Annotated in this window: 55 protein-coding genes (1 of these 55 running past the window's edge); 46 read left to right on the plus strand and 9 right to left on the minus strand. The window is 73.2% G+C overall.

Translation table 11 applies throughout. From position 1 onward, the window contains the following. Window positions 1-1445: 1445 nt before the first annotated feature. The 7 genes from D0D28_RS12950 to D0D28_RS12985 all read left to right on the plus strand — a co-directional run bounded on the left by D0D28_RS12950 (window position 1446) and on the right by D0D28_RS12985 (window position 8253). Entirely contained in the window at window positions 1446-1916 is a 471-nt protein-coding gene (locus tag D0D28_RS12950) for a prepilin peptidase (protein ID WP_116110747.1), read from the plus strand. 350 nt (window positions 1917-2266) lie between these two features. Continuing rightward, on the plus strand, window positions 2267-3478 hold the full coding sequence (aroC, locus tag D0D28_RS12955; RefSeq protein WP_198958354.1) for a chorismate synthase: 1212 nt from the start codon (window positions 2267-2269) through the stop codon (window positions 3476-3478). Further along, complete coding sequence (locus D0D28_RS12960) at window positions 3475-3978, plus strand: shikimate kinase (RefSeq protein ID WP_094008127.1); 504 nt, start codon at window positions 3475-3477, stop codon at window positions 3976-3978. Before aroC ends, D0D28_RS12960 begins: the two co-directional genes overlap by 4 nt. Beyond that, complete coding sequence (gene aroB / locus D0D28_RS12965) at window positions 3975-5084, plus strand: 3-dehydroquinate synthase (RefSeq protein WP_116110748.1); 1110 nt, start codon at window positions 3975-3977, stop codon at window positions 5082-5084. The genes D0D28_RS12960 and aroB overlap by 4 nt, the downstream gene beginning before the upstream one ends. A gap of 270 nt (window positions 5085-5354) precedes the next feature. Then, window positions 5355-5786, plus strand: coding sequence for a type II 3-dehydroquinate dehydratase (gene aroQ, locus D0D28_RS12975; protein ID WP_116110749.1), 432 nt, complete (start codon window positions 5355-5357; stop codon window positions 5784-5786). Next, window positions 5783-6700, plus strand: coding sequence for a GNAT family N-acetyltransferase (locus D0D28_RS12980; RefSeq protein ID WP_116110750.1), 918 nt, complete (start codon window positions 5783-5785; stop codon window positions 6698-6700). Before aroQ ends, D0D28_RS12980 begins: the two co-directional genes overlap by 4 nt. A gap of 71 nt (window positions 6701-6771) precedes the next feature. Further along, window positions 6772-8253, plus strand: a complete 1482-nt coding sequence (locus D0D28_RS12985; RefSeq protein WP_233157472.1) for a beta-xylosidase — start codon at window positions 6772-6774, stop codon at window positions 8251-8253. 10 nt (window positions 8254-8263) lie between these two features. Here the strand turns inward: D0D28_RS12985 and D0D28_RS12990 are convergent, their stop codons facing one another. Further along, on the minus strand, window positions 8264-8683 hold the full coding sequence (locus D0D28_RS12990) for a hypothetical protein (RefSeq protein WP_116110751.1): 420 nt from the start codon (window positions 8681-8683) through the stop codon (window positions 8264-8266). Between the two features lie 69 nt (window positions 8684-8752). Between D0D28_RS12990 and D0D28_RS12995 the strand changes: the two genes are divergently transcribed. Genes D0D28_RS12995 through nusB form a run of 3 tightly spaced genes read left to right on the plus strand, consistent with a single transcriptional unit; the run spans window position 8753 to window position 10901 of the window. Continuing rightward, window positions 8753-9850, plus strand: a complete 1098-nt coding sequence (locus D0D28_RS12995; RefSeq protein WP_116110752.1) for a M24 family metallopeptidase — start codon at window positions 8753-8755, stop codon at window positions 9848-9850. Window positions 9851-9886: 36 nt separating this feature from the next. After that, entirely contained in the window at window positions 9887-10444 is a 558-nt protein-coding gene (efp, locus tag D0D28_RS13000) for an elongation factor P (RefSeq protein ID WP_094008121.1), read from the plus strand. 1 nt (window position 10445) lies between these two features. Continuing rightward, a complete protein-coding gene (nusB, locus tag D0D28_RS13005) occupies window positions 10446-10901 on the plus strand; it encodes a transcription antitermination factor NusB (protein WP_116110753.1) in 456 nt (151 codons plus the stop codon). A gap of 170 nt (window positions 10902-11071) precedes the next feature. Here nusB and D0D28_RS13010 read toward each other — a convergent pair whose 3' ends face one another. Beyond that, entirely contained in the window at window positions 11072-11560 is a 489-nt protein-coding gene (locus tag D0D28_RS13010) for a transcriptional regulator BldD (RefSeq protein ID WP_020422358.1), read from the minus strand. A gap of 235 nt (window positions 11561-11795) precedes the next feature. Between D0D28_RS13010 and pyrR the strand changes: the two genes are divergently transcribed. The 22 genes from pyrR to D0D28_RS13120 all read left to right on the plus strand — a co-directional run bounded on the left by pyrR (window position 11796) and on the right by D0D28_RS13120 (window position 34965). Further along, a complete protein-coding gene (gene pyrR, locus D0D28_RS13015; protein ID WP_094008119.1) occupies window positions 11796-12386 on the plus strand; it encodes a bifunctional pyr operon transcriptional regulator/uracil phosphoribosyltransferase PyrR in 591 nt (196 codons plus the stop codon). Next, entirely contained in the window at window positions 12383-13342 is a 960-nt protein-coding gene (locus tag D0D28_RS13020; protein WP_116110754.1) for an aspartate carbamoyltransferase catalytic subunit, read from the plus strand. The genes pyrR and D0D28_RS13020 overlap by 4 nt, the downstream gene beginning before the upstream one ends. Then, on the plus strand, window positions 13339-14634 hold the full coding sequence (locus D0D28_RS13025; RefSeq protein ID WP_116110755.1) for a dihydroorotase: 1296 nt from the start codon (window positions 13339-13341) through the stop codon (window positions 14632-14634). The genes D0D28_RS13020 and D0D28_RS13025 overlap by 4 nt, the downstream gene beginning before the upstream one ends. After that, window positions 14634-15140, plus strand: coding sequence for a transporter (locus D0D28_RS13030; RefSeq protein WP_094008116.1), 507 nt, complete (start codon window positions 14634-14636; stop codon window positions 15138-15140). Before D0D28_RS13025 ends, D0D28_RS13030 begins: the two co-directional genes overlap by 1 nt. After that, entirely contained in the window at window positions 15137-16267 is a 1131-nt protein-coding gene (carA, locus tag D0D28_RS13035) for a glutamine-hydrolyzing carbamoyl-phosphate synthase small subunit (protein ID WP_094008115.1), read from the plus strand. The genes D0D28_RS13030 and carA overlap by 4 nt, the downstream gene beginning before the upstream one ends. Further along, complete coding sequence (gene carB, locus D0D28_RS13040) at window positions 16267-19581, plus strand: carbamoyl-phosphate synthase large subunit (RefSeq protein ID WP_116110756.1); 3315 nt, start codon at window positions 16267-16269, stop codon at window positions 19579-19581. Before carA ends, carB begins: the two co-directional genes overlap by 1 nt. Window positions 19582-19600: 19 nt before the next feature. Then, a complete protein-coding gene (pyrF, locus tag D0D28_RS13045; RefSeq protein ID WP_116110797.1) occupies window positions 19601-20410 on the plus strand; it encodes an orotidine-5'-phosphate decarboxylase in 810 nt (269 codons plus the stop codon). A 118-nt stretch (window positions 20411-20528) separates the two neighbouring features. Then, window positions 20529-20846 (plus strand): integration host factor, actinobacterial type, encoded by a 318-nt coding sequence (mihF, locus tag D0D28_RS13050; protein WP_017983071.1) that lies wholly within the window; start codon window positions 20529-20531, stop codon window positions 20844-20846. Continuing rightward, window positions 20843-21520 (plus strand): guanylate kinase, encoded by a 678-nt coding sequence (gene gmk / locus D0D28_RS13055; RefSeq protein ID WP_116110757.1) that lies wholly within the window; start codon window positions 20843-20845, stop codon window positions 21518-21520. The genes mihF and gmk overlap by 4 nt, the downstream gene beginning before the upstream one ends. Window positions 21521-21524: 4 nt before the next feature. Then, the gene (gene rpoZ, locus D0D28_RS13060) at window positions 21525-21797 is read left to right on the plus strand and encodes a DNA-directed RNA polymerase subunit omega (protein WP_017983069.1); all 273 of its coding nucleotides are present in this window, start codon (window positions 21525-21527) and stop codon (window positions 21795-21797) included. Next, window positions 21790-23010 carry a bifunctional phosphopantothenoylcysteine decarboxylase/phosphopantothenate--cysteine ligase CoaBC gene (coaBC, locus tag D0D28_RS13065; protein ID WP_233157469.1) on the plus strand — a complete coding sequence of 407 codons (1221 nt, stop codon included), beginning with the start codon at window positions 21790-21792 and terminating at the stop codon, window positions 23008-23010. The genes rpoZ and coaBC overlap by 8 nt, the downstream gene beginning before the upstream one ends. A gap of 57 nt (window positions 23011-23067) precedes the next feature. Beyond that, the gene (gene metK, locus D0D28_RS13070) at window positions 23068-24270 is read left to right on the plus strand and encodes a methionine adenosyltransferase (RefSeq protein WP_094008134.1); all 1203 of its coding nucleotides are present in this window, start codon (window positions 23068-23070) and stop codon (window positions 24268-24270) included. A gap of 30 nt (window positions 24271-24300) precedes the next feature. Then, on the plus strand, window positions 24301-26364 hold the full coding sequence (locus D0D28_RS13075) for a primosomal protein N' (protein ID WP_116110758.1): 2064 nt from the start codon (window positions 24301-24303) through the stop codon (window positions 26362-26364). A 63-nt stretch (window positions 26365-26427) separates the two neighbouring features. Then, window positions 26428-28203 carry a gamma-glutamyltransferase gene (gene ggt, locus D0D28_RS13080; RefSeq protein ID WP_116110759.1) on the plus strand — a complete coding sequence of 592 codons (1776 nt, stop codon included), beginning with the start codon at window positions 26428-26430 and terminating at the stop codon, window positions 28201-28203. A 253-nt stretch (window positions 28204-28456) separates the two neighbouring features. Continuing rightward, window positions 28457-29383, plus strand: a complete 927-nt coding sequence (fmt, locus tag D0D28_RS13085; protein WP_094008108.1) for a methionyl-tRNA formyltransferase — start codon at window positions 28457-28459, stop codon at window positions 29381-29383. Next, window positions 29380-30795 carry an RsmB/NOP family class I SAM-dependent RNA methyltransferase gene (locus D0D28_RS13090; RefSeq protein WP_116110760.1) on the plus strand — a complete coding sequence of 472 codons (1416 nt, stop codon included), beginning with the start codon at window positions 29380-29382 and terminating at the stop codon, window positions 30793-30795. The genes fmt and D0D28_RS13090 overlap by 4 nt, the downstream gene beginning before the upstream one ends. After that, window positions 30792-31301, plus strand: coding sequence for a flavoprotein (locus D0D28_RS13095; RefSeq protein WP_116110761.1), 510 nt, complete (start codon window positions 30792-30794; stop codon window positions 31299-31301). The genes D0D28_RS13090 and D0D28_RS13095 overlap by 4 nt, the downstream gene beginning before the upstream one ends. A 44-nt stretch (window positions 31302-31345) precedes the next feature. Further along, window positions 31346-32035, plus strand: a complete 690-nt coding sequence (gene rpe / locus D0D28_RS13100) for a ribulose-phosphate 3-epimerase (protein WP_094008105.1) — start codon at window positions 31346-31348, stop codon at window positions 32033-32035. 23 nt (window positions 32036-32058) lie between these two features. Next, window positions 32059-32694, plus strand: coding sequence for a riboflavin synthase (locus D0D28_RS13105; protein ID WP_116110762.1), 636 nt, complete (start codon window positions 32059-32061; stop codon window positions 32692-32694). Window positions 32695-32723: 29 nt separating this feature from the next. Next, window positions 32724-34001, plus strand: coding sequence for a bifunctional 3,4-dihydroxy-2-butanone-4-phosphate synthase/GTP cyclohydrolase II (locus tag D0D28_RS13110; RefSeq protein ID WP_116110763.1), 1278 nt, complete (start codon window positions 32724-32726; stop codon window positions 33999-34001). Then, on the plus strand, window positions 33998-34504 hold the full coding sequence (ribH, locus tag D0D28_RS13115) for a 6,7-dimethyl-8-ribityllumazine synthase (RefSeq protein ID WP_116110764.1): 507 nt from the start codon (window positions 33998-34000) through the stop codon (window positions 34502-34504). The genes D0D28_RS13110 and ribH overlap by 4 nt, the downstream gene beginning before the upstream one ends. Next, window positions 34501-34965, plus strand: a complete 465-nt coding sequence (locus D0D28_RS13120) for a PH domain-containing protein (RefSeq protein ID WP_116110765.1) — start codon at window positions 34501-34503, stop codon at window positions 34963-34965. Before ribH ends, D0D28_RS13120 begins: the two co-directional genes overlap by 4 nt. Before the next feature lie 440 nt (window positions 34966-35405). On the opposite strand, the gene D0D28_RS13125 is transcribed toward D0D28_RS13120, so the two are convergent. Continuing rightward, window positions 35406-36182, minus strand: a complete 777-nt coding sequence (locus D0D28_RS13125) for an exodeoxyribonuclease III (RefSeq protein ID WP_116110766.1) — start codon at window positions 36180-36182, stop codon at window positions 35406-35408. Window positions 36183-36195: 13 nt separating this feature from the next. Then, window positions 36196-36834 (minus strand): TetR/AcrR family transcriptional regulator, encoded by a 639-nt coding sequence (locus D0D28_RS13130; RefSeq protein ID WP_116110767.1) that lies wholly within the window; start codon window positions 36832-36834, stop codon window positions 36196-36198. 108 nt (window positions 36835-36942) lie between these two features. Between D0D28_RS13130 and D0D28_RS13135 the strand changes: the two genes are divergently transcribed. From D0D28_RS13135 to whiA, 5 genes are read left to right on the plus strand one after another with little or no spacing between them, the layout of a single operon-like run. After that, the gene (locus D0D28_RS13135) at window positions 36943-37788 is read left to right on the plus strand and encodes an esterase/lipase family protein (protein WP_116110768.1); all 846 of its coding nucleotides are present in this window, start codon (window positions 36943-36945) and stop codon (window positions 37786-37788) included. Window positions 37789-37839: 51 nt separating this feature from the next. Continuing rightward, complete coding sequence (uvrC, locus tag D0D28_RS13140) at window positions 37840-39783, plus strand: excinuclease ABC subunit UvrC (protein WP_094008097.1); 1944 nt, start codon at window positions 37840-37842, stop codon at window positions 39781-39783. Between the two features lie 35 nt (window positions 39784-39818). Continuing rightward, the gene (gene rapZ / locus D0D28_RS13145) at window positions 39819-40676 is read left to right on the plus strand and encodes an RNase adapter RapZ (RefSeq protein WP_094008133.1); all 858 of its coding nucleotides are present in this window, start codon (window positions 39819-39821) and stop codon (window positions 40674-40676) included. 8 nt (window positions 40677-40684) lie between these two features. After that, window positions 40685-41650, plus strand: coding sequence for a gluconeogenesis factor YvcK family protein (locus D0D28_RS13150; protein ID WP_094008132.1), 966 nt, complete (start codon window positions 40685-40687; stop codon window positions 41648-41650). Window positions 41651-41659: 9 nt separating this feature from the next. Then, window positions 41660-42646 (plus strand): DNA-binding protein WhiA, encoded by a 987-nt coding sequence (gene whiA, locus D0D28_RS13155; protein WP_116110769.1) that lies wholly within the window; start codon window positions 41660-41662, stop codon window positions 42644-42646. Between the two features lie 408 nt (window positions 42647-43054). Here the strand turns inward: whiA and D0D28_RS13160 are convergent, their stop codons facing one another. Beyond that, complete coding sequence (locus tag D0D28_RS13160; protein ID WP_094008095.1) at window positions 43055-43849, minus strand: serine hydrolase; 795 nt, start codon at window positions 43847-43849, stop codon at window positions 43055-43057. Window positions 43850-43951: 102 nt separating this feature from the next. Between D0D28_RS13160 and D0D28_RS13165 the strand changes: the two genes are divergently transcribed. The 4 genes from D0D28_RS13165 (at window position 43952) to D0D28_RS13180 (ending at window position 47747) form a co-directional block, all read left to right on the plus strand. Further along, entirely contained in the window at window positions 43952-44626 is a 675-nt protein-coding gene (locus tag D0D28_RS13165; protein ID WP_116110770.1) for a response regulator transcription factor, read from the plus strand. Beyond that, on the plus strand, window positions 44623-46041 hold the full coding sequence (locus tag D0D28_RS13170) for a sensor histidine kinase (protein ID WP_094008093.1): 1419 nt from the start codon (window positions 44623-44625) through the stop codon (window positions 46039-46041). The genes D0D28_RS13165 and D0D28_RS13170 overlap by 4 nt, the downstream gene beginning before the upstream one ends. Next, entirely contained in the window at window positions 46038-46565 is a 528-nt protein-coding gene (locus D0D28_RS13175; protein WP_116110771.1) for a GerMN domain-containing protein, read from the plus strand. Before D0D28_RS13170 ends, D0D28_RS13175 begins: the two co-directional genes overlap by 4 nt. 153 nt (window positions 46566-46718) lie before the next feature. Then, entirely contained in the window at window positions 46719-47747 is a 1029-nt protein-coding gene (locus D0D28_RS13180; RefSeq protein WP_094008131.1) for a glucosyl-3-phosphoglycerate synthase, read from the plus strand. Between the two features lie 124 nt (window positions 47748-47871). Here the strand turns inward: D0D28_RS13180 and D0D28_RS13185 are convergent, their stop codons facing one another. Next, window positions 47872-48573 carry a 2OG-Fe(II) oxygenase gene (locus D0D28_RS13185; protein WP_094008091.1) on the minus strand — a complete coding sequence of 234 codons (702 nt, stop codon included), beginning with the start codon at window positions 48571-48573 and terminating at the stop codon, window positions 47872-47874. 43 nt (window positions 48574-48616) lie between these two features. Next, a complete protein-coding gene (locus D0D28_RS13190; protein ID WP_094008090.1) occupies window positions 48617-49054 on the minus strand; it encodes a PPOX class F420-dependent oxidoreductase in 438 nt (145 codons plus the stop codon). A 34-nt stretch (window positions 49055-49088) separates the two neighbouring features. Here D0D28_RS13190 and D0D28_RS13195 point away from each other — a divergent pair, with 34 nt between their 5' ends. The 4 genes from D0D28_RS13195 (at window position 49089) to D0D28_RS13210 (ending at window position 56373) form a co-directional block, all read left to right on the plus strand. Continuing rightward, window positions 49089-49553: a MarR family winged helix-turn-helix transcriptional regulator gene (locus D0D28_RS13195; protein ID WP_094008130.1), complete on the plus strand. Its 465-nt coding sequence runs from the start codon at window positions 49089-49091 to the stop codon at window positions 49551-49553. A gap of 11 nt (window positions 49554-49564) precedes the next feature. Next, window positions 49565-51037, plus strand: a complete 1473-nt coding sequence (locus D0D28_RS13200; RefSeq protein ID WP_116110772.1) for a hypothetical protein — start codon at window positions 49565-49567, stop codon at window positions 51035-51037. 82 nt (window positions 51038-51119) lie between these two features. Further along, complete coding sequence (locus D0D28_RS13205) at window positions 51120-51920, plus strand: hypothetical protein (protein WP_116110773.1); 801 nt, start codon at window positions 51120-51122, stop codon at window positions 51918-51920. Window positions 51921-51930: 10 nt separating this feature from the next. Next, the gene (locus D0D28_RS13210) at window positions 51931-56373 is read left to right on the plus strand and encodes a hypothetical protein (RefSeq protein ID WP_116110774.1); all 4443 of its coding nucleotides are present in this window, start codon (window positions 51931-51933) and stop codon (window positions 56371-56373) included. Window positions 56374-56588: 215 nt separating this feature from the next. On the opposite strand, the gene D0D28_RS36745 is transcribed toward D0D28_RS13210, so the two are convergent. After that, window positions 56589-56846 (minus strand): hypothetical protein, encoded by a 258-nt coding sequence (locus D0D28_RS36745; protein WP_240323200.1) that lies wholly within the window; start codon window positions 56844-56846, stop codon window positions 56589-56591. Between the two features lie 101 nt (window positions 56847-56947). Here D0D28_RS36745 and D0D28_RS13225 point away from each other — a divergent pair, with 101 nt between their 5' ends. Next, window positions 56948-57292: an ArsR/SmtB family transcription factor gene (locus D0D28_RS13225; RefSeq protein WP_116110798.1), complete on the plus strand. Its 345-nt coding sequence runs from the start codon at window positions 56948-56950 to the stop codon at window positions 57290-57292. Here D0D28_RS13225 and D0D28_RS13230 read toward each other — a convergent pair. After that, a protein-coding gene (locus D0D28_RS13230) for a LysE family translocator (protein WP_116110775.1) crosses the window boundary here: on the minus strand, window positions 57289-57671 show its 3' portion. The gene runs 262 nt beyond the window's last position; only the last 383 of its 645 coding nucleotides appear in the window; its start codon lies beyond the right edge, outside the window; the stop codon is at window positions 57289-57291. The two genes, D0D28_RS13225 and D0D28_RS13230, sit on opposite strands and share 4 nt — an antisense overlap.

Below are 57671 nucleotides of genomic sequence, written 5' to 3' on the forward strand. Positions count from 1 at the left end.
CCGCGCCCGATGGACGATGCGCTGGAAACCCGTACTCAACGCCTTCGCCATCACCTTCGGTGACCGCTGGCCGGCCGCCGAAACCTACTAACCGAACCGCCAGAAACACCGATCACGGGATAGACCCGTTCGGGCTGCCACGGGGCGGAATGCACGTCTTCCGGTGTCGCGTTGCCGCGGCTCTTGTCGTGGCACCTTCCCGTTCCTCGTGGTGTCGCACGTCGTTTGAGCCTTGCAGTGTCGTCCCTCGTTGAGCTTTGTGGCGCCGTGCTCCGTGCTCCGTGCTTCATGCGAGGTTGTCTCTCGCGCTGCCGCACCTCGTGTGAGGCCGTCTTCTCATCGAATCGCGCCCCTTGCGCCGCCACCGTTTCCTCATTGCGCGTTCCTCGTGGCCTCGTATCTCTGTTGCGGCACGCCGTGGTGCTCCTGCCGCACCACACGGGGAAGCCCGCACCACGTAGCCCGCACTGCGCGGGGTGGCCCGCATTGCACGGGGTGGCCGGTACTGCGTGAAGTAGCCCGCATTGCGCCGGGTGGTCCGCACTGCGCGGGGTGGCCCGCATTGCACGGGGTGGCCGGTACTGCGTGAAGTAGCCCGCATTGCGCCGGGTGGTCCGCACTGCGCGGGTGGTCCGCATTGCACGGGGTGGCCGGTACTGCGTGAAGTAGCCCGCATTGCGCCGGGTGGTCCGCACTGCGCGGGTGGTCCGCATTGCACGGGTGGCCGGTACTGCGTGAAGTAGCCCGCATTGCGCCGGGTGGTCCGCACTGCGCGGGTGGTCCGCATTGCACGGGTGGCCGGTACTGCGTGAAGTAGCCCGCATTGCGCCGGGTGGTCCGCACTGCGCGGGTGGTCCGCATTGCACGGGTGGCCGGTACTGCGTGAAGTAGCCCGCATTGCGCCGGGTGGTCCGCACTGCGCGGGTGGTCCGCACTGCACGCGGTAGCCCGCATTGCATGGGTACCCGGTACTGCTGGGGTGGCCCGCACTGCACGTGGTGACCCGTACTGCGAGGGATAGCCCGCACTGCGCCGCGTAGCGCAGTTCCTCCTTACGTTGCGACTCCGCACGCGAGTCGCCCTGGCACGACTGGGCATCTCGCGCGCCGATGGCTGGTCACCTCGCGTGGCGGTGAGTGGCACAACCCGCGGCACATTCCACGCGAGTGGGACTTTCGTGAGCCCGCTACGCGGCCACCCATCACGCCAGTGCGATGACTGGGATTCTCGTGCGGTCGCGACTGGAACTCTCGTGCGGCGACGAAATGACCATTCGCGCGAAGGGCGCCGTGCGAGTGGGAATCTCGTACGCGCCCGCATTTGGCGTTACGCGGCCGACCGCGCAGGCTGGATTCGTGAACTGGGGAATCGTGGCGGCGCTCGGCGCCGCCGGAGCAACAGTGGGTGCCGGGACGGCCAGCCTCCTCCGGAGAGCCGACGCCCCGGTGCCGGCCGCCGTGGTGGTGCTCGGCACCGGAGCTGCCTGGGCGGGGCTCGCCACCGTGGCGCCCGCCTGGACGGCCTTCGTGCTGGCCGCGCTCGCCGTGCCGTTGATCGCGGCGGACCTGCGCCACCGGCGGCTGCCGGATGTGCTCACGTTGCCCGCGTACCCGCTCTTCGTCGGCGTCGCACCGGATCCGGCGAAGGCGCTCGCGGCGGCCGCGGTCTTCGGGGGCGCGCACCTGGCGGTCCACCTGCTGGCACCGCACGCGATGGGCGCCGGCGACGTCAAGCTGGCGGGCGCCCTCGGCGCGGCACTCGGCTCGGCGGGGTGGCTCGCGTTGCCGGTGGCCGGCGTGCTGGCCGCGCTGATCACGGCCGTCCTGGCCGCGACGCGCCGCTGGCCGGACGGGGTGCCGCACGGCCCGGGGCTACTGGCGGCGGCCATCACATTGGTGCTGATCCGTCCCGGGTGACGGCAGCCCCGCGAGCGCGGCAGCGGGAGACGGGCCATCGTGCAACCGAGGGCGCCGCGACCGTGCGACGCAGGTGACCGCCGGGGCAGGGGTGGGTGCTCTCGCAGTTGGGGGTGCGGTAGCCGCGGGCGGGCGTCCAGTGCGGCGGTGGCCGCCGGGACCGTGACGGCTGAGGTCCGGACAGGCTGCTACGACGCGCGCCACCGTCGAGCCGGCCCCCGCGCGAGAGGTCCACCGTGCGCCCACCCGCCCCAGCAGCCTGCACCGGGCTTCCTGCACTGAGCTTTCTGCACGGAGCCGCCTGCGCCGGAGCCGCCTGCACCGGGCCGTAGCCGACATGACAGGATCGTCTGGTGGTACTGCGCTGGATAACCGCTGGTGAATCGCACGGTCCGGCCCTCGCGGCCGTGCTCGAAGGGATGGTGGCCGGGGTCGAGGTCACCACCGCCGACGTGAGCGAGCAGCTCGCCCGCCGGCGGCTCGGGTTCGGCCGCAGCCCCCGCATGGGCTTCGAGACCGACCACATCGAGTTCCTCGGCGGCGTCCGGCACGGCGTCACCCAGGGCGGACCGGTCGCGGTGCACATCGAGAACGCCGAGTGGCCCAAGTGGGAGAAGGTCATGTCGGCCGACCCCGTGGACCCGGCCGAACTCGAGGGCCTGGCCCGCAACGAGCCGCTCACCCGCCCGCGCCCCGGCCACGCCGACCTGCCCGGCATGCAGAAGTACGGCTTCGACGAGGCGCGCCCCGTCCTGGAGCGCGCCAGCGCCCGCGAGACCGCCTCCCGCACGGCCCTGGGCACCGTGGCCCGGAACTTCCTCCGCCAGCTGCTCGGCGCGGAGATCGTGAGCCACGTCGTGTCGATCGGCGGCGCCGTCGCTCCCGAGGGCCCGCTGCCGGGGCCGCAGGACCTCGCTGCCGTCGACGAGAGCCCGGTCCGCGCGTTCGGCCAGGAGGCCACCGACGCGATGGTCGCCGAGGTGGACGCCGTCCGCCACGCCGGTGACACGGTCGGCGGCGTCATCGAGGTCATCGCCTACGGGCTGCCGCCGGGGCTCGGCTCCCACGTCCACTGGGACCGCCGCCTCGACGCGCGCCTCGCGGGCGCCCTGATGGGCGTCCAGGCCATGAAGGGCGTCGAGGTCGGCGACGGCTTCACCACCGCCCGCCGGTGGGGCAGCCAGGCCCACGACGAGATCGACCGCGGTGACGGCCCGGCCGGGGTCACCCGCCGCTCCAACCGGGCCGGCGGCCTCGAGGGCGGCATCACCAACGGCGAGCCGGTCCGGGTGCGCGTCGCGATGAAGCCGATCTCCACCGTCCCACGGGCGCTGTCCACAGTGGACGTGAAGACCGGCGAGCCGGCCGTCGCGATCCACCAGCGCTCCGACGTGTGCGCGGTGCCGCGCGCCGGGGTCGTCCTGGAGTCCGTCGTGGCGCTCGTGCTCGCCGACGCGGCACTGGAGAAGTTCGGCGGCGACTCGCTGGCGGAGACCAAGCGCAACGCCGAGTCCTACCTCGCGGCACTGGAGGAACGGTGGGCCAACCTCCCTGCATCGTGATCGCCGGCCCGCCCGGGTCGGGCAAGAGCACGGTCGGACCGCTGCTCGCGCAGCGCCTGGGCGTGCCGTTCCGCGACAGCGACGACGACATCGTCGCCCGCGCCGGCCGTCCGATCGCGGACATCTTCGCCGACGACGGTGAACCGGCCTTCCGCGCGCTCGAAGAAGAAGTCATCGCCGAGGCGCTCGCCGAACACGACGGGGTGCTCTCCGTCGGCGGCGGCGCGGTCCTCGCCGAAGGCACCCAGAAGCGCCTGGTCGGCCACCCCGTCGTCTTCCTCAACGTCGGCTTCGCCGCGGGCGTGCAGCGCGTCGGCCTGTCCACCGCGCGCCCGCTGCTGGCCGGGGTCAACCCGCGCGCCACCTACCGCTCGCTGCTCGAAGCGCGGCTGCCGGTCTACCGCGCGGTCGCCACCATCGAGGTCGCCACCGACGACCGCACCCCGGCCGAGATCGTCGACGCCATCGCCCGCGAACTAGCCCTGGAGGGAACGCAGTGACCGACCCGGTCCGGATCGAGGTCCGCACCGCCCGGCCGTACCCGGTCGTCGTCGGCCGCGGGCTGCTCGGCGAGCTGGCCGAGGCCGTCAAGGACGCCTCCAGCGTGGCGATCATCCACCAGCCCACGCTCACCACCACCGCCGAAGCCGTCCGCGACGAACTCAACGCCGCCGGCCTGGACGCCCACCGCGTCGAGATCCCCGACGCCGAGGACGGCAAGGCGCTCTCCGTCGCCGGCTTCTGCTGGGAGGTCCTCGGGCGCATCGGCCTGGACCGCCAGGGCGTCGTCATCGGCCTCGGCGGGGGAGCGGTCACCGACCTCGCCGGGTTCGTCGCCGGCACCTGGATGCGCGGTGTCCGGCTGGTCAACGTGCCCAGCACGCTGCTCGGCATGGTCGACGCCGCGGTCGGCGGCAAGACCGGCATCAACACCGACGCGGGCAAGAACCTCGTCGGCGTCTTCCACGAGCCCAGCGCCGTCCTGGTCGACCTCGCGACCCTGGAAACCCTGCCGCGCAACGAACTGATCGCCGGCATGGCCGAGGTCGTCAAGGCCGGGTTCATCGCCGACCCGCGCATCCTCGAACTCATCGAGGCCGACCCGGAGGCCGCCACCGACCCGGCCGGGGAGGTCCTCGGCGAGCTGGTGCGCCGCTCGATCCAGGTCAAGGCCGACGTCGTGGCCGCCGACCTGCGCGAGTCCGACCTGCGCGAGATCCTCAACTACGGCCACACCCTCGGCCACGCCATCGAGCGCCGCGAGCGCTACCGGTGGCGCCACGGCGCGGCGGTCAGCGTGGGCCTGGTGCGGGCCGCCGAGCTGGCCCGCCTCGCGGGACGCCTCGACGACGCCACCGCCGAGCGGCACGCCGCCATCCTGGAGCGGCTAGGCCTGCCCACCAAGTACGACCCGGACGCGCTGCCGCAGCTGCTGGAGTCCATGCGCAAGGACAAGAAGACCCGCTCCGGCGTGCTCCGGTTCGTGGTGCTGGACGGGCTGGCCAAGCCCGGGCGCCTGGAGGGACCGGACCCGGCCCTGCTGGCCGCGGCGTACTCGGCGGTGGCCGGGCCGCGGCAGGCCGAGGGTGGGGGAGTGTTGCTGTGAAGGTCTTGGTGTACCGGGGCGGCGCGGCGGATGCTGCGGACTGCTCGGCGGTGGCCGGGCCGCGGCAGGCCGAGGGTGGGAGCGTGGTGTGCCGGGGCCGTGTGGCGATTGCGGCTGCGGGCTGCACAGCGGTAGCCGGGGCGCGGCGCGCCGAGCGTGGGAGCGTGTTGCTGTGAAAGGCTTGGTGTGCCAGGGCGGCGTGACAATTGCGGCTGCGGGCTGCTCGGCGGTGGCCGGGGCGCGGCGGGCCGGCGGGGGGAGCGTGCTGCGGTGAAGGTCTTCGTGCTCAACGGGCCCAATCTCGGCCGCCTCGGGAAGCGGGAGCCCTCCGTCTACGGCTCGACCACCCATGCCGACCTCGCGGAGCTGTGCGTCAAGACCGGCGGTGAGCTGGGCATCGACGTCGAGGTGCGGCAGACCGATCACGAGGGCGAGATGGTCGGCTGGCTGCACGAGGCCGCCGACGCCGGACACCCCGTCGTGCTCAACGCGGGCGCCTGGACCCACTACTCGATCGCCGTGCGGGACGCCGCCGCTCAGCTCACCGCTCCGCTGATCGAGCTCCACATCTCCAACGTGCACAAGCGCGAGGCCTTCCGCCACCACAGCGTGCTCTCCGACATCGCCACCGCGGTGATCGCCGGGCTCGGCGTCGACGGCTATCCGCTGGCCCTGCGCTGGCTCGCCGCCAACGCCGGATGACCGTCCCGGACCTGCGCACCGCCCGGCTGCGCCTGCGCGGACTCCAAGCCACCGACACCGGCGCCGTCACCCGGATCTTCGCCGACCCGGCGACCAGCCGCTTCCTCGCCGCCGACCTCAGCGACCCGGACCGGTGCCGGGCCTCGATCGCACAGCGGCTCGCCTACACCGGGCCGGACGGCACCGGCCACTGGATCATCGAACGCGACGGCGCGGTCATCGGCCTGGCGCACCTGCGGCCGTCCACCGAGCTGCCCGGCGACCTGGTCGAGATCGGGTACTTCCTGGACCCCGCCCACGGCGGCCAGGGCCTGGCCACCGAAGCGGCCGACGCGCTGCTGCGCCACGCCTTCACCACCCTCGGTCTGCCCGCGGTGTGGGCGCTCGTGCACGAGTCCAATGTGGCCAGTCAAAACCTGGTGCGGCGCCTGGGGTTCACCGACGTCGGCGGCGGCCAGCACTACGGCGCGCCGCACCGGGTGTTCGTCGCGCTTCCCGCCACCCAGGGACACTGGCACCACGTCGAGGTGTGGGTGCCCGACCTCGCGCGGGCGGAGGAGAGCTTCGGCTGGCTGCTCACCGAACTCGGCTGGCGGGAGCATCAGCGCTGGCGGGACGGCGTCAGCTGGAAACTCGGCCCCGGCTACCTCGTGATCGAGCAGTCCCCGGCACTGACCGGCACCGTCCACGACCGCTGTGCGCCGGGCCTCAACCACCTGGCGCTGCACGCCGGACCACCCGAACACGTCGACGAACTCGCCGCGGCCGCGCTCGAACACGGCTGGCGGCCGCTGTTCGCCGACCGCTACCCGCACGCCGGCGGCCCTGATCATCACGCCGCGTATCTGGAGAACGCCGACGGCTTCGAGGTCGAACTGGTCGCCGACCCCCCGCACGTCACTCAACCGGGTTAATCACTCTCTACACTGGGCTGGCGGCGAAAACGGAAGGACGACGGGTGGGCGGACGCAAGGTGCTCGGCGGGATGCTGGCCGCGGTGCTGGCCGTCTCCGCGCTGGCCGGGTGCACCGGCAGCGTGCCGCCCCAGGCCGAGGGCGCCGAGCGCGCCGTCATCGGCGGCGCCCAGCCGGAAACCACCCCGGCCCCGCCCGACGACGTCCGGCTCAAGACCGACTCGCCGCGCGAGAGCGCCGGTGTCGTCGCCGCCGGTGGCCCCGGCGCGCCCTACAACTACGGCCCGACGGTGATGGCCGACGGCGCCACGAACCGCATGTGGTGGTGCAGCCAGTACCCCGGCTCGCCGCCGCCCGGCGACGACATCCTCTACGCGGAGTCGGCCTCCCTGGACGGGCCGTTCACCGGCCCCGGCGGCTCGGTGCCGCCCGCGGTGCTGTCCGGCAACCCCGGCCAGTTCGACGGCGTGCACGCGTGCGACCCGTCGGTGATCCGCGTGAACGGGACCTACTACCAGTACTACACCGGCGCCGCGGGCGACCACGCGCTCGGCAACTCGATCGGCCTCGCGACCAGCACCGACGGGATCACCTGGCAGCGCGCGGGCGGCGGCAGGCCGATCGTCGACCCGGCCCACGACACCCACCGCGAGAACCTCTACGGCGCGGGCCAGCCGGCCGCGGTGTACCTCGACGGCTGGTTCTACCTGATGTTCACCGACACCACCGGCCTGGCCGCGGGCTGGAACGGCGCCGGCCAGTTCGTGCTGCGCTCGACGGACCCCGCGTTCGCCGGCGGCGTCGAAGCGCTGGGGGAGGCCGGGTTCGCGCCGGTGGCGAGCACCACCGCGCCACGCACCAAATCGCTGGTCGACGCGTTCAGCGCGGACCTGATGTGGATCGACGCGCTCGGCGCGTGGGCGATCGCGCACGAGACCGCCGACGGCACGACGATCACGTTCTGGGATCGCGACTTCGTGCACACCCCGTACCAGCCGCTGCTGATCCCCGGCGTGTGGCGGGAGGGGCCGGGCCTGGTGCGGCGGCCGGACGGGCACGCGCCCGTGTCGGCGAAGGACCCGTGCGGGCGGGTGCCGGTGGACGTCGTCCGCGCCACGGTGACCGGCGAGGCCGGCGCGCCGACCGACCTGCGGCGCTTCGGGCTGGACATCGTCGGCGTCAACGCCTGCGCCGACCCCCAGCGGGCGCTGACCGTGCTGGACGGCTTCGCGATGCCCTCGCCGGTGCGGACCATGGACCTGGTCGTCTCCGGCCAGGTGGTGCGGATCGACCGCCGCTCGGTGGCGCAGGAACTGGCCGGACACGTGCTCGACACCCGGCTCGACGTGCTCAACCAGTTCCCGGTCGCGGCCCGGCTCGAATCCGGCACGCGGGCGCTGAAGGCGACCGGCCTCGGCGTCGGTTTCCTGCTCGACGACGGCCGCCTGTACCCGGTGCGGCGCGCGGACGCGGTCACCGCGAACGGCTCCGCGACCGAGGACGTGACACCCGCGCAGTGGCGCAGCTACCCGGCCGGCCCGGCGCTCGGCTGAGCCCGCGGCGTCAGTCCTTCGCGGCGGCGCGGGGGCGCGGGGTGGGACGCGGCCGCTTCTCCGGCTCGGCCGGGCGCTTGAGCCGCCCGCCGACGAACAACCCCAGCCCGGCGGGCACCAGCACCAGCAGCGCGGTGAACGCGGCGCCACCGGAGATCGCCGGCCACAGCTCCTCCGCGCCGGTCCGGTCCACGAGCACCGCGCGGCCGATCACGTACAGCACCCCGGACACCGGCCCGGCCACCAGCGACGCGATGAACCACGTGCGCCCGGCGTCCGCGCGGCGCAGCGCCGCGTCCAGCGCGCTCCACAACGCCGCCGCGCCCACCAGCAGCGCGATCACGGCGATCCGGGCCGTCGTCAGGCCCGTCGGCTCGTAGACCGTCGCCTTGGCGAGGGCGACTTCGGCGATCGCGTGCAGCACCGCCATGCCCAGACCTCGAACCAGCCAGGACCGCATACCCATCCACCCATCGTCGCACCGCACTAAGCTGCTCCTGTGCCCGACCTCCACGCCTCCCGGCGCGACGCCCTGCGCACGGTGCTCAACGAGTCCGGCGTCGACGCGTTGCTCGTCACCGACCTGCTCAACGTCCGCTACCTGACCGGCTTCACCGGCTCCAACGCCGCGCTGCTGGTCCACGGCGCGGGCGAGGACCGCACGCTGTTCTGCACCGACGGCCGCTACACCACCCAGGCCGGAGCCGAGGTGCCCGACCTGGAGCGGGTCATCGAGCGGGAGAGCGCCGCGGCCCTGCTCACGCGCGCCGCCGGAGACGCCGCCGCCCACCGGCGCACCGGCTTCGAAAGCCAGCACGTCAGCGTCGAGGCGCACGACGCGTTCACCCGCCTCGCCGAGGGCATCGAGCTGACCCGCGCCCCGGGCCTGGTCGAGCAGCTGCGGCTGATCAAGGACGAGACCGAGATCGAGGCGCTGCGGATGGCCTGCGCCGCCGCCGACCGGGCGCTGGCCGCGCTGCTGGAGCACGGCGGCATCCGGCCCGGCCGCACCGAGCTGGAGGTGGCCCGCGACCTGGAGAACCGCATGCTCGACCACGGCTCGTCCGGGCCCTCGTTCGAGTCGATCGTCGCCGCCGGGCCGAACTCGGCCATCCCGCACCACCGGCCCACCAGCCGCGCGCTGCGCACCGGCGACTTCGTCAAACTGGATTTCGGCGCCACCGTCGACGGCTACCACTCGGACATGACCCGCACGGTCGTGCTCGGCCGCCCCGCCGGCTGGCAGGAAGACCTCTACGAGCTGGTCCGCCGCGCCCAGGAGACCGGGCTGGAGGCGTCGCTGGCCGGGCAGGAGGTCGCCGACGTCGACCTGGCCGCGCGCCGCGTCATCGAGCAGGGCGGGCACGGCGAGGAGTTCTCCCACGGGCTCGGTCACGGCGTCGGGCTGGAGGTGCACGAGGCACCGAGGCTCGCGGGAAACGCCGCCGGTACACTGGCCGTCGGCATGACGGTCACCGTGGAGCCGGGCGTCGATCGCGGCGGCCGCGGTGGCGTGCGCATCGAGGACACGCTGGTCGTGCGGGACGCCGATCCCGAACTCCTCACCCTGAGCAGCAAGGAACTCGTGGTCGTCTGACGCGGCCCGATCGGAAACAGGAGAACTGGACAACCCGTGGCCACCACCAACGACCTGAAGAACGGCCTGGTGCTGAACCTCGACGGACAGCTGTGGTCCGTCGTGAGCTTCCAGCACGTCAAACCGGGCAAGGGCGGCGCGTTCGTGCGCACCACGCTCAAGCACGTCCTGTCCGGCAAGGTGGTGGACAAGACCTTCAACGCGGGCACCAAGGTCGACACCGCGACCGTCGACCGGCGCAACATGACCTACCTGTACAACGACGGGTCGGACTTCGTCTTCATGGACGGCGAGACCTTCGACCAGATCACCGTGCCGCGGGAGACCGTCGGCGACGGCGCGAACTACCTGCTGGAGAACACCGAGGTCCAGGTCGCGATGCACGAGGGCGTGCCGCTCTACGTCGAGCTGCCCACCTCCGTCGAGCTGGTCATCCAGCACACCGACCCCGGCCTGCAGGGTGACCGCTCCACCGGCGGCACCAAGCCGGCCACCCTGGAGACCGGCGCCGAGATCCAGGTGCCGCTGTTCCTGAGCACCGGCGCCAAGGTCAAGGTCGACACCCGCGACGGCCGTTACCTGGGCAGGGCGTAGGTTGTCCGACTCCACCTCGGCGCCCCGGCGCGACGGTCAGCCCGGCCGCCGCGCTCTCCGCAGGCGCGCCGTCGAGATCCTGTACGAGGCCGCCCAGCGTTCACTCGATCCGGTGACGCTGCTCGCGGACCGGGTGGGTTCCACCGACGCCGACCCGGTCGGCGACTACACGATCTCGCTCGTCGAGGGTGTCACCGCCCACCGCGAGCGCATCGACGAGCTGCTCGCCGAGCACGCGCACGGCTGGAGCCTGGAGCGCATGCCGCCGGTCGACCTGGCCGTGCTGCGGGTGGGCATCTACGAGCTGCTGTGGGCCGCGGACGTGCCGGACCCGGTGGCGATCGACGAGGCGGTGGGCCTGGCCCGCGAGCTGTCCACGGACGACTCGCCGCGGTTCGTCAACGGCGTGCTGGGCCGGATCGGCACGATCGCCGACCGCATCCGCGCCGTCCTGTAGCACCCGGCAGAAGACAGCAGAAAGGCCCGGCGCGCGGAGATCGCGCCGGGCTTTTCCGCTGGTCAGGCGATTTTCCCTCGCGGCGGGAGGGCAGTCAGCTCGCACCGCCGCGGGTCTGTCGTCAGGTCCGCCACCCCGCGCCGCCACGCAAGCGGCCGGGCATCCGGCGTCTAGTCCTCCTTCGCCGGACGGGCCTCGGGCGGCAGGACGCCCCAGTCGATGAGCTGTTCGGTCAGCTCGCCGGGGGTCATGTCGTAGATGATGGCCAGCGACCGCAGGTCCTCGGTGCGGATGGACAGCACCTTGCCGTTGTAGTCGCCGCGCTGGCTCTGGATCGTCGCGGCGTAGCGGGCCAGCGGGCCGACCTTCTCGGCCGGCAGCTGCTGCAGCCGCTCCAGGTTGATGACGATCTTGGTGGCGGGCTCGGCCCCGGACGGCACCCGGCCCTCGGGCAGCAGCTCGACCACCGGCACGCCGTAGAAGTCGGCCAGCTCGGCCAGCTTCTGCACGGTCACCGCCCGGTCGCCGCGCTCGTAGGAACCGACCACGACAGCCTTCCACCGGCCGCCGGACTTCTGCTCGACCCCGTGCAGGGACAGCCCCTGCTGCTGGCGGATCCCGCGGAGCTTCGCCCCGAGCGCCTTGGCGTAATCGCCCATCTGGTGGTTCTCCGTTTCCTCGCCCAGTCGGTCTCGTGGGCCGCCGGGGGACTGCCGAGTTGAACACTCAGAGTAATGGTTACGCATTGTCGTCACCAGGTCAAGAACATGATGCCCCCGGGACCACCCGGACGGGGCAACGGTGCCGCCTGTTAACATCGGGTCGATTTCCTCGGCAAGCAGGAGATCGACGTCCTTTAAGGACCCGTCCGGTGAGGCGGGGAAGGAGTCCGCTGTGGCGTCACGCCCTCGTGACGCGGCAGCACCAGGTGGCGAGCGCGAGCTGCTCTCCGCCGGTGATGTCGCGCGCACCATCGCCCGGATGGCCCATCAGGTCATCGAGAAGACCGCCCTCGACGGCGGCACGGGCGCACCTCCCGTTCTCCTGGGCATCCCGACCCGGGGCACCTCGCTCGCGGCCCGGCTGGCCGAGCGGATCGCCGAGTTCTCCGGCGTCGAGGTCCCCACGGGCGCCCTGGACATCACCCTCTACCGCGACGACCTGCGCCGCCGCCCGACGCGGCCGCTCGCGGACACCACCCTGCCCGACACCGGCATCGACGACCGCGTGGTGATCCTGGTCGACGACGTGCTGTTCTCCGGCCGGACCGTGCGCGCGGCGCTGGACGCCCTGCGCGACCACGGCCGCCCCCGCGCCGTGCAGCTGGCCGTCCTGGTCGACCGCGGGCACCGCGAGTTCCCGATCCGGGCCGACTACGTGGGCAAGAACATCCCGACCGCGCGCGCCGAAGACGTCGCCGTCCTGCTGTCCGACGTGGATGGGCGCGACGCGGTGCTGCTGCGCGAGGGGGAAGCGAAGGCATGAAGCACCTGCTGGCCACCGAAGGCCTGGACCCCGACCTGGCGACCGCGGTGCTGGACACCGCCGACGGCCTCAAGCGCACCCTGCTCGGCCGCGAGGTCCGCAAGCTGCCGACGCTGCGCGGCCGCACGGTCATCACCATGTTCTACGAGAACTCCACCCGCACCCGGGTCTCGTTCGAGATCGCCGGCAAGTGGATGAGCGCGGACGTGGTGAACGTCTCGGCGGGCGGCTCCTCGGTCGGCAAGGGCGAGTCGCTGCGGGACACCGCGCTGACCCTGTCCGCCGCCGGCGCCGACTGCGTCATCGTCCGCCACCCGGCCTCCGGGGCCGCGCAGCGCCTGGCCGGCTGGCTGGAGGGCACCGGCACCTCGGTCGTCAACGCCGGTGACGGCACGCACGAGCACCCCACCCAGGCCCTGCTCGACGCCGCGACCCTGCGGGAACGGCTCGGCGGCATCAAGGACCGCCGCATCGCGATCGTCGGCGACGTGCTGCACAGCCGGGTCGCCCGCTCCAACATCCACCTGCTGTCCGCGCTCGGCGCCGAGGTGGTGCTCGTCGCCCCGCCCACGCTGCTGCCCGCCGGGGTGAGCGCGCTGCCGGTGACCGTGTCGCACGACCTGGACGCCGAGCTGCCCGCCCTGGACGCGGTCATGATGCTGCGGGTCCAGGCGGAGCGGATAGCCGGGCCCGCCGGCCCCGGAGGCAAGTTCGCGGGGTTCTTTCCTTCTGCCCGCGAGTACTCGATCGCCTACGGCCTGAACGAGGCGCGGCTGCGGCTGCTGCCCGAGCACGCCGTGGTGCTGCACCCCGGGCCGATGCTGCGCGGCATGGAGATCGCCTCCGCGGTCGCCGACGCGCCGTCCGCGGCCATCACCGAACAGGTCCGCAACGGGGTGCACGTGCGGATGGCCGTGCTCTACCACCTGCTCGCCGGAGAGGAAGACGCGAAGTGAACCAGGTTCTGATCAAGGGCGCCCGGCTCTACGGCGAGGGCGACCCGGCCGACGTCCTGGTCGCGAACGGCACCATCAGTCAGATAGACACAGCGATCGGGTCCGTTTCCGAGGACGCCGAGGTGATCGAGGCGGACGGCCAGGTCCTGCTGCCCGGCTTCGTCGACCTGCACACCCACCTGCGCGAACCCGGCCGCGAGGACACCGAGACCATCGAGACCGGCTCGGCCGCGGCCGCGCTCGGCGGCTACACCGCGGTCTTCGCGATGGCCAACACCGACCCGGTCGCCGACAACGCGGTGATCGTCGAGCACGTGTGGCGCCGCGGCCGCGAGGTAGGCCTGGTCGACGTGCACCCGGTCGGCGCCGTGACCGTCGGCCTGCGGGGGGAGCGGCTGGCCGAGCTGGGCACGATGGCGAAGTCCGCCGCCGGGGTCCGGGTCTTCTCCGACGACGGCCACTGCGTGCACGACCCGCTCATCATGCGCCGCGCCCTGGAGTACTCCACCGCGCTGGACGTGGTCATCGCGCAGCACGCCGAGGAGCCGCGGCTGACCGTCGGCGCGCAGGCCCACGAGGGCGAGCAGGCCTCGCGCCTGGGCTACGCGGGCTGGCCCGCCTCGGCCGAGGAGTCGATCGTCGCGCGTGACTGCCTGCTCGCCGAGCACGCCGGCGCCCGCCTGCACGTCTGCCACGTCTCCACGAGTGGCACCGCCGACGTGCTGCGCTGGGCGAAAGACCGCGGTACCCGGGTGTCCGCCGAGGTCACGCCGCACCACCTGCTGCTCACCGACGAGCGCCTGGCCACCTACGACCCGGTGAACAAGGTCAACCCGCCGCTGCGCACCGACGCCGACGTCGAGAAGCTGCGCGCCGCGCTGGCCGAGGGCGTCATCGACTGCGTCGCCACCGACCACGCCCCGCACGCGCCGCAGGACAAGGACTGCGAGTGGTCGGCGGCCCGCCCCGGCATGCTCGGCCTGCAGACGGCGCTGTCCGTGGTCGCCGCCACCATGGTGGAGACCGGCCTGCTGGACTGGCGCGGCGTGGCGAAGGTCATGAGCGAGCGCCCCGCGGAGATCGCCGGCCTGCCTGACCAGGGACGACCGCTCGCCGTGGGCGAACCCGCCAACCTCGCGCTGGTCGACCCGGGCGCACAATGGACCGTGCGGGGGGCGGAGCTGGCCAGCCTCGCCGCCAACACCCCGTACGAGGGAATGCGGTTGCCCGCCGTGGTGACCGCGACGCTGCTGCGCGGGCGCGTGACCGCCCGCGAAGGGAAGATCTGCTGATGGAACGGTTGCTGCTCACCCTGCTGGTGTTCGCCTGCTTCCTGCTCGGCCTCTGGGCCATGCGACGAAGCTGGCGGCGCCGCGCGCGCTCGCAGAGCGCGCAGCTGCCGCCGTTCCCGCAGACCCCCGCCGAGCCGGGGGAGGAGCTGCTGCCGCCGGCCAAGGGGCTCTACGTGAGCACCACCACGGCGGGTGACTGGCAGGATCGCATCGTCACGCGCGGGGTCGGCCTGCGCGGGCGGGCGGTGCTGCGGCTCTACCGCGACGGCGTGGAGATCGACCGGGCCGGCGCGCCCGGGTTCTTCATCCCGCGCGAGTCCATTGTGGAGGTCAAGCGCGCGAGCGGGATCGCCGGGAAGGTGATGGGCACCGACAGCCTGATCGTCATCACCTGGCGGCTCGGTGACAAGGAGCTGGACACCGGCTTCCGCGGCGACGACCTCGACGTCTATCCACAGTGGATCGAAAGCTTGTCCGAACGAGAGATCAAGGGAGGGGCCCAGTGACCGTGGGCACCAGGACACCGGCCGCATTGGTGCTGGAGGACGGGCGGGTGTTCCGCGGATCGGCCTACGGCGCCCAGGGCCGCACGCTGGGCGAGGCCGTGTTCTGCACCGGGATGACCGGCTACCAGGAGACGCTGACCGATCCGTCCTACCACCGCCAGATCGTGGTGCAGACCGCGCCGCAGATCGGCAACACCGGCTGGAACGACGAGGACGACGAGTCCGCCCGCATCTGGGTGTCCGGCTACGTCGTGCGCGACCCGGCCCGGACCCCGTCGAACTGGCGGTCCCGCCGCACGCTCGACGAGGAGCTGGCCCGCCAGGGCGTGGTCGGCATCAGCGGCGTCGACACCCGCACCCTGACCCGCCACCTGCGTGAGCGGGGCGCGATGCGGGCCGGCGTGTTCTCCGGCGACGCGCTGGACACCGAGGAGGCGATGACCGCCCAGGTGCTGGCGAGCCCGCCGATGAAGGGCGCCGACCTGGCCGGCGAAGTCACCACCAAGGAGCCCTACGTCGTCGCGCCGGAGGGCGAGCGCCGCTTCCGCGTCGCCGCGCTGGACCTGGGCATCAAGTCCAACACCCCGCGCCAGATGAGCCGCCGCGGCATCGAGCTGCACGTGCTGCCCTCGACCAGCTCGGCCGAGGAGCTGCTGGCCGTCGAGCCGGACGGGGTGTTCCTGTCCAACGGCCCCGGCGACCCGGCCACGCAGGACCACGCGGTCGCGCTGACCGAGGAGGTCCTGCGCCGCGAGATCCCGCTGTTCGGCATCTGCTTCGGCAACCAGATCCTCGGCCGCGCGCTGGGGCTGGGCACCTACAAGATGCGCTACGGCCACCGGGGCATCAACATCCCGGTGATCGACGTGGAGACCGGGCGGGTGGCGATCACCGCGCAGAACCACGGCTTCGCCCTGGAGGGTGAGCCCGGGCAGCGGTTCGACTCGCCCTTCGGCGCCGCCCGGGTCAGCCACTACTGCCCCAACGACGACACGGTCGAGGGCGTGCGCTGCGCGGACGTGCCGGCCTTCTCGGTGCAGTACCACCCCGAGGCGGCCGCCGGCCCGCACGACGCCGCGCCGCTGTTCGACGAGTTCGTGACCCTGATGGAGAAGAAGAGCCGCTGATGCCGAAACGTACAGACATCGAGCACGTGCTCGTCATCGGATCCGGCCCGATCGTCATCGGCCAGGCCGCCGAGTTCGACTACTCGGGCACGCAGGCCTGCCGGGTGCTGCGCCAGGAGGGCCTGCGGGTCTCGCTGGTGAACTCCAACCCGGCCACGATCATGACCGACCCGGAGTTCGCCGACTCGACCTACATCGAGCCGGTCACCCCGGACTTCGTGGAGAAGGTCATCGCGGCCGAGCGCCCCGACGCCCTGCTGGCGACCCTGGGCGGGCAGACCGCGCTGAACACCGCCGTCGCGCTGCACGAGCGCGGCGTGCTGGAGAAGTACGGCGTCGAGCTGATCGGCGCCGACATCGACGCCATCCAGCGCGGCGAGGACCGGCAGAAGTTCAAGGACATCGTGCGCGCCATCGGCGGCGACGTGCCGCGCAGCCGCGTGTGCCACTCGATGGACGAGGTCCGCGAGACCGTCGCCGAGCTGGGCCTGCCGGTCGTCATCCGGCCCTCGTTCACCATGGGCGGCCTGGGATCGGGCATGGCGCACACCGACGAGGAGCTGGAGCGCCTGGCCTCCATCGGCCTGGCCGAGTCGCCGGTCACCGAGGTGCTCATCGAGGAGAGCGTGCTCGGCTGGAAGGAGTACGAGCTCGAGCTGATGCGCGACCGCCACGACAACGTGGTGGTGATCTGCTCGATCGAGAACATCGACGCGATGGGCGTGCACACCGGTGACTCGGTGACCGTCGCCCCGGCGATGACCCTGACCGACCGCGAGTACCAGCACATGCGCGACGTGGGCATCGCCGTGCTGCGCGAGGTCGGCGTCGACACCGGCGGCTGCAACATCCAGTTCGCGATCAACCCGCGCGACGGCCGGATGGTCGTCATCGAGATGAACCCGCGCGTGTCCCGCTCCAGCGCGCTGGCGTCGAAGGCCACCGGCTTCCCGATCGCCAAGATCGCCGCGAAGCTGGCCATCGGCTACTCGCTGGACGAGATCCGCAACGACATCACCGGCGAGACCCCGGCCTCGTTCGAGCCGACCCTGGACTACGTCGTGGTCAAGGTGCCGCGGTTCGCGTTCGAGAAGTTCCCGGGCGCCGACCCGGAGCTGACCACCACGATGAAGAGCGTCGGCGAGGCGATGGCGCTGGGCCGCAGCTTCCCGGAGGCGCTGGGCAAGGCGCTGCGCTCGATCGACACCAAGGCGGCCGGGTTCTGGACCACTCCGGACCCCGAGGGCGCCACGCTGGAGAACACGCTCGAAGCGCTGCGCACCCCGCACGACGGCCGCCTCTACGCGGTCGAGCGCGCCCTGCGCCTGGGCGCCACCGTGCAGCAGGTGCACGAGGCCAGCGGCATCGACCCGTGGTTCATCGACCAGATCGCGCTGATCGGCGAGGTCGGCGCCGAGGTGCGCGACGCCCCGGTGCTGGACGCGCCGCTGCTGCGCGAGGCCAAGCGCGTCGGCCTGTCCGACCAGCAGATCGCCGCGCTGCGGCCGGAGCTGGCCGGTGACGTCGGCGTGCGCGCGCTGCGGCACCGCCTCGGCGTGCGGCCGGTGTACAAGACGGTGGACACCTGCGCGGCCGAGTTCGCCGCGAAGACGCCGTACCACTACTCGGCCTACGAGTCCGACCCCGCGGCCGAATCCGAGATCACGGCCCAGCCGGACAAGCCCAAGGTGCTGATCCTGGGCTCCGGCCCGAACCGCATCGGCCAGGGCATCGAGTTCGACTACTCGTGCGTGCACGCCGCGCTGGCGCTGCGCGAGGCCGGGTTCGAGGCCGTCATGGTCAACTGCAACCCGGAGACGGTGTCCACCGACTACGACACCTCCGACCGCCTCTACTTCGAGCCGCTGACCTTCGAGGACGTGCTCGAGGTCGTCTACGCCGAGCAGCGCTCGGGCACCGTGGCCGGCGTGATCGTCCAGCTCGGCGGCCAGACCCCGCTGAAGCTGGCGCAGCGGCTGGCCGACGCCGGGGTGCCGATCGTGGGCACCTCGCCCGAGGCGATCAACCTGGCCGAGGACCGCGGCGCGTTCGGCGACGTGCTGATGGCCGCGGGCCTGCCCGCCCCGAAGTACGGCACCGCCACCTCGTTCGAGGGCGCCAAGCGGATCGCCGACGAGATCGGCTACCCGGTCCTGGTGCGGCCCTCCTACGTGCTCGGCGGCCGCGGCATGGAGATCGTCTACGACGAGGCCTCCCTGGCCGGCTACATCCAGCGCGCCACCGAGGTCACCCCCGAGCACCCGGTGCTGGTGGACCGGTTCCTCGACGACGCCATCGAGATCGACGTGGACGCCCTGTTCGACGGCGAGGAGCTGTACCTGGGCGGCGTCATGGAGCACATCGAGGAGGCCGGCATCCACTCCGGCGACTCCTCGTGCGCGCTGCCGCCGATCACGCTGGGCCGCCAGGACGTCGAGGCGGTGCGCGCCTCCACCGAGGCGATCGCCCGCGGCGTCGGCGTGCGCGGCCTGCTCAACGTGCAGTACGCGCTCAAGGACGACGTGCTCTACGTCCTGGAGGCCAACCCGCGCGCCAGCCGCACCGTGCCGTTCGTGTCCAAGGCGACCGGCGTCCAGCTGGCCAAGGCGGCGTCGCTGATCATGACCGGCTCCTCGATCAAGGACCTGCGCACCCGCGGCGTGCTGCCCGCCGAGGGCGACGGCGGGCACCTGCCGATCGACGCGCCGGTCGCGGTCAAGGAGGCGGTCCTGCCCTTCCACCGCTTCCGCACGCCGGAGGGCAAGGGCGTGGACTCGCTGCTCGGGCCGGAGATGAAGTCCACCGGCGAGGTCATGGGCGTGGACACCTCCTTCGGCGAGGCGTTCGCGAAGTCCCAGGCCGGGGCCTACGGGTCGCTGCCGACGTCGGGCAAGGTGTTCGTCTCGGTCGCCAACCGCGACAAGCGGGCCCTGGTGTTCCCGATCAAGCGCCTGGCCGACCTCGGCTTCGAGATCCTCGCGACCTCGGGCACCGCCGAGGTGCTGCGGCGCAACGGGGTGCCCTGCACGGTGGTCCGCAAGTACTCCGAGGGCAGCGCGCCCGGCGAGCCGAACGTGGTCGAGGTCATCACCGCAGGCGAGGTGGACATGGTGATCAACACCCCGTACGGCAACAGCGGACCGCGGATCGACGGCTACGAGATCCGCACCGCGGCCGTGTCGCGGGACATCCCGTGCATCACCACCGTGCAGGGCGCCGCGGCGGCCGTGCACGGCATCGAGGCGCTCATCCGGGGCGACATCGGCGTCCGGTCCCTGCAGGACCTGCAGGCCGCGCTGCGGTCCAAGTCGTGAGGGGGGCCAAGGCGTGAGCGTGACGGGCTTCGGCGCCCGGCTGGTGGAGGCGGTCGCCGCGCGCGGGAACCTGTGCGCGGGGATCGACCCCCACCCCGGCCTGCTCGACGCCTGGGGCCTGGACCGCGATCCGGGCGGGCTGGAGAAGTTCGCCCTGACGGCGGTTGACGTCCTCGCCGAGGAGGTCTCCGTCGTCAAGCCCCAGTCGGCCTTCTTCGAGGCCTTCGGGCCGCCCGGGGTGGCCGTCCTGGCCCGCGTGGCCGAGCACGCCCGCGACCGCGGCGCGCTGGTCCTGCTGGACGTCAAACGGGGCGACATCGGGTCGACGATGGCCGCCTACACGGCGGCCTACCTGGGCCCGGACGCGCCGGTCCGGGCGGACGCGATCACCGTCTCGCCCTACCTCGGGTTCGGCTCGCTGGCGCCCGCGCTGGGCACCGGCGAGGGCCTGTTCGTGCTCGCCCGCACCTCCAACCCGGATTCGGGCGCGCTGCAGAACGCGTTGCTGCCCAACGGAAAGACCGTCGCACAGTCGATTGTGGACGAGGCGGCCCGGTGCAACGCCGGCGCCGCCTCCCTCGGCGACGTCGGCGTCGTCGTGGGGGCCACCATCCCGGCCGGGGAACTCGACCTGACCGGGCTGAACGGGCCGGTCCTGGCGCCCGGTTTCGGGGCCCAGGGAGCCACCGTGGACGATCTTCGCCGCCTGTTCGGTGCGGACCTGCCGGGGGTGCTGCCCGCGTCGTCCAGGGACGTTCTCAGGCACGGTCCGGACCCCGTCGCGCTGCGCGACGCGGTGCGCCGCACCCAGGCGAGTCTGACCGGATAGCGCCAATATCAGGTCCCTGTCCCGGAACCGAGCGACCACCCCCCGCATTGTGGCCGGTGGCGCGGGGTGGGTACCGTCGCGTCACCCACCCAGAATTTTGAGTACTACGGAGGAAAACGTGGCACTTCCCCAGCTGACCGAGGAACAGCGCAAGGCGGCGCTGGAGAAGGCCGCTGCCGCTCGTCGTGCCCGCGCTGAGCTGAAGGAGCGCCTCAAGCGAGGCGGCACCACGCTCACCGACGTGCTGAAGCAGGCCGACGAGGACGAGGTTCTCGGCAAGATGAAGGTCTCCGCCCTGCTCGAAGCCCTCCCCGGCGTCGGCAAGGTGCGCGCTCAGCAGACCATGGAGCGCCTGGAGATCGCACCGAGCCGGCGGCTGCGCGGCCTTGGTGACCGGCAGCGCAAGGCGCTGCTGGCCGAGTTCAGCGGCGAGTGAGCGACACCGGCAGCGACCGCGTCACCGGGGCCGGCGGGCATGCCGGCCCGGCGACGCACCGTGAGCCGGCTCCGGACCAGGCGCGACGTGGGTCCCGGAGCCGGCTCACGGTCGTCTCCGGCCCGTCCGGGGTCGGGAAGTCCAGCGTGGTCGGCGCGCTGCGCCGGCTGGACCCGGACATCTACTTCAGTGTTTCGGTGACCACGCGGGCGCCCCGCCCCGGCGAGGTCGACGGGGTGCACTACCACTTCATCGACCGCGCCACGTTCGACGCGATGCGCGCCGCGGGCGAGCTGCTCGAGCACGCCGAGTTCACCGGCAACTGCTACGGCACGCCCCGGGAACCGGTCGAGCGGGCGCTGGCCGAGGGCAGGCCCGCCGTGCTGGAGATCGAACTCCAGGGCGCGCGGCAGGTGCGCGCGGCCATGCCGGACGCCCGGCTGGTCATGCTCATGCCGCCGTCCTGGGACGAGCTGGTCGGCCGGCTCAAGGGCCGCGGCACCGAGGAGGAGACCGCCGTCACCGCCCGTCTCGCCGAGGCCGAGCGCGAGCTCGCCGCGGCGGGGGAGTTCGACGTGCGGCTGGTGAACGCCGACGTCGGGGAAGCCGCGCGGCAGTTGTTAGACTTGCTGCGGGGAGACCACCGACTTCACGAACAGAACTCAGGAGCATAAGCGCGTGACCGCATCGCTCGGCATTTACGGCGAGGAACTCGAGGGCATCACCAACCCGCCGATCGACGACCTTCTGGCCAAGGTCAGCTCGAAGTACGCGCTGGTGATCTACGCCGCGAAGCGCGCTCGTCAGATCAACGACTACTACGCCCAGCTCGGCGAGGGGCTGCTCGAATACGTCGGCCCGCTCGTGGAGCCGGGCCCGCGGGAGAAGCCGCTGTCGATCGCGCTGCGCGAGATCCACGCCGGCCTGCTCGAGCACACCGAGGGTGAGTAAACCCCGCGTCGTGCTCGGGGTGGGCGGCGGGATCGCCGCCTACAAGGCCTGTGAGGTGCTGCGCGGGCTGACCGAGTCCGGTCACGACGTCCGCGTGGTGCCCACCGAGGCCGCGCTGAAGTTCGTCGGCGCGGCCACCTTCGAGGCGCTGTCCGGCCACCCGGTGCACACCGGCGTGTTCACCGAGGTGGACCAGGTGCAGCACGTCCGCATCGGCAAGGAAGCGGACCTCGTGCTGGTCGTCCCGGCGACCGCGGACCTGCTGGCCCGTGCGGCCCAGGGCCGTGCCGACGACCTGCTCACCGGCACGCTGCTCACCGCGCGCTGCCCGGTCGCCTTCTTCCCGGCGATGCACACCGAGATGTGGGAGCACCCGGCCACCCGGGACAACGTGGCGCTGCTGCGGTCCCGGGGCGCCGTGGTCACCGAACCCGCCGCGGGACGGCTCACCGGCGCCGACACCGGCAAGGGACGGCTGGCCGACCCGGCCGAGATTGTCGACCTCGCCCGCCTGCTGCTGGCCGCGCCCGCGGCGCTGCCGCGCGACCTGGAGGGCCTGCGCGTCGTCGTCTCCGCCGGCGGCACCCGCGAGCCGCTGGACCCGGTCCGCTACCTGGGCAACCGCTCGTCGGGCAAGCAGGGCTACGCGCTGGCCCGCGTCGCCGCGCAGCGGGGCGCCGAGGTCACGCTGGTGGCCGGCCACACCGTGGAGCTGCCCGAGCCGGCCGGCGCCGTGCTGCGGCGCGTGTCGACCGCCGAGCAGATGCGCGAGGCCGTCACCGAGGCCGCCAAGGAGGCGGACGTCGTCGTGATGGCCGCCGCCGTCGCCGATTTTCGTCCCGCGAGCCGATCCGGCCACAAAATCAAGAAAACGGACGACCAGCCCGATCCGGTCATCACGCTTTCCCGGAATCCGGACATTCTCGCGGAACTGGTCACGAATCGATTGCCGGGACAGGTCATCGTCGGTTTCGCCGCGGAAACGGGTGACGAGCGCGGTAGCGTACTCGACCACGGCCGTGCCAAACTGCGGCGCAAGGGCTGTGACCTGCTGGTTCTCAACGCCGTCGGGGATGGAAGGGCGTTCGAGGTCGAGGAGAACGGCGGCTGGCTGCTGGCCGCCGACGGCACCGAGCGGCCCATCCCGCTGGGCTCCAAAGCGCAACTGGCGGCCGCGGTGTGGGACGCCGTCGGGGAATTCATCAGGCACTGACCGGCGCGCCTAGTCTGGACGCCGGAGGGACAGAAGAGTTGATGGGATGTGAGCGTGGTGACCGCGTCTAACCGCAGGTTGTTCACTTCGGAGTCGGTGACCGAGGGGCACCCGGACAAGATCTGTGACGCCATCAGCGACTCGATCCTGGACGCCCTCCTGGCCAAGGACCCGCGCTCCCGCGTCGCCGTGGAAACGCTGATCACCACCGGGCAGGTGCACGTCGCCGGCGAGGTGACCACCGAGGCCTACGCCGACATCCCGACGATCGTGCGCGAGCGGATCCTCGACATCGGCTACGACTCCTCCGCCAAGGGCTTCGACGGCAACTCGTGCGGCGTGAACGTCGCGATCGGCGCGCAGTCCCCGGACATCGCGCAGGGCGTGGACACCGCCTACGAGTCGCGCGTGGAGAACGCGATCGACGAGATCGACCGGCAGGGCGCCGGCGACCAGGGCTTGATGTTCGGCTACGCGTGCTCCGACACGCCCGAGCTGATGCCGCTGCCGATCGCGCTGGCCCACCGCCTGTCCCGCCGGCTGGCCCGGGTGCGCAAGGACGGCGTGCTGCCCTACCTGCGCCCGGACGGAAAGACCCAGGTCACCATCGAGTACGCCGGCGACCAGCCGGTGCGGCTGGACACCGTCGTCGTGTCCACCCAGCACGCCGACGGGATCGACCTGGACACCATGCTCGGCGTCGACGTGCGCGAGCAGGTCGTGATGCCCGAGCTGAACGAGATCCAGCTCGACCACAGCGACGTGAAGCTGCTGGTCAACCCCACCGGGCGGTTCGTGATCGGCGGCCCGATGGGCGACGCCGGGCTGACCGGCCGCAAGATCATCGTGGACACCTACGGCGGCATGGCCCGCCACGGTGGTGGCGCGTTCTCCGGCAAGGACCCGTCGAAGGTGGACCGCTCCGCGGCCTACGCGATGCGCTGGGTCGCCAAGAACGTCGTCGCCGCGGGCCTGGCCGGGCGGATCGAGGTGCAGGTCGCCTACGCGATCGGCAAGGCCTCGCCGGTCGGCCTGTTCGTGGAGACCTTCGGCACCGAGACGGTCGACCCGGCCAAGATCCAGGCCGCGATCACCGAGGTGTTCGACCTGCGTCCCGCCGCGATCATCCGCGACCTGGACCTGCTGCACCCGATCTACGCCGCGACCGCCGCGTACGGCCACTTCGGCCGCACCGACGTCAAGCTGCCGTGGGAGAACACCGACCGCGCCGACGCGCTGCGCTCCCTCGCCGGGGCCTGAGCCCCGGGACGCGTCTGGTAGAGAACAAGCGTGACCTCTTCCGACGCGCTCTGGGACCTCCCCGCGCCCCCGAAACGGGCCGCGGCGAAGCGTCCACCGTCCCGGAAGGGGCAGCAGAAGCCGGCGGAGCACGACCCGGTCGCCCGCGTCGTCGTGGACGTGCCGCTGGCGCACCTGGACCGCACGTTCGACTACCAGGTGCCGGACAAGCTGGACGCCGACGCGGTGCCCGGCTGCCGGGTGCGGGTGCGGTTCGCCGGGCAGCTCGTTGACGGGTTCCTCGTCGAGCGCGCGTCGACCGCCGAGCACAAGGGGCGGCTGGCGTTCCTGGAGCGGGTCACCTCGCCCGAGCCAGTGCTGTCCCCGACGCTGTACGCGCTGGCCCGCCGCGTCGCCGACCACTACGGCGGCACCCTCATGGACGTGCTGCGGCTGGCGATCCCGCCCCGGCACGCCAAGGCCGAGTCCGAGCCCGCCCGGGAGCGCGCCGAGGTGACCGAGGCGCCTCCGGTGACGGCGTGGCAGCGGTACCAGTTCGGGGAGTCGTTCACCGACGCGGTGCGGGCCGCACGGCAGGCGCACGCGGTGTGGCAGGCGCTGCCGGGGGAGGACTGGCCGGCGCGGCTGGCCGAACTGGCGGCTCTCGCCGCCGCCAGTGGCCGGGGCGCGTTGCTGGTGGTGCCCGACCACCGTGATCTGACGCGGGTGCACGACGCCTGCGTGCGGGTGGCGGGGGCCGGCGCCGTGGCCGCGCTGCCCGCCGACACCGGGCCGGCCGAGCGGTACCGGCGGTGGCTCGCGGTGTCCCGGGGAGCGGTGCCGATCGTGGTCGGGACCCGCGCGGCGATGTTCGCGCCGGTCGCCGACCCCGGGCTGTTCGTGGTGTGGGACGACGGCGACGACCTGCACGCCGACCCGCACATGCCCTACCCGCAGGTGCGGGACGTGCTGGCGTTGCGGGCGCACGCCCAGGGCGCGTCGTTCGTGGCCGGCGGGTTCGCCCGGACCGCGGAAGCCCAGCTGCTGGTCGAAACCCGGTGGGCGCATCCGATCACCGGATCGCGGGACGAGCTGCGGAAAGCGGCGCCGCGGGTGACCCCGGTCGGGGAGGACTTCGACGTGGCGCGCGACGAGGCGGCGCGCGTGGCCCGGTTGCCGTCGGTGGCGTTCGAGGCCGCGCGGCAGTCGCTGGCCGCGGCCGCGCGGGTGCTGGTGCAGGTGCCCCGGCGCGGCTACGTGCCCGCGCTGGCGTGCGCGCAGTGCCGCACCCCCGCGCACTGCCGCAGGTGCGCCGGTCCGCTCGGGCTGCCGGGCGGGGCGGGCGCGGACGTGGCGCACCCGCCGAGCTGCCGGTGGTGCGGCACGCCGGAGGCGCATTTCCGGTGCCCGGCCTGTGGTTCGGCGCGGCTGCGGGCCGTGGTCGTCGGCGCGAAGCGGACCGCCGAGGAGCTGGGCCGGGCCTTCCCGGGGGTGCCGGTGCGGACGTCGGGGGCGCGGGAGGTGCTGGCGACCGTGCCCGGGCGGCCCGCGCTGGTGGTCTGCACACCCGGGGCCGAGCCGGTGGCCGAGGGCGGGTACGGCGCGGCGCTGCTGCTGGACGGCTGGGCGTTGCTGGGGCGGCAGGACCTGCGGGCGGCGGAGGAGACGCTGCGGCGGTGGATGGCGGCGGCGGCCCTGGTGCGGCCGTCGTCGGTGGGCGGCCGGGTGGTCGTCGGCGCGGAGGCCCCGCTGGCGCCGGTGCAGGCCCTGGTCCGCTGGGACCCGGCCTGGCACGCCGAGCGGGAACTGGCGGAGCGGCGCGAGCTGGGGTTCCCGCCGGTGGTGCGGATGGCGAGCGTGGAGGGCACCCCCGAGGCGGTGGCGGCGCTGCTGGCGGAGACGGAGCTCCCGCCGTCGGCGGAGGTCCTGGGCCCGGTGCCGCTGACCGAGCCCGACGAGGAGGGCCGCTCCGAGCGGGAGCGCGCCCTGATCCGCGTCCCCCGCGGCGAGGGCCGGGCGCTGGCGTCCTGCCTGGCCGCGGTGCAGGCGGTACGCGCCGCGCGGAAGGAAACCGCGGCGGTGCGCATCCAGCTGGACCCGCTGGCGCTGATCTGACGCCCGGCGAAGCCACCCGTCCTCCGGTTGAGCGCGGGGCCGGAACCGGGCAGACTGCCGGAAATGCGGACTCTGCGTGCTCTCGCGGTTCTCGTCAGTGCGGTCCTGCTCGCCCCGGGCGTGGCGTACGCCGAGCAGGCCGCGCCGAAACAGCCCGTCGCGATCGGGTTCGGGGGTGCGGTCGCCAGCATCGACGCCGACGCCACCGCCATCGGCACCCGGGTTCTGGCCGACGGCGGCAACGCGGTCGACGCGGCCGTCGCCACCGCCGCGGCCCTCGGCGTCACCGACCCGTTCTCGGCCGGCATCGGCGGCGGCGGGTTCTTCGTCTACTACGACGCCCGCACCCGCCAGGTGCACACCCTCGACGGCCGGGAGACCGCGCCCGCCTCCGCCGACGAGAACCTCTTCGTCGAGAACGGTGAGCCGATCCCGTTCGACGAGGCCGTCACCAGCGGCCTGTCCGTCGGCGTCCCGGGCACGCCCGCCACCTGGCAGGACGCGCTGCGCAAGTGGGGCACCCGGTCGCTGAACCAGATGCTGCGCCCCGCCGCGCGCCTGGCCCGCGACGGCTTCACCGTGGACCAGACGTTCCACACGCAGATCGCCGGCAACGCGGAGCGCTTCTCCGCGTTCCCGAGCACGCGCGAGCTGTACCTGCCCGGCGGCGCGCCGCCCGCGGTCGGCAGCACGTTCACCAACCCGGACCTCGCGGCCACCTACGAAACGCTCGCCCGCCAGGGCGCCCGCGCGCTCTACCGCGGCCCGATCGCCGACGAGATCGCCGCGACCGTGCAGCAGCCGCCGGTCGATCCGGCCGCCGGGCTGAACGTCCGGCCCGGCAAGCTCACCACCGACGACATCGCCGCCTACCGCACCATCGAGCGGGAACCCACCCACACGCGCTACCGCGGCCTGGACGTCTACGGCATGCCGGCGCCGTCCTCGGGCGGTCTCACGGTCGGCGAGGCGCTGAACATCCTGGAGAACTTCGACGTCGCCCGCTTCGGCGAGGGCGACTACCTGCACCACTTCCTGGAGGCCAGCCGTCTGGCCTTCGCCGACCGCAACCGGTGGATCGGCGACCCGGCGTTCGTCGACGTGCCCGCCCGTCAGCTGCTCAGCCAGCGGTTCGCGGACAGCCGCGCGTGCCTGATCGACCCGGACCGCGCGGCCGTGGGCACCGTTGCCGCCGGGGACCCGCGCCATCCGCAGCCGTGCGCGGCGGGTGCCGCGGCGCCGACTCCGTACGAGGGCGAGAACACCACGCACCTGACCGTCGCCGACAGGTGGGGCAACGTGGTCGCCTACACGCTGACCATCGAGCAGGAGGGCGGCAGCGGCATCGTGGTGCCCGGCCGCGGTTTCCTGCTGAACAACGAGCTGACCGACTTCTCCTTCACCCCGGTCACCCCGGGCGTGCCCGACCCGAACCTGCCCGGCCCCGGCAAGCGCCCGCGGTCGTCGATGGCGCCGACGATCGTCCTGGAGCACGGCAAGCCGCTGCTGGCCGCCGGTTCGCCCGGTGGGGCGTCGATCATCACCACGGTGCTGCAGGTGCTGCTCGGCAGGCTGGACCGCGGGCTGACCCTGGAGGAGGCGATCGCCGCGCCGCGGGCCTCGCAGCGCAACTCCGGGCCCGCCCAGGTGGAACCGGCGTTCCTCGCGCTGCGGGAATCGTCCGACCTGCGGGCGCGGGGCCAGCTGTTCTCGACGTCCCCGGCCGAGATCGGCGCCGCCACCGGCGTGGAGCGCCTGCCGGACGGCCGCTGGCTGGCCGCCGCCGAGCCGGTGCGCCGTGGCGGCGGAGCCGCGCAGGTGGTGCACCCGGCACCGTGAGCGCGGATGTCACGCCCGCGAACGCGGAACTCACGCGCGCGAGCGTGGGACTCGCGCGCGTGAGCGTGGGACTCGCGCCGGGCGCGAGTTGAACACTCGGGCGCGCGTGTCCCACGTTCCGGCGCGCGAGTTGAACACTCGGGCGCGCGAGTTCCACGTTCCGGCGCGTGATCCGGCCGGGCGGGGCGCCGGGGCCGGTCACTAGACTGGCTCCGATGCCCACCCACTCCACGCCCGTCGCCGAGGTGCGTTGATGCGCCTCGTCTTCGCCGGTACCCCCGAACCCGCCGTGCCGTCGCTGCGGGCGCTGCTCGACTCGCCGCGGCACGAGGTCGTCGCCGTCGTCACGCGGCCCGACGCGCCCGCCGGCCGGGGCCGCAAGCTCCTGCGCTCACCCGTCGGCGCGCTCGCCGACGAGCACGGCATCGAGGTCCTCACCCCGGCCAAGGCCGGTGACCCCGACTTCCTGCAGCGCCTGACCGAACTCGCGCCCGACGCCTGCCCGGTCGTCGCCTACGGGGCGCTCCTGCCCCAGCGCGCACTGGACATCCCGCGGCATGGCTGGATCAACCTGCACTTCTCGCTGCTGCCCGCGTGGCGCGGCGCCGCCCCGGTGCAGGCGGCGATCCGCGCCGGCGACGAGATCACCGGCGCCTCCACCTTCCGCATCGTCAAGGAACTCGACGCCGGCCCCGTCTTCGGCGTGGTCACCGAGAAGATCGCCGACGACGACACCGCCGGCGCGCTCCTGGACCGCCTCGCGGTCTCCGGCGCCCGCCTGCTGGCGTCCACATTGGACGGCATCGAGGACGGCGAGGTCCAGGCGGTGCCCCAGCCCGCCGACGGCGTCACCTACGCCCCCAAGGTCACCGTCGACGACGCGCGCGTCTCGTTCACCGGCCCGGCGCACGCGGTCGACCGCCACATCCGCGCGGTCACCCCGGAACCCGGCGCGTGGACGGAGTTCCGCGGCGAGCGCCTCAAGCTCGGCCCGGTCACGGTCGTGGACGAGCCCGCGCTGGAGCCGGGGGAGCTGCGTGTCGAGCGCAAGCGCGTCCTGGCCGGCACGGCGACGAAACCGGTGCGGCTGGGCGAGGTCCAGGCACAGGGCAAGAAACGCATGGCGGCCACCGACTGGGCCCGCGGCACCCGCATCGAGCAAGGAGAACGGCTGTCATGAACGAGCGCAGGCCCTCCCGGCCCCAGCGCGGCCGCCCGGATCACCGCAAGCAGGGCCCCCGCCGCCCGCCGGCCGAGGACCCGGCGCGCCGCGTCGCGCTGGACGTGCTGCGTGCCGTCCGCCAGCGCGACGCCTACGCCAACCTCGTGCTGCCGGACCTGCTCCGCCGCAACCGCGTCTCCGGCCGCGACGCCGCGCTGGCCACCGAACTCGCCTACGGCGCCTCCCGCGCCCAGGGCATGCTCGACGCCATCATCGCCGCGTGCCTGGACCGCCCGCTGGACAAGGTCGACGGCCCGGTCCTGGACTGCCTCCGCCTGGGCGTCTACCAGCTGCTGCGCACCCGCATCCCGCAGCACGCCGCGGTCACCTCCACCGTCGACCTGGCCCGTGCCGACGCCGGCTCGCACGTCGCCGGGTTCGTCAACGCCGTCCTGCGCAAGATCTCCGAGCAGGACGAGGACGCCTGGATGGCGCAGCTCACCCCGGACCGCGACAAGGACCCGATCGGGCACCTGGCGATGCGCACCGCCCACCCGCGCTGGGTGGCGCGCGCGTTCGCCGAGGCGCTCGGCGACAAGGGTGACGACCTGCAGGCGGCGCTGGAGGCCGACGACGCCCGCCCGGCCGTCCACCTGGCCGCCCGCCCGGGTGAGATCAGCGCCGACGAACTCGCCGCCATCACCGGTGGCGACGTCGCCCCGTACTCGCCCTACGGCGTGCACCTGCCCGCCGGCTCGGGCGACCCGGGCGACTCCGAGCCGATCCGCGAGCGCCTGGCCGTGGTGCAGGACGAGGGCAGCCAGCTGTGCGCCGTCGCGCTCACCCGGGTGCCGCTGGAGGGCGCCGACGAGCGCTGGCTGGACCTGTGCGCGGGCCCCGGCGGCAAGGCCGGGATGCTCGGCGCGCTCGCCGCGACGCAGGGCGCGCACGTCGACGCCGTCGAGCAGGCCCCGCACCGCGCGAAGCTCGTCGAGCAGGCCACCGAGGGCCTGCCGGTGACCGTGCACGTCGCCGACGGCCGGGACACCGGCCTGGAGCCGGGCTTCGACCGCGTCCTGGTCGACGCGCCGTGCACCGGGCTGGGCGCACTGCGCCGCCGCCCGGAGGCGCGCTGGCGGCGCAAGCCCTCCGACGTGCCGGACCTGACCAGGCTGCAGGGCGAACTGCTCACCGCCGCGCTGGACCTCACCCGCTCCGGCGGTGTGGTCGCCTACGTCGTCTGCTCGCCGCACCTGGCCGAGACCGAGGGCGTGGTCGGCGAGATCGCCCGCCGCACCAAGGCCGAAGTGCTGGACACGCGCGAGTTCTTCCCCGGCGTGCCCCACCTGGGTGAGGGACCGTACGTGCAGCTGTGGCCGCACCGGCACGGCACGGACGCGATGTTCTGCGCCGTGCTGCGCAAGCCGTGAGCCTGCTCGGCCTGATCGGCAGCTCGTGCGGGGGACTGGACACCCGGTTCCGCGCCGAGCCGGCCGCGCTGGCCGCCGCCCGCGGCCACCGGCTCGCCGTCACGCTCACGCCGACCGCCCACCGCTGGCTGGACGCGGCCGGGGAGCTGGACGGGCTGGCCGCGCTCACCGACCTGCCGGTCCGCTCCGCCTCGCGCCTGCCCGGTGAGCCGCGCCCGCACCCGGACCCGCCGGTCTTCCTGTTCGCACCGGCCTCGGCCAACTCGGTCGCCAAACTCGCGCTCGGCATCGCCGACAACCAGGCCCTCACCGCCCTGGGTGACGTGCTCGGCGACCCGGCCGTCACGATCATCGTCGGCTACCAGGTCACCGACGCCCGCTTCCGGCACCCGGCCTGGCGGCGGCACCTGGACACGCTGGCCGAGGCCGGGGTGCGGGTGCGGCGGCTGGAGTACGGCAAGCCCTGGTCGCAGATCCTGGACCTGTTGCCGGCACCCACAGGATGAGTGGGGCCACGGCTGCCCGGACCCACGATCTACACTCCGTAACCGTGGCCCACCGACCTCTCATCGCGCCCAGCATCCTGTCCGCCGACTTCGCCCGTCTGGGCGAGGAGATCCACGCCATCGCCGGGGACGGCGCCGCGCGCGCCGACTGGGTCCACGTGGACGTCATGGACAACCACTTCGTGCCCAACCTGACGCTGGGCCTGCCGGTCGTCCAGTCGCTGCTGAAGACCACGGACATCCCGCTGGACTGCCACCTGATGATCGAGGACCCGGACCGCTGGGCCATCGGCTACGCCGAGGCCGGGGCCTACAACGTCACCGTGCACGTGGAGGCGGCCGCCGACCCGGTGATGCTGGCGAAGAACCTGCGCGCCGCGGGCGCCAGGGCCGGCCTGTCCATCAAGCCGGGCACGCCGCTGGAGGACCACGTCGAGACCCTCAAGCACTACGACACGCTGCTGGTGATGTCGGTCGAGCCGGGCTTCGGCGGCCAGTCGTTCATCCCGGACGTGCTGGAGAAGGTCCGCACCGCGCGCCGCCTGGTCGACACCGGCCACCTCAAGCTCGTCGTGGAGATCGACGGCGGCATCAACGCCGACACGATCGAGCAGGCCGCCGAGGCCGGCGTGGACTGTTTCGTCGCCGGCTCGGCCGTCTACGGCGCGGAAGACCCCGGCAAGGCCGTCGCGGCCCTGCGCGAACGTGCCGCCCGCGTCGGCGCGGCACACTGACACCGACAAGGAGGCGCGCGCCAGTGTTCACCGGCATCGTGGAGGAGCTCGGCGAGATCACCGCCGTCGAGCAGGTTCCCAACGCCGCGCGGCTCACCGTGCGCGGCCCCGTGGTGACCTCCGACGCCAAGCACGGCGACTCGATCGCCGTCAGCGGGGTGTGCCTGACCGTCGTGGACGTGTTCGGCTCCGAGTTCACCGTCGACGTGGTGCACGAGACGCTGCAGCGGTCCCGGCTGGCCAAGATCGCCGTCGGGGACCGGGTGAACCTGGAGCGGGCGACCCCGGTGGGGGACCGGCTCGGCGGGCACATCATGCAGGGCCACGTCGACGGCACCGGGGTGTTCCTGTCCCGCGACGCGGCCGGGCTCACCCGGTTCGCGCTGCCCGCGGGCCTGTCCCGCTACATCGTGGAGAAGGGCTCGATCGCGGTCGACGGCATCTCGCTCACCGTGACGAGTGTGACGAACGACGAGTTCTCCGTGGCGCTGATTCCGACGACACTGGAACTGACCACCCTCGGCCGTGCCGAGCCGGGTGATCTGGTGAACCTCGAGGTCGACGTGCTCGCCAAGTACGTGGAGAAGCTCGCGACGCCCCATCTGCCCGGCCGCACGGAGCACACTGGAGCCGGGGCAGGCTCGAAGGAGGACGCGTGAGCAGCGCAGGGACACCGTGCGGGACGGGGGTGCCGGTCGACATCGCCGGCATCGAGAAGGCGATCGCGGACATCGCCGCCGGGCGGCCGGTGGTCGTCGTCGACGACGAGGACCGCGAGAACGAGGGCGACCTGATCTTCGCCGCCGAGAAGGCGACGCCGGAGCTGCTCGCCTTCATGGTGCGCTACACCTCGGGCTACGTCTGCGTGGCGCTCACCGAGCAGGACTGCGACCGGCTGGACCTCCCGCCGATGTACCACACGAACCAGGACCAGCGCGGCACCGCGTACACGGTCACGGTGGACGCGGCCGAGGGCATCACCACCGGCATCTCCGCCGCCGACCGGGCGCACACGATCCGGCTGCTGGCCGACCCGAAGTCGCAGGCCGGTGACTTCCGGCGCCCGGGTCACGTGGTCCCGCTGCGCGCCAAGGAGGGTGGTGTGCTGCGCCGCCCCGGGCACACCGAGGCCTCGGTCGACCTGGCCCGCATGGCCGGGCTGCACCCCGCCGGGGTGCTGTGCGAGATCGTCTCCCAGAAGGACGAGGGGGACATGGCGCGCCGGGACGAGCTGGAGGTGTTCGCCTCCGACCACGACCTGCAGATCATCACGATCGCCGACCTGATCGCCTACCGCCGCCGGCACGAGAAGCAGGTCGAGCGGGTCGCCGAGGCACGCATCCCGCTCGAGGCCGGCGTGTTCCGCGCGGTCGGCTACGACAGCCTGCTGGACGGCATCGAGCACGTGGCGTTCGTCTACGGCGAGATCGGCGACGGCGAGGACATCCTGGTGCGGGTGCACTCGGAGTGCCTCACCGGGGACGTGTTCGGCTCGCTGCGCTGCGACTGCGGCCCGCAGCTGGACGCCGCGCTGCGGATCGTCGCCGACGAGGGCCGCGGCGTGGTGCTCTACATCCGCGGTCACGAGGGCCGCGGCATCGGCCTGCTGCACAAGCTGCAGGCCTACCAGCTGCAGGACCTGGGCGCGGACACGGTGGACGCGAACCTGGCGCTCGGCGTGCCCGCGGACGCGCGCGACTACGGCACGGGCGCGCAGATCCTGTGCGACCTGGGTGTGCGGTCGATGCGGCTGCTGACGAACAACCCGGCGAAGCGGATCGGCCTGGAGGGCTACGGCCTGAAGGTCACCGGCCGGGTGCCGCTGCCGATCTCGCCGAACCCGGAGAACCTGCGTTACCTGCGCACGAAGCGGGACCGGATGGGCCACGACCTGTCCAACCTGGAGGAGTTCGACCAGGTCGGCGCGGACCTGGAGGCACGGAACGGGAACGGTGCTGCACAGTGAGTGGTGAGGGCAGGCCGGACGTCGAGCTCGACCTGAGCGAGTGCGCGAACCTCCGGCTGGCGATCGTGGCGACGCGGTGGCACGCGAAGATCACCGACGCGCTGCTGGACAACGCGCTGAAGGCGGCGCGGGAGGCGAAGCTGTCCGAGGAGCCGACCGTGGTGCGCGTCGCCGGGGCCGTGGAGCTGCCCGTCGTGGCGCAGGCGCTGGCCCGCACGCACGACGCGGTGGTCGCGCTCGGCGTGGTCATCCGCGGCGGCACCCCGCACTTCGAGTACGTGTGCGACGCGGTGACGGCGGGCCTGACGCGGGTCGCGCTGGACGAGGGCACGCCGGTCGGCAACGGCGTGCTCACCTGCGACACCGAGCAGCAGGCGCTGGACCGCTCCGGGCTGCCCGGGTCGAAGGAGGACAAGGGCCGCGAGGCGACGCAGGCGGCGCTGGACGCGGAGCGCGTGCTGCGGTCGCTGCGGCAGCCGTGGACCGATCGGAAGTTCGTGTGAGCGCAGCCGTGGCGGAGAAGTCGGAGGCCGTGGTGTTCCGGCCGCACCGGGCGACGTGGATGTCGGCGATCCTGGCGGTCGTGCTGCTCGCGGTGTTCGTGGTGGTGGCGATCCTGCTGCGCGGCTCCGACACCGGCGTGATCTTCCAGCGGTCCGACCAGATCGCCATGGTGTTCATCGGCCTGCTGCTCGCGGGCGCGACGATGCTGTTCGCGACGCCGCGGGTGCGGGTCGCCGCCTCCGGGGTGCAGGTGCGGAACGTTCTCGTGGGGCGCCGGTTCAGCTGGCTGGAGGTGCTGTCGGTGAGCTTCCCCGACGGCGCCTCGTTCGCCCGGCTGGAGCTGCCGGAGGACGAGTACTACGCGATGCTCGCGATCCAGGCCGTGGACCGGGACCGCGCCGTGGAGGCCGTGCGCACGCTGCGCCGCCTGCACCGGGAGGCCTGGGCCGCCCAGGACTGAGCACCCCCACCGGATCGACCGCAGAACTCGCGCACCTGAGCGTGGAACTCGCGCGCCTGAGCGCAGAACTCGCCGGGGTGGGCGAGTTCCACGCTCGGGACGGTGAGTTCTGCGTTGGGGACGGTGAGTTCTTCGTTCGGGAGCGTGAACTTCACCAGCGGCCCCGGTTCAGAAAGCGTCAGGTCCACGACCACCGGTCGCCCAGGACTGAGCGCCCCCGCCGGAGCGAGCGCAGAACTCGCGCGCCTGAGCGCCCCCGCCGGAGCGAACGCAGAACTCGCGCACCTGAGCGCAGAACTCGCGCGCCCGAGCGTGGGACTCGCGCACCCGAGCGTGGGACTCGCGCGCGTGAGCGTGGGACTCGCCGGGGGGCGGCGAGTTCCACGCTCGGGACACCGAGTTCTGCGTTCGGGTGCGTGAAACCCACCGGCGGCCCGCGCTCAGACCGTCAGGTCCACCACCACCGGCGCGTGGTCCGAGGTGCCCTTGCCCTTGCGGGCCTCCCGGTCCACGTACGCGTCGCTCACCGAGCCGGCGAACTTCGCCGACGCGTAGACCAGGTCGATGCGCATCCCGTTGTTCTTCGGGAACGCCAGCTGCCGGTAGTCCCAGTAGGTGTAGGGCGTGTCGTACTTCAGCGCGCGCGGCATCACGTCGGTCAGGCCCGCCTCGCGCAGCGCCGCCAGCGCCGCGCGCTCCGCCTCGGTCACGTGCGTCATGCCGTCGAACAGCGTGATGTCCCAGACGTCGTTGTCGGTGGGGGCGATGTTGAAGTCACCCAGCACGGCGAACGGGCGGTCCTGCACAGCCTCGGCCGCCACCGTCGCCCGCAGCGCCTCCAGCCACCGCAGCTTGTACGCGTAGTGCGGGTGCGACGGCTCGCGGCCGTTGGGCACGTACACCGACCACAGCCGCACCCCGCCGCAGGTCGCGCCGATCGCGCGCGGCTCGGACGCGTCGTCGAACGTCGGCTCGCCGTCCAGCCCGCGCCGCACGTCCGCCAGCCCGACGCGCGACAGGATCGCGACACCGTTCCACCGGCCCGTCCCGTAGGCCGCCACCTCGTAGCCGGCCTGCGCCGCCTCGGCCGGGAACGCCTCCGTCGCGCACTTCAGCTCCTGCAGGCACACCACGTCCGGCTCGGCCGATTCCAGCCAGGACAGCAGACGCGGCAGCCGCGCGGTGACGGAGTTGACGTTCCAGGTGGCGATGCGCATGGCGCCGAGGATTTCACACGGGCCCCGCTCCGCCGCGCAGCCCCGCGACGATCACGCGGTAGAAGTCGCCGAGATCACCGATCAGCGCCTCGACCTGCGCGGGATCGGCCGGATCGGCGTCGAGCACCCAGTCCGCGACGAGGTCGAACATGCCCCCGATCGCCCCGACCGCCATGCGGTGCGCGTCCACCCCGCGCGGCCGCACGCCGTAGCGCAGCCACACCTGCTCCAGGAACGCGGCCGCGCCCCGCCGGTTCGCGCGGCGCTGCTGCTCGACCGCCCGGGACATCGCCCCGGACTCGCCGAAGGTGACCTTCGCCAGCCGCGGGTCGTCGACCAGCCCGTGCGCGAACTCCGCGACCAGCAGCCGGGTCGCCGCCGCGTCGTCGTCCGGCGCCTGCTCCAGCGCCGAGACCATCCGCGCCATCAGGCTTTCGGTGATCCGCCGCAGCAGCGCCAGGTAGCAGTCCTCGCGGCCGGTGAACACCTCGTAGAACGCCTTGGTGCCGACGAACCCGGCCTGGCAGATCTGCTCGATCGAGGTGCCCGCGTACCCCTGCCGCGCGAACAGCTCCAGCGCGGCGTCGAGCAGCTGCTCCCGTCGTTGCTCGCGGCGCTGTTCGGCGTCCAGGCCGCGGATCCGGCGTCCCACACCGCGACCGTACCCGGCCGCCCGGTTACGGAAAAGCTCTCTTGTTTGCAATAAGGCACCGTGTTCTAATCGAGGGCATCCGCTCTCGCCGACGAAGCCGAGGTCGCCATGCGTGCCGTGTTCACCGCACTCGCCGCCGCCCTGCTCACGATCGCCGCGGCGCCCGCCGCCTCCGCCGCGCCCACCTCCGGGTTCGGCGACTGGTCCTGCCGCCCGTCGGCCGCCCACCCCGAACCGGTCGTGCTGCTGCACGGGCTCGGCGGCAACGGGCCGGGCAACTTCGCCTACCTCGGCCCGTACCTCGCCCAGCGCGGCTACTGCGCCTTCACGCTCACCTACGGCCAGGCCGTGCCGGAGATCCCGGTCGGCGGCACCATCGCGATCGAGGACTCGGCCCGCGAGATCGAGGCGTTCGTCGACCGCGTGCGGGAGACCACCGGCGCCGAGCGGGTCGATCTCGTCGGCCACTCCGAGGGTGGGTTCCACGCGCTGTACGGGCCGAAGGTGCTGGGCTACGCCGGCGAGGTGCTCCGCGTCGTCGCGCTCGCGCCGCCCACTGACGGCACCACCTTCGGCGGGCTGGTCACCGTGGCCGACCACCTGGGCCTGCGCCCCTCGCTCGACCCGATCCTCGCCACCTTCGGCTGCCCGGCGTGCGCGGGCCTGATCACCGGCGGCGAACCGGTCGCCGACCTCACCGACGGCCCGATCGCCCAGGACGGCGTGGCCTACACGATCCTCGCCACCCGCTTCGACGCCCTGGTCACCCCGCACGAGACGTCGTTCGTCCGCGAACCCGGTGTGCGCAACGCCTTCGTCCAGGACACCTGCCCGGCCGACCCGGTGGGGCACGTCGGCATGGCCTTCGACACCGCCGTGGCCGGGCTGGTCGCCAACGCGCTCGACCCGGAGCACCCCGCGCCGGTGCTCTGTACCCCGGGCCTGCCGTTCTGAGCGCGGGAGGGGTGCGCAAACCTGTCGGAGGGGAGCCATAGGCTGGAGGGCGTGGCTGACCCGTCCACCTACCGTCCCTCGCCGGGGAGCATCCCGGACGAGCCCGGCGTCTACAAGTTCCGCGACGCGACCAAGCGGGTCATCTACGTCGGCAAGGCCAAGAGCCTGCGCAGCCGGCTGAACTCCTACTTCGCCGACCTGTCCGGGCTGCACCCGCGCACCCGGCAGATGGTGACCACCGCGGCCGGCGTCGAATGGACCGTCGTCACCACCGAGGTCGAGGCGCTCCAGCTGGAGTACAACTGGATCAAGGAGTTCGACCCGCGGTTCAACGTCCGCTACCGCGACGACAAGTCCTACCCGGTGCTGGCGGTGACGCTGCACGAGGAGTTCCCGCGGCTGCACGTCTACCGCGGCCCGCGCAAGAAGGGCGTGCGGTACTTCGGCCCGTACGCCCACGCCTGGGCGATCCGCGAGACGCTCGACCTGCTGCTGCGCGTGTTCCCCGCCCGCACGTGCTCCACCGGCGTGTTCCGCCGCCACGGTCAGATCGGCCGCCCGTGCCTGCTCGGCTACATCGACAAGTGCTCCGCGCCGTGCGTGGGCAAGGTCAGCGCCGACGAGCACCGGCGGATCGTCGAGGACTTCTGCGACTTCCTCTCCGGCAAGACCGACGCGATGGTGCGCAAGCTGGAGCGGGACATGGCCGAGGCCGCCGAGAACCTGGAGTTCGAGAAGGCCGCCCGGCTGCGCGACGACATCGGCGCGCTGCGTCGGGCCATGGAGAAGCAGGCCGTGGTGCTCGGCGACGGCACGGACGCCGACCTGGTCGCGTTCGCCCACGACGAGCTGGAGGCCGCGGTCCAGGTCTTCCACGTGCGCGGCGGGCGGGTCCGCGGCCAGCGCGGCTGGGTGATCGACAAGGCCGACGAGATGGGCGTGGCCGGCCTGGTCGAGCAGTTCCTCACCCAGTTCTACGGCGAGCAGGTCGAGCTGGCCGAGCAGGGCACCGACCTGGGCACGCCGGTGCCGCGCGAGGTGCTGGTGCCGGAACTGCCCGCCGATCCCGAGGCGATGACCGAGTGGCTGTCCGGGCTGCGCGGCTCCCGGGTGCAGCTGCGGGTGCCGCAGCGCGGCGACAAGCGCGCGCTGGCCGAGACCGTGCAGCGCAACGCCGAGGAGGCGTTCCAGCAGCACAAGCTGCGCCGCGCCGGCGACCTCACGGCCCGTTCGGCCGCGCTGGCGGAGCTGCAGGAGCACCTGGGCCTGGACAGCGCGCCGCTGCGCATCGAGTGCGTCGACATCAGCCACACGCAGGGCACCGACGTGGTCGCCTCGCTCGTGGTGTTCGAGGACGGCGTGGCGCGCAAGTCGGAGTACCGCCGGTTCGCGTTGCGGGAGGCCGCCACCGAGGGGGATGTCGCCTCCATTGCCGAGGTGGTGCGGCGGCGGTTCGCTCGCTACCAGACCGAAACGCAGGAGGGCCTGGCCGGCGAGAAGCCGGGGATCGACCCGGAGACCGGACGGCCGCGCAAGTTCGCCTACCCGCCGAACCTGCTCGTGGTCGACGGCGCGGGCCCGCAGGCGACGGCGGCGGCGGACGTGCTGGCGGAGATGGGCATCACCGACATCGCCGTGGTGGGCCTGGCGAAGCGGCTGGAGGAGGTGTGGCTGCCCGGTGACCCGGACCCGGTGATCCTGCCGCGCACCTCCGAGGCGCTGTACCTGTTGCAGCGGGTGCGGGACGAGGCGCACCGGTTCGCCATCGCCTACCACCGGCAGAAGCGCGCCAAGCGCGTGCAGGTGTCCGCTTTGGACGGTGTGCCGGGGCTGGGGCAGGCGCGGCGGGCCGCGTTGATCAAGCACTTCGGGTCGGTGAAGCGGCTGAAGGAAGCAGGGGTGGACGAGATCGCGCAGGTGCCGGGCGTGGGGAAGCGCACCGCCGAAGCGATCTTCGCCGCGTTGGCCTCAGGTGGGGAGTCGGAGCGGAAGTGACGGGAGAGACGATGGCCGAGGATCGCGGCACCGGCATGGAGGTGGCGGTGGTGACCGGGCTGTCCGGCGCCGGCCGCAGCACCGCCGCGAAGTGCCTGGAGGATCTGGGCTGGTTCGTGGTGGACAACCTGCCGCCCGAGCTGATCGCGACGATGGTCGAGCTGGGGGCGCAGGCCCGCGGCGCGATCACGAAGGTGGCCGTGGTGATGGACGTGCGCTCGCGCGCGTTCACCGACGACCTGTCGTCGATCATCAAGGACCTCGACGCGCGGGGCTACAAGCCGCGGGTGCTGTTCCTGGAGGCCACCGACGCGGTGCTGGTGCGGCGGTTCGAGCAGGTGCGCCGCGGCCACCCGCTGCAGGGGGACGGCCGGCTGATCGACGGCATCACCGCCGAGCGCCAGATGCTCGCGCCGCTGCGCGAGGAGGCCGACCTGGTGCTGGAGACCTCCGCGCTGTCGGTGCATGACCTGCGCGCGAAGATCGAGGACGCGTTCGGCTCCGAATCGGCCACGCAGACGCGGGTCACCGTGCTGTCGTTCGGCTACAAGTACGGCCTGCCGATGGACGCGGATCTGGTGATGGACGTGCGGTTCCTGCCCAACCCGTTCTGGATCCCCGAGCTGCGCGACCACACCGGCCTGGACGCCGAGGTGCGCAACTACGTGCTGTCGCAGGAGGGCGCCGAGGAGTTCCTGGACCGCTACCACCAGCTGCTGCGCCTGATCGGCGCCGGCTACCGGCGGGAGGGCAAGCGGTACCTGACGCTGGCGGTGGGCTGCACCGGCGGGAAGCACCGGAGTGTCGCGATCTCCGAGGAGCTGTCCCGGTTGCTGTCCAATGAGGACGGTATGGCGGTGAAGGTCATCCACCGGGACCTGGGACGCGAGTGACCGGGCCGTTGCGAGCCGTCGCGCTGGGCGGCGGCCACGGGCTGCACGCGACGCTGACCGCCCTGCGGCGGCTGACCCCGGACGTGACCGCGGTGGTCACGGTCGCCGACGACGGCGGCTCGTCCGGGCGGTTGCGGCGGGAGCTGGGCCTGCTGCCGCCGGGGGACCTGCGGCAGGCGTTGTCCGCGCTGGCGGTCGCCGAGAAGGGCGAGTCGTTGTGGGCGGAGGTGTTCCAGCACCGGTTCGGCGGCAGCGGCGCGCTCACCGGGCACGCGGTGGGCAACCTGGTGCTGGCCGGGTTGTTCGAGGTGCTGGGCGATCCGGTGGCCGCGCTGGACGAGGCGCGCCGGCTGCTGGGCGTGTCCGGGCGGGTGCTGCCGATGTCGCCGGAGCCGCTGGAGATCGAGGCGGAGGTGTCCGGCCTCGACGACGACGGGTCGTTGCGCCGCATCCGCGGCCAGGTCGCGGTGGCGAGTACCCCGGGGCGGGTCGAGCGGATCACGCTGCGCACGCCGCGGCGGCCGGGGGGGGTGCCGGCGGCGTGCGACGAGGCGGTGCAGGCCGTGCTGGACGCCGAGGCGGTGTTCCTGGGGCCGGGTTCGTGGTTCACCAGCGTCATCCCGCACCTGATGGTGCCCGCCCTGCACGACGCGCTGATGCGCACGGCGGCGACGAAGATCGTGGTCCTGAACCTCGTCCCTCAGCCGGGTGAGACGGCGGGGTTCTCACCCGAACGGCACCTGGACGTACTCTTCCAGCACGCGCCCGGGCTGCGGGTGGACGCGGTGATCGCCGACCGGGACTCGGTGCCGGCACCGGCCCGCTTGCGGGACGCGGCGGCGGGACTGGGGGCCACGGCGCTTCTGGCGGATGTGGCGGACCCTGGTCGCGAGGGTGTGCACGATCCGGATGCGCTGGCGAGCTGTGTGCGGGAAGCTCTCGGTCTCAGCGGGACCGAGGGCCGGAAAGGGTAGGGAGGGGCCATGGCGATGACCGCCGCCGTGAAGGACGAGCTCAGCAGGCTGCAGATCACGAAGATCGGGCCGCGCCGGTCCGAAGTCGCGTCGATGCTGCGCTTCGCCGGTGGCCTGCACATCGTGGGGGGACGGGTGGTGGTGGAGGCCGAGCTGGACACGGGTTCGGTCGCGCGGCGCCTGCGCAAGGAGATCCACGAGCTGTACGGCCACCATTCGGACGTGCACGTGTTGTCCGCGGGCGGGCTGCGGAAGACGACGAGGTACATCGTCCGGGTGGTTCAGGACGGGGAGAGCCTGGCCCGGCAGACGGGGTTGATCGACCAGCGGAGCGCCCCGGTGCGGGGCCTGCCGGCGGCGGTGGTGTCCGGCGGGATCGCCGACGCCGAGGCCGCGTGGCGGGGCGCGTTCCTGGCGCACGGTTCGCTGACCGAGCCGGGCCGGTCGTCGTCGCTGGAGGTCACGTGCCCCGGCCCGGAGGCGGCGCTGGCGCTGGTGGGGGCGGCGCGGCGGATGGGCATCCAGGCGAAGTCGCGTGAGGTGCGGGGAGCCGACCGGGTGGTGGTCCGGGACGGGGACGCCATCGGTGCGCTGCTGACCCGGCTGGGCGCCCACGCGAGCGTCCTGCAGTGGGAGGAGCGCCGGATGCGCCGCGAGGTCCGCGCGACGGCGAACCGCCTGGCCAACTTCGACGACGCCAACCTGCGCCGGAGCGCCCGGGCGGCGGTCGCGGCGGCCGCCCGGGTGGAACGAGCGCTGGACATCCTGGCCGACACCGCACCCGAACACCTGCTCGCCGCCGGACGGTTGCGGCTGGAGAATCGTCAGGCATCCCTGGAGGAGCTGGGCCAGCTGGCCGACCCCCCGATGACGAAGGACGCGGTGGCCGGCCGGATCCGGAGATTGCTGGCGATGGCCGACAAGCGGGCGAAGGAACTGAACATCCCGGACACCGAAAGCGCCGTCACGCCGGAAATGCTCGAGGAGAGCGTCTAAAGCGCCGGGACAGCGAACCCAACGAGCTGGGTGGTCATCCCGTCGCCTGACACGTGACGATCACCTTGAGCCAGGGCCGCAACCTCCGCTGCCAGCGTGAGTTGACATGCCAACCTTGCGGCCCTGGCTCAAGGTGATATGCACAAACCGGAAGGCGACGGGATGACCACACAGCGACCACCTCGTCAAGGTGAGATGACAACGGTCCCCCGTCATCCCGGAGCCTGCCCGTCCGGCGAGGACATCTCTTGATCTTTAGAGGTGACGTTGGGCAGGCGGAGAGCCCGCCCCGTGACCGTTAGGCGCCTACGGCGCCTAACGGTCACATTGGGTGTGGAGCTTGGTCGGTCCACTTGCGTTGCCGGCCGCCGGTTTCCGTGGGGCTTTGAAAAGACTCGTGCCTGTTAGTTACCCCAGCAGTCCTTCCACCGCGGCCGTCGCCTGGGTGACCTCTCGCATCGCCGTCTCCATCGCCGTGCCGCTGGGGCGGTGGCTCAGCACCACCACGACGTACCGGTCCCCGGCACCCACCAGCCCGCTGGTGTGCGCGTCGACCCCGCCGCGGCCCGCCGCCCATCCCTGCTTGATCGCCCACGGGCGGCCCGGCAACGCGTCCGGGATTCCGAAGTACTGGTCGACCCCGTCGGCCGCCACCGGGGGCGTGTCCCGCAGCGGGTCGAGGATCAAGCGCCGCTCACCCGCAGGCAGGGCCAGCACCGCCCGGTAGATCGTCAGCACGTCCTCGGCCGTCAGGAGCGTGTCGCCCCAGCGGCCCGGGTCCGAGGGTGGCTCGGTGGCCGTCAAACCGAGTGAACCGGCCGTGCGGCGGACGATCTCCGGTCCGCCCCCGGACTCCCACAGCTGGCTGGCGATCGCGTCGTCGCTGGAGGACAGCATTTTCGCCACGCGCGGGCTCGGCCGCTGCGGTGTCACGTGGCCGCGCTGCACGAGGTCGATCGCGATCAGCAGCTTCACCAGCGACGCCGACCGGTACCGCGTGTCGAGTCCCGCGCCGCGCAGGATGCGGTCCTTCTCGCGGTCGTAGACGAGCACGCTCGTCGCCGAGTCCTCGGCCGGTCCGGAGGTGCCGGAGCTGCTGCCGCGGAGCGCGAGCGCGAGGCCCAGTGCCAGGGCGATCACGACGACCGCGGTGACGAGGACGACGATCGGGCCACGGCGCAGTGGCCTGGTCTGCACGGACATGGTGATCACCTTCCGCCGCCGATGTCCGCGTCCCGTCGTCGTCATGTCATGGTTTTGCAACAGAGTCGCGGCAGTTGGTGAAACACCGCCATAATCGGCCGCGTGCCGACTGTGCTGTTGATCGAGGACGACCCGGCGGTCCGGGAAGGACTGTGCCTGGGCCTGCGCCGGCACGGCCACGACGTGGAACCGGCCGCGGACGGCGAAGGCGGCCTGCGCCTGCTCGCCGCCCGCAGGCCCGACCTCGTGCTGCTCGACCTGATGCTGCCCGGCATCGACGGGTTCGAGGTGTGCCGCCGCATCCGCGCCACCGGCCCCATCCCGATCATCATGCTCACCGCCCGCGGCGACGACATCGACGTCGTCGGCGGGCTCGAAGCCGGCGCCGACGACTACGTGGTCAAACCCGTCCAGCCCCGCGTCCTGGACGCCCGCATCAAGGCCGTCCTGCGCCGCGGCGGCGCGGCGGGCCAGGACCGCGAACGACACGGCGCGCTGGTGATCGACCGCGCCGCCTGCGAGGTCTCCAAGCACGGCGAACCGGTCCGGCTGACACCCACCGAGCTGCGGCTGCTGCTCGAGCTGTCCCGCGTGCCCGGCCGCGTGCTCAGCCGCCAGCAGCTGCTGGAACTGGTGTGGGACCACGACTACCTCGGCGACTCGCGGCTGGTGGACGCGTGCGTGCAGCGGTTGCGCGCGAAGCTGGAGGACCAGCCCGCGGCGCCGGTGTACGTGCGGACCGTGCGCGGCTTCGGCTACCGGTTCGGTCCACTGTGATCAGACGCGTTCTCGCGCGGCTGCGGGGGATCCGCGCGCGGCTGGTGCTCATCATCAGCCTGGTCGCGGTGGCGGCGATCGTCGGCGCGACCGGGGTCAACTACGTCGCCGCGCGGCGCACCGTGCTCGCCGCGACACAGGACTCGCTGATCACCAAGCTGCGCGACGACGTGGACGCCATCGCCCCCACCCTGCGGATGCCGCCCGACGTGGAGACGCTCAACCAGCTCCTGCGCGCCGTCCCGTCCGCCGCCGTCGCGCGCTACGGCACACTGACCTCCACCGTCGGCGGTTCCATGGCCGGGGTGCCGCCTGAGCTGATCGCCCGGATCGACGCGGAAAAGCAGGTGGTGTTCCAGCGGGTCGACTCCTACGGCACCCCCCAGCTGCTGGTCGGCATGCCCGTCATGACCGTCGACACCAGCTTCCGCCGCGTCCCGTCCGGGCTGGAGGTGTACGGGTGGTTCTCGCTGACGGCCGAGCAGCAGCAGATCAGCGAGTTCGCGCTCAACGGCTGGCGCACCGCGGCCGTCGCGGTGCCGCTGGCGGTGCTCCTCGCCTGGCTCGCCGCGGGCGCGGTGCTGCGGCCGGTGCGGCGCCTGCGCGACGGCGCGCGCCAGCTGGCCCACGGCCGGCTTGCCACCCGGCTGCCCGAGCGGGGCGCTGACGAGCTGGCCGAGCTCGCGCGCACGTTCAACGAATCCGCCGCGAGCCTGGAGAAGTCGGTGGGGGAGCTGCGCCGCATGGAGGCCGACGCGCGCCGGTTCGTCGCCGACGTGTCGCACGAGCTGCGCACCCCGCTCGCCGCGATGACCGCCGTGACCGAGGTGCTCGACGAGGAGGCCGCGCGGCTGCAGGGCGACGCGGCCACCGCCACCCGCCTGGTGAGCGAGGAGACCCGCAAGCTGACCCGGCTCGTCGACGACCTCATCGAGATCTCCCGCTTCGACAACGGCCGCGCCCGCATGGACCGGCGCGAGGCCGACCTCGGCGAGCTGATCGCCGCGACCCTGCGCACCCGGCAGTGGAGCGACCGCGTCGAGGCCGAGCTGCCGCCCGGGATCGTCGCCGCGGTGGACGCGCGCCGCTTCGACGTGATCGTGGCGAACCTGGTCGGCAACGCGTTGCGGCACGGCGCCCCGCCGGTGCGGGTGCGCCTGTCCGCGGCCGGCGGGGAGGCCGTCGTCGAGGTCACCGACCACGGGCCGGGACTGGCCGACGACGTGCTGCCACACGTGTTCGCCCGGTTCTACAAGGCCGACACCGCGCGGTCGCGGTCGGAGGGGAGTGGTCTCGGGTTGTCCATCGCGGAGAAGAACGCCGGCCTGCACGGCGGCACGATCGAGGCCGGCAACCACCCGGGCGGCGGTGCCCGGTTCGTGCTCCGGCTGCCGCGGGCGGAGGTGCGGCGATGAGGTGGATCGGGCTGCTGCTGGTGCTGGTGCTCGCCGGGTGCGGGGTGCGCCCGACAAATCCGGTGTCGGCGGGCGACCCGCCGGCCGGCGCGGCGCCCGGGCCGATCCTGTACTTCCTGCAGGCCGGCGAGCTGCAACCCGTCGTCCGCGCGACCGGCCACCTCGGCACGGTCGCCGACGCGGTCGCCCTGCTCCTGGCCGGCCCGACCCCGGACGAATACGCCGTGAACTACGCGTCCATGCTGCCCCCCGGCGCGATCGGCGCGTCCGTGGGGACGCTGGACCAGGGCGTCGTGACCGTGCACCTCACCGTGCCCCTGGACGTCCTGCCCGAGACGGCGAAGGACCAGATCGTCTGCACGGTGATCGCGGTGCACGCGCAGGCGGGCGCCAGCGCCTACGGCGTGGTCGTGCGGCTGGCCGGGCCCCCCGGCGTGATGCCCGCGGACGAATACGTCACCACCAAGGCGCGGCCGGACGGCGCGGAAGCGGCGCAGGGCCGGACCTGCCCCCTCATCCGCTGACGTCCGGAACGCACCGGATGTGCAAGGCGTGTTACGACCGCCCGCTGCCGGGTACGAACTCGTAACCTGCCGGTTTCATCCCGGAGCGGCTGGCGAAACCCGTCTGCCGAAGCATCGGTCTGGCCGATGTCCGGTTCGGGGAAGGGGATGCGCATGCGTGGCTTCAGGGCGAGGAAGGTGGCGGCGCCGCAGGTGTCCGCCGACGTCGGCTCCTGGCTGCCCCGGCGCAGCAGCCAGGCGGGCGACTGGCCGGTAGCCGGCCTGATCGCCGCCAAGGGGGACACGACCGTCAGCGTGGTGATCCCGGCCAGGGACGAGGAGGCCACGGTCGGTGACATCGTGCGCACGATCCGCCGTGACCTGGTCGAGCGCCACCAGCTGGTCGACGAGGTGATGGTCGTCGACTCGCGCTCGCGGGACGCGACCGCGCGGGTGGCCGTGGAAGCGGGGGCGACCGTCGTGGCGCAGGACTCGGTCCTGCCTGCCCTGCCCGGGCTGCAGGGCAAGGGGGAGGCGCTGTGGAAGGGGCTGGCCGCCTCCCGCGGCGACATCGTCGTGTTCGTCGACGGCGACCTGTACGACTTCACCAGCGACTACGTGACCGGCCTGCTCGGCCCGCTGCTCACCGACGACTCGATCGCCTACGTCAAGGGCTTCTACCACCGGCCGCTGGTCGGGCCGGTGAGCACCGACGCCGACGGCGGCGGCCGGGTCACCGAGCTGGTGGCGCGCCCGCTGCTGAACCTGTACTGGCCCGAGCTGGCCGGGTTCGTGCAGCCACTGGCCGGCGAGTACGCCGGACGGCGCGAGGTGCTGGAGCGGGTGCCGTTCGTGGCGAACTACGGGGTCGAGGTCGGGCACCTGATCGACATCCTGGAGGCCCACGGCCTGGACGCGCTCGCGCAGGTCGATCTCGGCAAGCGCACCCACCGGCACCAGAACACCCAGGCGCTGGGCCGCATGTCCGGCCAGATCATGCTCACCGTGTTCGACCGCCTGGAGCGCTACGGGCGCCTGGTGTCGGCCGAGCCCCCGGCGACGCTGCTCGCGCAGTTCCGCCGCGGCGAGTCCGGGCACGGCGTCGACCGCGAGCTGGTGGTCACCGACCTGGCGTGCGAGCAGCGCCCGCCGCTGGCCACCCTGCGCGCCGCCGACGGCTCGGGATTGCGGGAGATCGCCTGACACGAACGTAGAACTCGCGCTCACGAACGTAGAACTCGCGCCCAGGAGCGCAGGACTCGCGCGGCGCCGGCGAGTCCCACGTTCAGGCGCGCGAGTTCTGCGTTCGGGTGCGCGAACTCTGCGCTCAGGTGGCGTCGTGGAACACCAGGCCCAGTGTGTGGCGGATGCCGGTGCGGACGGTGCTCACGCCGTGCCGCACCGGCGCCGCCGACCAGCCGCGGGACGAGCGCACCGGGCGGTCCCGGGTGGTGAAGATCAGCGCGTGACCCTGCGGCAGCTGGGTCACCGTGCCGCGGGACTGGGCCCGGGGCCGCTGCTCGACCAGCAGGAACTCGCCGCCGGTGTGGTCGGCGCCGGGCACGTCGAGCCCGATCACGACCTGCAGCGGGAACACCAGCTCCCCGTACAGGTCGCGGTGCAGCGCGTTCCAGTCGCCGGCCCGGTAGCGCAGCAGGATCGGCGTCGGCCGGATCTGGCCCGCGCGGTGGCACCGGTCGAGCCAGGTTTCCAGGTCGTCCGGCCACGGCGCGTCCCAGCCCAGCTTGGCGGCCCAGTCGCGGGCGATCGGCAGCAGGTGCGGGTAGAACGCCGCGCGCAGCCGGGCGACCGGCTCGGGCAGCGGGTAGCCGAAGTAGCGATACTGCCCGGACCCGAACCGGAAGCGCGCCATGTCGATCGTGGACCGGAACCGGCCCGCGTCGTCGTACAGCGCCGACAGCTCCCGGCACTCGCGCGCGCTCAGGATCGGCGGCGTGAGGGCGCAGCCGGTGTCGTTCAGTTCTGCCGTGAGGGCGGGCCAGTCGAAGCCCGCGACGTCCGAGATCACCCCGCCCAGTCTGCGCGCCCGGTCGGCCGCGGGCTGGCGGGAATCAGTCGGCGAGACCGCCGAACGCGACCACCTTCGTGATGCGTGCCCGGACCAGCAGTTCACCCGGCACGGCGTTGCGCTTGCCGAACTCGTCCGCCCGGTCCTCGCCCATGTAGCGCGCGCCGATGCGGGTCGACCAGTGCAGCATCTCGTCCAGGTCCTCGTGCACCGTCGCCTCGGCGGTGAACTGGACGAACGCGAACGGCGGCTCCTGGTCGTCCACGCACAGCGACAACCGCGGGTCCCGCCGCAGCGCCCGCCCCTTCACCGACTCCGCGCCGGTGTTGAAGATCAGCTCGTCGGCGCCGTCGTCGGTGTTGACGACGAACCAGACCGGCGTCACGTGGGGGCTGCCGTCGGCGCGCGTGATGCCCAGCTTCCCGGTGCGCGTGCCGACGGAGGCGAACTCCAGCCACTCGTCCCTGCTCAATGCGTGCATGGGGCGACCCTAGCGACGTGGGATCATGACCCGCATGGCGAGCGACGCACCGACCGCCGACGAGGCCGTCCGCACCATGCTGCTGCTCCTGCCGCGCCTGGTCGGCCGCGCCAAGAAGCTGCCGGTGCCGGAGCGGCTGCGCGATTTCAACCTCGCTCCGCGGCACCTGTCGCTGCTGTCCTACCTGCTGTTCGACGGGCCGATGACGGTCACCGAGCTGGCCGCGCGGCTCGAGGTCGCGCCCACCACGGTGAGCCTGATGGTCGGCGATCTCAGCCGCCGCGGCGTCCTCGACCGCGCCGAGGACGACAACGACCGCCGCCGCACGATCGTCAGCATCGCCGGGACCTACCGCGCCGAGGTCGAGGGCTGGCTCGCCGCCGGCGCCCGCGCCTGGCGCACCGCCCTGGAGCCACTCACCCCCGAGCAGCGGCGCCTGGTCATCGACACGCTGCGCACCTACGAGCGTGAAGTCGAGCGGGAACGAACGGACCGGTAGTCTGGCCCGCTGTGCGTGACTCGGACCTGATCAGCGGGGGGCTGGTGGACGAGGGCCTGGCCCGGCGGCTCAAGGCGCTCGCCTGCACCGCGCCCCTGCACGACCTGGACGCGCGCAAGGCGAAACTGGACTGGGCCGACGCGACCGTCTACCAGATGGCCGAGATCGCGCTGCACACGATCGACCTGGTCACCATCGCGATGGACTTCGACACCGGCGCCGACCACGACGACGTCGTCCGGCGCCTGCAGCCGTTCATCGCCGCGCAGGCCCCGCGCCGCCCGGCCGAGGAGCACCTGCGCGTCGCCCGCTGGGTGCTGGACAACCTGATCAACGTCGGCACCACCGACCGCGGCTTCCGCCGTGTCTACGGCAGCCTCGACGCGCACGGCACCTACCGGCGCCGCGCGTTCGACTTCAAGCTGCTCGTCGAGCTGGCCGCCCCGGACGGCGAGGTGTACCTGCGGGCCAGCGACGAGGCGATCAACGTGCTGGTCGGCGCGCTGGACACCGACGTCGAGTCCGCCCAGATCGCGGCCGAGGTCAAGCTGGAGAACCTGATCAGCCGCGGCCGCCCGACCGGCGCCAAGCTCGCCGCCGAGCAGGCCCGCTACCGCACCGTCCAGTACGGCGAGACGCTGCGCGCCAAGCTGGACGCGACCCGCCGCGACGTGCGCGCGGTGGACTGGGACCGCGAGATGCCCGAGCTGCTGGACTCCGCGCTGACCCACATCGAGGCCCGCTTCCGCGCGGAGAACGCGATCCTGCGCAACATCACCGCCGCCCGCGACGAGGCCGAGGACGTCGACCACAAGCGCCGCGCCGCCGAGCTGGTCGACATCGTCAGCGACTGCATCAGCCGGCACACTCAGCTGCAGGCCCGGCTGCAGGCCGCCGGGGCGGTCTTCCGCGCCGAGCAGGACCGGCAGCAGTTCTCCGGCCCGCCGCAGCGCGCCACCGTCGACCTGTTCGGCCAGATCCTGATGCCCGCGCTGGAACTGCCGATCGCCGACGCCGTGTCGCCGCTGGAGTCGTACTTCCACGCCGCGGCCGGGCTGGTGGTGCCCACCGTGCCCGCGCTGCCGTCGCTGGTCTCGCTGCTGCTGCGGCCCGCGCCCGAGCGCGACAAGGTGGTCGGCGAGGTGCCCGAGCCGGAGCTCGTCCCGCCGGAGAGCCTCGACCACTACAGTGACGAGCAGTGGCGGCGGGCCGACGAGCTGCTGGACCTGCCGGAGGTGCCGCGGCGGCTGTCCGGCCTGCTGGCCGAGGCCCGCGAGCTCGACCCGCAGCTGCCGCGCCTGGTGGCGCTGCGGGCGCTGCACTCCTACAGTCCCGAGGTGGGCGCCGCCGTCCGGCAGGGGGACGATCGCGCGCTGCTCGCCGTCGACGACGGCACGCTGCTGGAGGACACCGAGTTCGGTGGCGCCGACCTGCTGCTGAGCACGGCACGCCTGGAACGGGAAGACGAAGAGGGGGCGGCATGAGGACTGCTCGCAGGTCCGAATCATTCAGCGCCATGCCTGCCAAGGCACTGCCGCGGCTTGCCGCGTCCGTTGAGGGGGCGGCATGACGCGTCCGGTCACGACCGGGGATGCGGAGTCGGCGGCACGGCTGATCTCGTTCGGCATGCGGCCCAAGCACCTGCCCTCGCGCGACGTCGTCTACGCCGACCTGGTCCGCCGCTACGGCGAGGACAGCGCGTTCAAGCAGCTGACCAACTCGGTCGCCGCGGGGCTGGGCCTGATGGTGCTCGACGTGAGCCACCAGGCCGGCGCGGTCCTGGCCGCCACCGACGAGTCGGTGTTCGAGGTCAAGATGGACAGCTACGCGCGGCAGAGCAAGATCCGCGAGCGCCGCGACACCGAGAAGGTGCTGCACGGTCTCGTCCACCTCGCCACCGCCGCGCTCGGCTACCCGCGCCCCGACGACCTGGCCAACGACACCTACATCGGCCGGGTCAGCGTCGACCAGGTCGACGGCGTGGTGCGCGAGGCGTGCCGGATCCTCGACGAGCGCGCCGCCAAGGCCGAGGCCAACAACGACCCGCTGTCCGACTCGCCGGAGCTGGAACAGGCCTGGCGCGCCTACGCCCGCCGTCCCGAGGCGGCGGCCACCAAGGACGGCCGGCTGGCCTCGGACACCACGCGCGGCATGGTGTCCCGCGCCCTGCGGTTCCTGGCCGACCAGGGGTTCCTGGTGCAGGTGAGCGGCGAGCAGGGCGGCACCTACCGGACCACGCCGCGGTACCAGGTGCAGGTGCGGGAACTGGCCGCGGACAGCGCGTTCGAGGAGCTGCTGGCCCTCGGCGTGGTCGCGGTCTCCGGCGGCGGGGGCACGCTGCGCCCGTCCATTTCGGACACTCTGTAGGGGGAGATCGGTGTACGAGCTTGCGCGGGTGCGCCTGCACTCCGTCGGACCGGCGGGCGCGCGCTACCAGAACGTGCTGCTGGACTTCAGCGGCGTCGGCCCGCTGGTCAAGGCCCCGGCGCAGGACGCGTTGTTCACCGCCGGGATCCACTCCGCCGACGGGAGCCTGCCGCGGCGGCCGTCCCCGGCGAGCGTGCTGTTCCTGGAGAACGGCGGCGGCAAGTCCGTGCTGATCAAGCTGATCTTCTCGGTCATGCTGCCCGGCCGCCGCCAGGTGGTGGGCACGACCAGCACGCGCGTGCTGGAGAAGTTCGTGATGGCCAAGGACGTCGCGCACGTCGTCCTGGAGTGGCAGCACACCGAGACCGGGCAGCGGGTGATCACCGGCAAGGTGTCGGAGTGGCGCGGGCACGTCGTGTCCAACGACCCGGCGAACCTGGTCGACTCGTGGTACGGCTTCCGGCCCACCGCCGCGCTGGGGCTGGAGTCGCTGCCGTTCACCGAGGACGGCCGCCTGCTGACCATGTCCGGGTTCGCCGAGCAGCTGGAGCGCGCGCACAAGGCCGAGCCCGAGCTGGAGCTGTTCACCACCCGCCGCCACCACGAGTGGACCGAGCGGCTGGACACCCTCGGCCTGGACACCGAGCTGTTCCGCTACCAGCGCGCGATGAACGCCGGCGAGGGTGAGGCGGCCGACGCGTTCGCCTTCACCTCCGACGAGGCGTTCGTGGAGTTCCTGCTGCGCGCGGTGATCCCCGAGGACGACCCGAAGGACCTGGCCGAGGTCGTGCAGACCTACGCACACAACCTCGGGCAGCGCGGCGAGCTGATGTCCGAACGCGACTTCGTGGCCGGGGCGCTGGACCTGCTGACGCCGCTCACCGAGGAGGAGTCCCTCGCCGCCGCGTCCCGCAAGCTCGCCGCGGTCGCGCGCGAGGAGGCCCGCGCGCTGGCCGGATCCGTCATCGCCCGGCACGAGCTGGAGGCCGAGCGCCTCGACGGGCTGAAGTCCTATGTGGACGAAACGCGGGACGCGGAGAAGCTGGCCGAAGGCGACCACCGGCGCCGCAACGCCGTCGTCGCCGAGCTGCGCCGCGTGGTCGCGGAGATGCGGCTGGCCGACGCGACCGCGGAGAAGGCGCGGATCGACGAGGAGCTGGCGAAGGCGCGCGAGACCGCGGCCGCGTGGCGCGAGACCGGCACGGTGCTGGCCCACGTCAACGCCGCGCGTAAGGCGACCGGCATCCGCAAGCTGGTCGGCGACCGCGAGCAGAGCGCGAAACCGGCCCTGGAGGCCAAGAACGCCGCGGCCACCGCGCTCGCCCGAGGGTTGCTGGCGCTGGCGCGGGAAGCCGAGGAGCAGGCGCAGGCCGCGGAAGCCCGAGCCGAGACCGCCCGCACCGCCGCCGCGGCCGCGCAGAACCAGCGCGACGAGGCGACCGCGACCGCCGCCGGCCACCGCGCCGAGCTGGGGCAGCTGACCCGCCGCATCGAGGAGGTGCGCGCACAGGTGCAGCAGGCCGTCCGCGACGGGCTGCTCACCGACGGCAGCACGAGCGCCGCCGCGGCCCACGAAGCCCGCACCCGCGGCGAGAACGCGATCACGGAGCTGGCCGCGCGGGAGAGCGAGCTGGAGGGTGTCGCCGAGGACCACGCCCAGGCCCAGGCCGCCCTGCACGCCGCGCAGCAGCGGGCCGCGACCGCGCAGTCCCGGGCGGCGCACGCGGCGGAGGAGCTGGCCAAGGCGCACCGGCGCGCGGACAGCCTCGCCGCGCACCCGCGGCTGCTGGAGCTGCTCGGCGGCGACAACGTCCAGCTGGAGACCGACACCCCCGCCCTGCTGACCCGGCTGCGTGAAGCCCGCGCCGCCGCCGAGCGCGAGCAGACCGCGCTGCGCATGGAGGAATCGGCCGACGAACGGGCGCTGGCCGCGCTCGGATCCGGTGGCCTGCTGCCCGCGCCGCCCGAGGTCCAGTCCGCGTTGGACGTGCTGGAGGCCGCGGGGATCACCGCGTGGTCGGGCTGGCGGTATCTGTCCACGATGGACGCCGCAGGCCGGGAACGGGTGCTGCGGGACCTGCCGCACCTGCTCGGCGGGGTGCTGATCAACGACCCGGCCCAGCTGGACCGCGCCCGCCAGGTGCTCGCCGACGCCAAGCTGCTGCCGAGCGTGGTGCTGCCGGTCGGCACCACCCAGGCCGTGCGGGCGTCAGGTGCGGCGCCCGGCGTGGACTTCCTGGTCCCGCCCAACCCCGCGATGTACGACGAGGAGGCGGCCGACACCGAGCGCCAGGCCATCGCCGCCCGGCACGCCCGCCGCCAGAAGCAGCTCGAAGCGCTGGCCGGCGCGATCGGCGACGACGCGGCGCTGGAGTGGAAGCTCACCACCTGGCGCGAGGACTACCCGGCGGGCGCGCTGGCCACCCTCGCCGAGGAGGCCGAGGCCGCGGCCACCGAGCAGACCGAGGCCGAAGCCGCCGTGGCCGCGCAGGAGCGCGCGGTGACGGACCTGGCCGCGCGCCGGGCCCGGCTGCGGGACGCGATCCCGGCCCTGCGCGCCGAAGCACGCGGCAGCGAGGACCGCGCCCGCAAACTGGCCGAGCTGGCCGAGCGGGTCGCCCTCATTCCACAGTGGACCGAGACCGTCGAGCGGGCGCAGGAGATCGTCACCCGCGCCGAGGCCGAGGCGGAGCAGGCGGCTGAGCGCGCGGCGCGGCTGCGTGAGGAGGCCGCCGAGGAGCAGCGCACCGCCGACGGCCACCGCCGCACGGTCACCCACGCGCGCGCCGAGCTAACCGAGGTGCCGGGCGGGGGGTCGGTGTCCGAGGACGACCCGGTGCCGACCGAACCGGTCGACGCGCTGCGCCGCGCGTTCGCCGCGGCCAGCGACGCCTACGCCCGCGTCGAGGTGGGCAGCGACCTGCGGGCCGAGCTGGACCAGGCGGAGAACGCGGAGTCCGCGGCACGGGCGGCGCTGGAGGCGCTGGAGCCGGCGGTGCGGGAACAGGCGGCGCGCCTGCTGGAAACCCCGGACGGCTCCGACGCCGCGACCCGCGCCGCCGCCCTGGCGCGGGCCGGGCGGACCGTGTCCGCGCTGGAGGCCGAGCACAGCGAGGCGATCGGGCTGGTCGCGACCTGCAAGGCCGAGCTGGACCAGCTGCCGAAGCAGAACGCGTCGCTGGAGGTCCGGCCGCGCGACGTCGAGCACGGCCGGGAACTGATCGACGAAGCCGGCGAGGAGGCATCGGGGGCGGCCCGCGCCCTGGAGGAGGCGCAGGCGCGGCGCGCGGAGGCCGAGCGCACCCTGGAGGCGGCCACCGCGTCGGCGGCCGGGTTCCGGATGCTCGCCGAGTCGATGGCGCACCTGGCCCCCGAGGGCGAGCCGGAGAGCGTGTTCGACGGCGACGTGGAGGCCGCGCAGGCCCGCTACCGCAAGCTGAACACGACGCTGACCGACGCCGAGGCGGCGGTGGATGCCGCGGAGAAGCGGGTGCGGGCGGCGGCGGACGCGCTGGCCCAGTACGCCACCGACAAGCGGTTCGAGAAGCTGGCCAGCCCGGTGCGGCAGCAGATCGTGTCGGTGCGCCGGGACAGCCTGCCGTCGCACGCGCGGGAGTGGTCGGCCGCGCTGAAGCCGCGGCTGCGCACGCTGACCGACGACCTGGCGCAGATCGACCGGCACCGGTCCGGGATCGTGGCGCGGCTGCAGGGCATGGTCGAGGGCGCGCTGCGGATGCTGCGGTCGGCGCAGCGGCTGTCGCGGCTGCCGGAGGGGCTCGGCGGCTGGTCCGGGCAGGAGTTCCTGCGGATCCGATTCGGCGATCCGGAGGAGCCGCAGCTGTCCGAGGCGCTCGGGCAGGTCGTCGACGAGGCGGCGCTCGGCCGGACCAGCGACGGCCGCGACGTGAAGCGGGACGGGATGTCGCTGGTGCTGCGCGGCGTGCGGGCGGCGGTGCCCAAGGGGTTCCGGGTGGACATCCTCAAGCCGGATTCGGTGCTGCGCACGGAACGCCAGCGGGTGTCGGAGATCAGGGACGTGTTCTCCGGCGGGCAGCAGCTCACGGCGGCGATCATCCTGTACTGCACGCTGGCGGCGCTGCGGGCGAACAACCGCGGCATGGTGCGCAACCGGCATTCCGGGGTGCTGTTCCTGGACAACCCGATCGGCCGCGCGTCGGCCGGGTACCTGCTGGAGCTGCAGCGGGTCGTCGCGGAGGCGCTCGGGGTGCAGCTGATCTACACGACGGGCCTGTTCGACGCCGGCGCGCTGTCGGAGTTCCCGCTGATCGTGCGCCTGCGCAACGACGCGGACCTGCGCGCGGGCCGCAAGTACCTGTCGGTCGACGCCACGATCCGCAACCACCTGGACGACCTGGCCGACCCGGACGGCACGGCCCGCATCTCGGCGACCCGGCTGTTCACCAAGCCGGGGGAGCAGGCGGAAAGCGCCTGAACCCCCAGCCGCGAGTCCCACACTCCGGCGCGCGAGTCCCACGCTCGGCCGGGCGAGTCCCACGCTCCGGCGCGCGAGTCCCACGCTCGGCCGCGCGAGTTCCACGCTCGGCCGCGTGAGTTCCGCGTTCCCGTGCGCGAGTTCCGCGTTCGCCCGTGTGGTTCGCGCTTCCGGCGGCCGCCGTTCCGGCCGGCGAGCACCGGCCGGTCCGGCGGTCAGCCGCGGATCGCCGCCTGGTAGGCGGCCGGCTCGTCGGCGTCGTCGGTCCTGCTGTGGTGGTGGAACTGCGCCAGCGGCCGTCTTCGTACCGGAAGTAGCGGCTCGTGCGGATCCGCAGGGGCACCTCGCCGCCGTCCACGACGTAGGACCCCGTCTCGCCCGGCGAACAGCGCGTGGCCGTCCCCGGCGTACTCCACGACGTCGCCGAAGGCCACCGTCACCCGCGCCGGTCCGTGGAAGACCTTGTCGTACAACGCGGCGATGTCCGCGCCGCCGCGCAGGATCCCGCCGAGCGGGTTGTTCAGCTGCGCCAGCGCGTCGTCGGTCCATCTCCAGCGCGGCCAGCGCGCCCTCGATGCCCAGCCCGGTGGCCGCGTCGAGGCGGTTGAGGGAGTCCGGGCCGAAGGCGCGCGGGCTGACCCACGTCCACCCGAAGGACGTGCCGCTGCGGGACGCGCTGACCGCGGTCGCCGACCCGGTGCGCCGCGCGATCCTGCGCGAGCTGGCGGAGCCGCCCGACTGGACCAAGGCGTGCGGCACGTTCGACCTGCCGGTCACCAAGGCCACCCGCAGCCACCACTTCGCCGTCCTGCGCGCAGCCGGCCTGATCGAACAACGCGACGAGGGCCCGCGACGGCTGAACCGCCTGCGCCGCCCCGAGTTCGACGAGGCCTTCCCGGGGCTGCTCGGTTCCGGCTAGTCCTTCCGGCCGTTGAGCGCCAGCCCGGCACCCAGGCCGATCATCACCAGCCCACCGGTGCCGCCGACCAGCTCCAGGCGCTTGGGGGAGCGGGCGAACCACGTCCGCGCCGCGCCGGCCACCAGCGCCCACGCGCTGTCCGACACCAGCGCGATCACCGGCAGCGCGATGCCCAGCACCAGGATCTGCGCCACCACCCCGCCTGCCGCCTGGTCGACGAACTGCGGCAGCACCGCGGCCAGGAACACGATCGACTTCGGGTTGGCGAACCCGACGATGAACCCGTCGCGCAGCACCGCGAGCGTCCGGCCGCGCGTGGCGGGCACCGCGTCCGCCAGCGCCTCGGACAGCTTGCGCCGGTGCCGGAACGCCTGCACGC

It is taken from the genome of Amycolatopsis ruanii, from assembly GCF_003385175.1.
Classification (GTDB): domain Bacteria; phylum Actinomycetota; class Actinomycetes; order Mycobacteriales; family Pseudonocardiaceae; genus Amycolatopsis_E; species Amycolatopsis_E thermalba.

Excerpts from the sequence above, each read along its gene's own strand:
- D0D28_RS13160 (WP_094008095.1), bottom strand. The coding sequence starts at position 43,849 with ATGTCCGTGCAGACCAGGCCACTGCGCCGTGGCCCGATCGTCGTCCTC.
- D0D28_RS13090 (WP_116110760.1), top strand. The coding sequence starts at position 29,380 with ATGAACGAGCGCAGGCCCTCCCGGCCCCAGCGCGGCCGCCCGGATCAC.
- D0D28_RS12990 (WP_116110751.1), bottom strand. The coding sequence starts at position 8,683 with ATGGCGGTGCTGCACGCGATCGCCGAAGTCGCCCTCGCCAAGGCGACG.
- D0D28_RS13020 (WP_116110754.1), top strand. The coding sequence starts at position 12,383 with ATGAAGCACCTGCTGGCCACCGAAGGCCTGGACCCCGACCTGGCGACC.
- D0D28_RS13180 (WP_094008131.1), top strand. The coding sequence starts at position 46,719 with ATGCGTGGCTTCAGGGCGAGGAAGGTGGCGGCGCCGCAGGTGTCCGCC.
- D0D28_RS12985 (WP_233157472.1), top strand. The coding sequence starts at position 6,772 with ATGCTGGCCGCGGTGCTGGCCGTCTCCGCGCTGGCCGGGTGCACCGGC.
- ggt (WP_116110759.1), top strand. The coding sequence starts at position 26,428 with ATGCGGACTCTGCGTGCTCTCGCGGTTCTCGTCAGTGCGGTCCTGCTC.
- whiA (WP_116110769.1), top strand. The coding sequence starts at position 41,660 with ATGGCGATGACCGCCGCCGTGAAGGACGAGCTCAGCAGGCTGCAGATC.
- D0D28_RS13125 (WP_116110766.1), bottom strand. The coding sequence starts at position 36,182 with ATGCGCATCGCCACCTGGAACGTCAACTCCGTCACCGCGCGGCTGCCG.
- D0D28_RS13205 (WP_116110773.1), top strand. The coding sequence starts at position 51,120 with ATGACGCGTCCGGTCACGACCGGGGATGCGGAGTCGGCGGCACGGCTG.
- D0D28_RS13030 (WP_094008116.1), top strand. The coding sequence starts at position 14,634 with ATGGAACGGTTGCTGCTCACCCTGCTGGTGTTCGCCTGCTTCCTGCTC.
- D0D28_RS13225 (WP_116110798.1), top strand. The coding sequence starts at position 56,948 with ATGCCCAGCCCGGTGGCCGCGTCGAGGCGGTTGAGGGAGTCCGGGCCG.
- rapZ (WP_094008133.1), top strand. The coding sequence starts at position 39,819 with ATGGAGGTGGCGGTGGTGACCGGGCTGTCCGGCGCCGGCCGCAGCACC.
- fmt (WP_094008108.1), top strand. The coding sequence starts at position 28,457 with ATGCGCCTCGTCTTCGCCGGTACCCCCGAACCCGCCGTGCCGTCGCTG.
- carB (WP_116110756.1), top strand. The coding sequence starts at position 16,267 with ATGCCGAAACGTACAGACATCGAGCACGTGCTCGTCATCGGATCCGGC.
- D0D28_RS12980 (WP_116110750.1), top strand. The coding sequence starts at position 5,783 with ATGACCGTCCCGGACCTGCGCACCGCCCGGCTGCGCCTGCGCGGACTC.
- D0D28_RS13135 (WP_116110768.1), top strand. The coding sequence starts at position 36,943 with ATGCGTGCCGTGTTCACCGCACTCGCCGCCGCCCTGCTCACGATCGCC.
- D0D28_RS13190 (WP_094008090.1), bottom strand. The coding sequence starts at position 49,054 with ATGCACGCATTGAGCAGGGACGAGTGGCTGGAGTTCGCCTCCGTCGGC.
- D0D28_RS13195 (WP_094008130.1), top strand. The coding sequence starts at position 49,089 with ATGGCGAGCGACGCACCGACCGCCGACGAGGCCGTCCGCACCATGCTG.
- D0D28_RS13010 (WP_020422358.1), bottom strand. The coding sequence starts at position 11,560 with ATGGGCGATTACGCCAAGGCGCTCGGGGCGAAGCTCCGCGGGATCCGC.
- D0D28_RS13175 (WP_116110771.1), top strand. The coding sequence starts at position 46,038 with ATGAGGTGGATCGGGCTGCTGCTGGTGCTGGTGCTCGCCGGGTGCGGG.